The 57,671-nt window shown below is 43.8% G+C and carries 46 protein-coding genes and 2 pseudogenes (2 of these 48 cut by a window edge); 29 read left to right on the top strand and 19 right to left on the bottom strand.

Annotation, left to right across the window (positions count from 1 at the left end):
- Window positions 1–457 carry the 5' portion of a pyruvate dehydrogenase (acetyl-transferring) E1 component subunit alpha gene (gene pdhA, locus H6G17_RS12690; RefSeq protein WP_192157597.1) on the bottom strand. Its footprint begins 578 nt before the window's first position, so the window shows 457 of its 1,035 coding nt (coding positions 1–457); the start codon lies at window positions 455–457; the stop codon falls past the left edge of the window.
- 410 nt (window positions 458–867) lie between these two features.
- On the opposite strand from pdhA, the gene H6G17_RS34625 reads away from it, so the two are divergent.
- Together H6G17_RS34625 and H6G17_RS12680 are read left to right on the top strand one after the other, a co-directional pair.
- On the top strand, window positions 868–3,141 hold the full coding sequence (locus tag H6G17_RS34625; RefSeq protein ID WP_192157595.1) for an IMS domain-containing protein: 2,274 nt from the start codon (window positions 868–870) through the stop codon (window positions 3,139–3,141).
- Window positions 3,142–3,279: 138 nt separating this feature from the next.
- On the top strand, window positions 3,280–4,254 hold the full coding sequence (locus H6G17_RS12680; RefSeq protein WP_192157593.1) for an AEC family transporter: 975 nt from the start codon (window positions 3,280–3,282) through the stop codon (window positions 4,252–4,254).
- A gap of 279 nt (window positions 4,255–4,533) precedes the next feature.
- On the opposite strand, the gene H6G17_RS12675 is transcribed toward H6G17_RS12680, so the two are convergent.
- Window positions 4,534–4,722, bottom strand: a complete 189-nt coding sequence (locus tag H6G17_RS12675) for a hypothetical protein (RefSeq protein WP_206757157.1) — start codon at window positions 4,720–4,722, stop codon at window positions 4,534–4,536.
- 4 nt (window positions 4,723–4,726) lie between these two features.
- Between H6G17_RS12675 and H6G17_RS12670 the strand changes: the two genes are divergently transcribed.
- Complete coding sequence (locus tag H6G17_RS12670; protein WP_192157589.1) at window positions 4,727–5,962, top strand: DUF4912 domain-containing protein; 1,236 nt, start codon at window positions 4,727–4,729, stop codon at window positions 5,960–5,962.
- A gap of 194 nt (window positions 5,963–6,156) precedes the next feature.
- Here H6G17_RS12670 and H6G17_RS12665 read toward each other — a convergent pair whose 3' ends face one another.
- Together H6G17_RS12665 and H6G17_RS12660 are read right to left on the bottom strand one after the other, a co-directional pair.
- Window positions 6,157–6,504, bottom strand: coding sequence for a 4a-hydroxytetrahydrobiopterin dehydratase (locus H6G17_RS12665; RefSeq protein ID WP_192157587.1), 348 nt, complete (start codon window positions 6,502–6,504; stop codon window positions 6,157–6,159).
- 97 nt (window positions 6,505–6,601) lie between these two features.
- Complete coding sequence (locus H6G17_RS12660) at window positions 6,602–8,050, bottom strand: MFS transporter (RefSeq protein WP_192157585.1); 1,449 nt, start codon at window positions 8,048–8,050, stop codon at window positions 6,602–6,604.
- 68 nt (window positions 8,051–8,118) lie between these two features.
- Between H6G17_RS12660 and H6G17_RS12655 the strand changes: the two genes are divergently transcribed.
- Complete coding sequence (locus H6G17_RS12655) at window positions 8,119–8,643, top strand: phosphoribosyltransferase (RefSeq protein WP_192157583.1); 525 nt, start codon at window positions 8,119–8,121, stop codon at window positions 8,641–8,643.
- Window positions 8,644–8,663: 20 nt separating this feature from the next.
- Here H6G17_RS12655 and H6G17_RS12650 read toward each other — a convergent pair whose 3' ends face one another.
- Window positions 8,664–10,061, bottom strand: coding sequence for an MATE family efflux transporter (locus tag H6G17_RS12650; RefSeq protein WP_192157581.1), 1,398 nt, complete (start codon window positions 10,059–10,061; stop codon window positions 8,664–8,666).
- 73 nt (window positions 10,062–10,134) lie between these two features.
- Window positions 10,135–10,407: a hypothetical protein gene (locus H6G17_RS12645; protein ID WP_192157579.1), complete on the bottom strand. Its 273-nt coding sequence runs from the start codon at window positions 10,405–10,407 to the stop codon at window positions 10,135–10,137.
- 167 nt (window positions 10,408–10,574) lie between these two features.
- Between H6G17_RS12645 and H6G17_RS12640 the strand changes: the two genes are divergently transcribed.
- Complete coding sequence (locus H6G17_RS12640; protein ID WP_192157577.1) at window positions 10,575–11,450, top strand: helix-turn-helix domain-containing protein; 876 nt, start codon at window positions 10,575–10,577, stop codon at window positions 11,448–11,450.
- A gap of 89 nt (window positions 11,451–11,539) precedes the next feature.
- Here H6G17_RS12640 and H6G17_RS12635 read toward each other — a convergent pair whose 3' ends face one another.
- Complete coding sequence (locus H6G17_RS12635; protein WP_192157575.1) at window positions 11,540–12,628, bottom strand: AEC family transporter; 1,089 nt, start codon at window positions 12,626–12,628, stop codon at window positions 11,540–11,542.
- A gap of 159 nt (window positions 12,629–12,787) precedes the next feature.
- On the opposite strand from H6G17_RS12635, the gene H6G17_RS34620 reads away from it, so the two are divergent.
- From H6G17_RS34620 to H6G17_RS12615, 4 genes are all read left to right on the top strand, one after another.
- On the top strand, window positions 12,788–13,645 hold the full coding sequence (locus H6G17_RS34620; protein ID WP_192157573.1) for a D-alanyl-D-alanine carboxypeptidase family protein: 858 nt from the start codon (window positions 12,788–12,790) through the stop codon (window positions 13,643–13,645).
- A gap of 280 nt (window positions 13,646–13,925) precedes the next feature.
- On the top strand, window positions 13,926–14,285 hold the full coding sequence (locus H6G17_RS12625) for a hypothetical protein (RefSeq protein WP_192157572.1): 360 nt from the start codon (window positions 13,926–13,928) through the stop codon (window positions 14,283–14,285).
- Between the two features lie 262 nt (window positions 14,286–14,547).
- Window positions 14,548–14,775, top strand: coding sequence for a type II toxin-antitoxin system Phd/YefM family antitoxin (locus tag H6G17_RS12620; RefSeq protein WP_192157571.1), 228 nt, complete (start codon window positions 14,548–14,550; stop codon window positions 14,773–14,775).
- A 140-nt stretch (window positions 14,776–14,915) separates the two neighbouring features.
- Window positions 14,916–15,458 (top strand): Uma2 family endonuclease, encoded by a 543-nt coding sequence (locus H6G17_RS12615; RefSeq protein WP_192157570.1) that lies wholly within the window; start codon window positions 14,916–14,918, stop codon window positions 15,456–15,458.
- Window positions 15,459–15,490: 32 nt separating this feature from the next.
- Here the strand turns inward: H6G17_RS12615 and H6G17_RS12610 are convergent, their stop codons facing one another.
- The 5 genes from H6G17_RS12610 to H6G17_RS12590 form a co-directional block, all read right to left on the bottom strand.
- Window positions 15,491–16,333 carry a class I SAM-dependent methyltransferase gene (locus H6G17_RS12610; RefSeq protein ID WP_192157569.1) on the bottom strand — a complete coding sequence of 281 codons (843 nt, stop codon included), beginning with the start codon at window positions 16,331–16,333 and terminating at the stop codon, window positions 15,491–15,493.
- A 20-nt stretch (window positions 16,334–16,353) separates the two neighbouring features.
- A complete protein-coding gene (gene pbpC / locus H6G17_RS12605) occupies window positions 16,354–18,717 on the bottom strand; it encodes a penicillin-binding protein 1C (RefSeq protein WP_192157649.1) in 2,364 nt (787 codons plus the stop codon).
- A gap of 264 nt (window positions 18,718–18,981) precedes the next feature.
- Window positions 18,982–19,914 (bottom strand): ABC transporter permease subunit, encoded by a 933-nt coding sequence (locus H6G17_RS12600; protein WP_192157567.1) that lies wholly within the window; start codon window positions 19,912–19,914, stop codon window positions 18,982–18,984.
- A 193-nt stretch (window positions 19,915–20,107) separates the two neighbouring features.
- Window positions 20,108–21,229: a spermidine/putrescine ABC transporter substrate-binding protein gene (locus tag H6G17_RS12595; protein ID WP_192157565.1), complete on the bottom strand. Its 1,122-nt coding sequence runs from the start codon at window positions 21,227–21,229 to the stop codon at window positions 20,108–20,110.
- Window positions 21,226–22,371 carry an ABC transporter ATP-binding protein gene (locus H6G17_RS12590; RefSeq protein WP_192157563.1) on the bottom strand — a complete coding sequence of 382 codons (1,146 nt, stop codon included), beginning with the start codon at window positions 22,369–22,371 and terminating at the stop codon, window positions 21,226–21,228. The genes H6G17_RS12595 and H6G17_RS12590 overlap by 4 nt, the downstream gene beginning before the upstream one ends.
- Window positions 22,372–22,587: 216 nt before the next feature.
- On the opposite strand from H6G17_RS12590, the gene mrdA reads away from it, so the two are divergent.
- Both mrdA and H6G17_RS12580 read left to right on the top strand, forming a co-directional pair.
- Window positions 22,588–24,387 (top strand): penicillin-binding protein 2, encoded by a 1,800-nt coding sequence (gene mrdA, locus H6G17_RS12585; RefSeq protein WP_192157562.1) that lies wholly within the window; start codon window positions 22,588–22,590, stop codon window positions 24,385–24,387.
- A 483-nt stretch (window positions 24,388–24,870) separates the two neighbouring features.
- Window positions 24,871–25,323 carry a tetratricopeptide repeat protein gene (locus H6G17_RS12580; RefSeq protein ID WP_192157560.1) on the top strand — a complete coding sequence of 151 codons (453 nt, stop codon included), beginning with the start codon at window positions 24,871–24,873 and terminating at the stop codon, window positions 25,321–25,323.
- Window positions 25,324–25,371: 48 nt separating this feature from the next.
- Here H6G17_RS12580 and H6G17_RS12575 read toward each other — a convergent pair whose 3' ends face one another.
- The gene (locus H6G17_RS12575; protein WP_192157558.1) at window positions 25,372–26,196 is read right to left on the bottom strand and encodes a M90 family metallopeptidase; all 825 of its coding nucleotides are present in this window, start codon (window positions 26,194–26,196) and stop codon (window positions 25,372–25,374) included.
- Between the two features lie 247 nt (window positions 26,197–26,443).
- Here H6G17_RS12575 and H6G17_RS12570 point away from each other — a divergent pair, with 247 nt between their 5' ends.
- The 3 genes from H6G17_RS12570 to ilvA all read left to right on the top strand — a co-directional run bounded on the left by H6G17_RS12570 (window position 26,444) and on the right by ilvA (window position 32,930).
- Window positions 26,444–29,338 (top strand): hybrid sensor histidine kinase/response regulator, encoded by a 2,895-nt coding sequence (locus tag H6G17_RS12570; protein ID WP_192157556.1) that lies wholly within the window; start codon window positions 26,444–26,446, stop codon window positions 29,336–29,338.
- Window positions 29,335–31,176 carry a GGDEF domain-containing response regulator gene (locus tag H6G17_RS12565; RefSeq protein WP_192157554.1) on the top strand — a complete coding sequence of 614 codons (1,842 nt, stop codon included), beginning with the start codon at window positions 29,335–29,337 and terminating at the stop codon, window positions 31,174–31,176. The genes H6G17_RS12570 and H6G17_RS12565 overlap by 4 nt, the downstream gene beginning before the upstream one ends.
- 242 nt (window positions 31,177–31,418) lie before the next feature.
- Entirely contained in the window at window positions 31,419–32,930 is a 1,512-nt protein-coding gene (gene ilvA, locus H6G17_RS12560) for a threonine ammonia-lyase, biosynthetic (RefSeq protein ID WP_192157552.1), read from the top strand.
- A 16-nt stretch (window positions 32,931–32,946) separates the two neighbouring features.
- Here ilvA and H6G17_RS12555 read toward each other — a convergent pair whose 3' ends face one another.
- Window positions 32,947–38,688: an Ig-like domain-containing protein gene (locus tag H6G17_RS12555; RefSeq protein ID WP_347276426.1), complete on the bottom strand. Its 5,742-nt coding sequence runs from the start codon at window positions 38,686–38,688 to the stop codon at window positions 32,947–32,949.
- Between the two features lie 651 nt (window positions 38,689–39,339).
- On the opposite strand from H6G17_RS12555, the gene H6G17_RS12550 reads away from it, so the two are divergent.
- The 3 genes from H6G17_RS12550 (at window position 39,340) to H6G17_RS12540 (ending at window position 41,400) form a co-directional block, all read left to right on the top strand.
- Window positions 39,340–40,710 (top strand): hypothetical protein, encoded by a 1,371-nt coding sequence (locus H6G17_RS12550; protein ID WP_192157548.1) that lies wholly within the window; start codon window positions 39,340–39,342, stop codon window positions 40,708–40,710.
- A 214-nt stretch (window positions 40,711–40,924) separates the two neighbouring features.
- Window positions 40,925–41,134 (top strand): hypothetical protein, encoded by a 210-nt coding sequence (locus H6G17_RS12545; RefSeq protein WP_192157546.1) that lies wholly within the window; start codon window positions 40,925–40,927, stop codon window positions 41,132–41,134.
- Complete coding sequence (locus H6G17_RS12540; RefSeq protein ID WP_192157544.1) at window positions 41,134–41,400, top strand: type II toxin-antitoxin system YafQ family toxin; 267 nt, start codon at window positions 41,134–41,136, stop codon at window positions 41,398–41,400. The genes H6G17_RS12545 and H6G17_RS12540 overlap by 1 nt, the downstream gene beginning before the upstream one ends.
- Before the next feature lie 171 nt (window positions 41,401–41,571).
- Here H6G17_RS12540 and H6G17_RS12535 read toward each other — a convergent pair whose 3' ends face one another.
- Window positions 41,572–41,886, bottom strand: coding sequence for a helix-turn-helix transcriptional regulator (locus H6G17_RS12535; RefSeq protein ID WP_192157542.1), 315 nt, complete (start codon window positions 41,884–41,886; stop codon window positions 41,572–41,574).
- 4 nt (window positions 41,887–41,890) lie between these two features.
- Window positions 41,891–42,232, bottom strand: coding sequence for a type II toxin-antitoxin system RelE/ParE family toxin (locus H6G17_RS12530; protein ID WP_192157540.1), 342 nt, complete (start codon window positions 42,230–42,232; stop codon window positions 41,891–41,893).
- Between the two features lie 65 nt (window positions 42,233–42,297).
- Here H6G17_RS12530 and H6G17_RS12525 point away from each other — a divergent pair, with 65 nt between their 5' ends.
- The 7 genes and pseudogenes from H6G17_RS12525 to H6G17_RS12495 all read left to right on the top strand — a co-directional run bounded on the left by H6G17_RS12525 (window position 42,298) and on the right by H6G17_RS12495 (window position 49,628).
- Window positions 42,298–42,504, top strand: a complete 207-nt coding sequence (locus H6G17_RS12525; protein WP_192157538.1) for a hypothetical protein — start codon at window positions 42,298–42,300, stop codon at window positions 42,502–42,504.
- A gap of 115 nt (window positions 42,505–42,619) precedes the next feature.
- A pseudogene (locus tag H6G17_RS12520) lies at window positions 42,620–43,124 on the top strand (TetR/AcrR family transcriptional regulator); the annotation flags it as partial.
- Window positions 43,125–43,335: 211 nt separating this feature from the next.
- Window positions 43,336–43,594, top strand: a pseudogene (locus H6G17_RS12515) (BrnT family toxin).
- 713 nt (window positions 43,595–44,307) lie between these two features.
- Entirely contained in the window at window positions 44,308–47,007 is a 2,700-nt protein-coding gene (gene topA / locus H6G17_RS12510) for a type I DNA topoisomerase (protein ID WP_192157536.1), read from the top strand.
- Window positions 47,008–47,128: 121 nt separating this feature from the next.
- Window positions 47,129–49,141, top strand: coding sequence for an ATP-binding protein (locus tag H6G17_RS12505; protein WP_192157534.1), 2,013 nt, complete (start codon window positions 47,129–47,131; stop codon window positions 49,139–49,141).
- Window positions 49,107–49,352 (top strand): hypothetical protein, encoded by a 246-nt coding sequence (locus H6G17_RS12500; protein WP_192157532.1) that lies wholly within the window; start codon window positions 49,107–49,109, stop codon window positions 49,350–49,352. The genes H6G17_RS12505 and H6G17_RS12500 overlap by 35 nt, the downstream gene beginning before the upstream one ends.
- A 78-nt stretch (window positions 49,353–49,430) precedes the next feature.
- Window positions 49,431–49,628 (top strand): hypothetical protein, encoded by a 198-nt coding sequence (locus H6G17_RS12495; RefSeq protein ID WP_192157530.1) that lies wholly within the window; start codon window positions 49,431–49,433, stop codon window positions 49,626–49,628.
- Between the two features lie 187 nt (window positions 49,629–49,815).
- On the opposite strand, the gene H6G17_RS12490 is transcribed toward H6G17_RS12495, so the two are convergent.
- Window positions 49,816–50,352, bottom strand: coding sequence for a DoxX family protein (locus tag H6G17_RS12490; RefSeq protein WP_192157528.1), 537 nt, complete (start codon window positions 50,350–50,352; stop codon window positions 49,816–49,818).
- A gap of 214 nt (window positions 50,353–50,566) precedes the next feature.
- On the opposite strand from H6G17_RS12490, the gene H6G17_RS12485 reads away from it, so the two are divergent.
- From H6G17_RS12485 to H6G17_RS12470, 4 genes are all read left to right on the top strand, one after another.
- Complete coding sequence (locus H6G17_RS12485) at window positions 50,567–52,096, top strand: M48 family metalloprotease (RefSeq protein WP_192157526.1); 1,530 nt, start codon at window positions 50,567–50,569, stop codon at window positions 52,094–52,096.
- An 89-nt stretch (window positions 52,097–52,185) separates the two neighbouring features.
- Window positions 52,186–53,007, top strand: coding sequence for a COP23 domain-containing protein (locus tag H6G17_RS12480; RefSeq protein WP_192157524.1), 822 nt, complete (start codon window positions 52,186–52,188; stop codon window positions 53,005–53,007).
- Between the two features lie 96 nt (window positions 53,008–53,103).
- Complete coding sequence (locus tag H6G17_RS12475; RefSeq protein ID WP_192157522.1) at window positions 53,104–53,472, top strand: hypothetical protein; 369 nt, start codon at window positions 53,104–53,106, stop codon at window positions 53,470–53,472.
- Between the two features lie 111 nt (window positions 53,473–53,583).
- Window positions 53,584–54,357 carry a class I SAM-dependent methyltransferase gene (locus tag H6G17_RS12470; protein ID WP_199316681.1) on the top strand — a complete coding sequence of 258 codons (774 nt, stop codon included), beginning with the start codon at window positions 53,584–53,586 and terminating at the stop codon, window positions 54,355–54,357.
- Between the two features lie 96 nt (window positions 54,358–54,453).
- Here H6G17_RS12470 and H6G17_RS12465 read toward each other — a convergent pair whose 3' ends face one another.
- Window positions 54,454–54,876 (bottom strand): GNAT family N-acetyltransferase, encoded by a 423-nt coding sequence (locus H6G17_RS12465; protein ID WP_242038357.1) that lies wholly within the window; start codon window positions 54,874–54,876, stop codon window positions 54,454–54,456.
- Window positions 54,877–55,056: 180 nt separating this feature from the next.
- On the opposite strand from H6G17_RS12465, the gene H6G17_RS12460 reads away from it, so the two are divergent.
- A complete protein-coding gene (locus H6G17_RS12460; RefSeq protein ID WP_192157518.1) occupies window positions 55,057–55,935 on the top strand; it encodes a pentapeptide repeat-containing protein in 879 nt (292 codons plus the stop codon).
- Between the two features lie 120 nt (window positions 55,936–56,055).
- On the opposite strand, the gene H6G17_RS12455 is transcribed toward H6G17_RS12460, so the two are convergent.
- A protein-coding gene (locus H6G17_RS12455) for an amylo-alpha-1,6-glucosidase (RefSeq protein ID WP_199316680.1) crosses the window boundary here: on the bottom strand, window positions 56,056–57,671 show its 3' portion. 187 nt of this gene lie beyond the right edge of the window; the window shows 1,616 of its 1,803 coding nt (coding positions 188–1,803); its start codon lies beyond the right edge, outside the window — the gene reads right to left on this strand; it ends in the stop codon at window positions 56,056–56,058.

Genomic DNA, 57,671 nt, shown 5'->3' with positions numbered 1-57,671 from the left:
CTAGTGCTTCGCGACGATACTTAGACTGAAATGCTGCACCTGCGGCGACAGGGATGCCTTCAGCGACAAAAGCATAGCCGCCCAGCACGCGATGCTCGGCAGAAAACATATGCATCGAACCGCCACGCCCTTTACTACAGCCTGTAGCCTTACCAAATAGCTCTGCCAACACCTCTTTAGCGGGAACTCCCGCACTGAGAGCATGGACGTGATCGCGATAAGTGCTGCAAACGTAGTCTTCTCCCGGTCGCATTGCCCTGACTACGCCAGAAGAGACGGCTTCTTGACCGTTATATAGGTGAACGAAGCCAAACATCTTACCGCGATAATACATTTCGGCGCATTTATCTTCAAACATGCGCCCCAAAACCATATCCTCGTAAAGCTCCAACCCTTTTTCTCTAGTGATTTGGGCTGTAGCAGCGTGAAAAACAGGTAAAGTCCGCTCCTGAACCATTACTATGTAATACCTTTGCGATCGCTTAAATGAAATTATTTTTTAAGATAACCTGTTATCAGTTATCAGTTATCAGTTGTCAGTGAAGAAAGGGTGTGGGGTGTGGGGAAGTGGTAGTTGGTAGTTGGTAATTGGTAATTGGTTGTTTTCTCCCTCAGCCCCCTCATCTGGGCGACTCTCTCTTCTCCTCCCTACTCCTTACTCCCTGCTCCCTGCTCCCTCTATTAAGTAAAATTTCAGTTCGCAACGACTCAACGATCCATGCTTCAAGCTGGTAGATAAAATAACTTTGAGATTAAAATCCACAAGTTATCATATAGGCACGTTTTACTAAAATGGAAAAACGTTGCTGCTCGACATCTCGATATAAATAAACTACTAATTTTCTCACGGTGCAGGGGAGCTTAACTGTGCGCGTTCCATTAGATTACTATCGCATTTTGGGACTACCACCCAATTTTTTTCAGCCGATGAGTGCGGAACAGTTGCAACAAGCTTACCGCGATCGCACCGCGCAGCTGCCGCAACGCGAGTATTCGCTGACAGCGATCGACATTCGCAATCAACTCATCTCTCTTGCCTATCGAGTCCTGTCCGATCCCCAACAGCGACAGCGCTACGATGCTGAATATCGTGCCTCTGCCGATGAATTAGCAAATAGTGGGGTGATGAATGGTGCTGCGGATGGCGAACTTGATGAAGATGCGAACGCGCCATCTAAGCGTTTCGAGCGTAATTTTGAACTTGAACCTGAAACCGATCGCCTCAGTATTGAAATTGCTGACGAGCTGCTGATCGGAGCGCTGATAATTCTGCAAGATGCAGGAGAATGCGAACTAGTATTGAACTTAGGTCAGTCTTTCCTTAGCAATAGCGATCTTGAAGCAGATAGCGACGCTCAAAGCGATCGCCCTGATATTGTCCTAGCCGTGGCTCTTGCTTATCTACAACAAGGACGAGAACAATGGCAGAACGATCGGTATGAAAATGCAGCTGTTTCTCTCCAAGCAGGGTATAGCTTGTTAGAACGAGAAGGGCTATTTCCCAATACTGCGGCAGAAATTGCTGCCGACCTAGAGAAACTGCGCCCCTATCGCATTCTAGAATTAGTATCGCAACCCGAATCTCACATTGCTGAAAGGCAGCGAGGGTTACAACTGTTACAGGACATTTTGCGCGATCGCCATGGGATTGAAGGTACTGGCAATGATGGTTCGGGTCTGAGTATTGAGGATTTTCTCGGCTTTATTCAACAACTACGAGACTACCTCACAGCGGCAGAACAACAAAGTCTATTTGAAGCAGAAAGCCAGCGTCCTTCAGCAGTAGCAACGTATTTAGCTGTCTACGCCTCCATTGCCAGGGGGTTTGCGGCACGAATGCCCGCATTGATTCACCAAGCAAAAATCCTGCTGCTGCGGTTGGGAAAACGCCAAGATTTATATTTAGAACAAGCAATCTGCTCTCTGCTACTAGGTCAAACAGTAGAAGCAACTGAAGCCCTTCAACACAGTCAAGAAGAAGAACCTCTAGCCGTTATCCGCAAAAATTCTCAAGGTGCGCCCGATCTTCTGCCTGGTTTGTGTTTGTACAGCGAAACGTGGTTACAAACAGAAGTCTTTCCTCACTTTCGCGATTTGGCGACTCGAACGGCTTCGCTCAAAGACTATTTTGCCGATCCTGGCGTGCAGGAATACTTAGAAGCTTTACCAAGCCAGCCCGACTATGCGATCGCAGAATACCAGTTTGTCGCTCCAGCAGACCGCGCTACGGACGGAAACGAGCAGGTAGCAGCCAGAAACGGACAACGACAGGCGATCGCAGCTAGTGCCGCAACCAGCAGAGGAGCAGGGGAGCTAGGGGGCAGAGGAGATGAAAACTCCTCTCAAGGAACTGTGGCTGTGTTGTCCAATCCAGAGCCAGTGACGGCAAGCTCAAGTGCTACGAAGGCAACTTCTGGGGTGGAAAAAGCTGCACCACCTCGCCAGCGCCGCAATTCACAAAATCGTCCGCCACGGCGAGGGAGTCACGATCGTGGCAAGGATCGCCCCACTGGAGCGCTCGGCTTTGGGTCTCTCAAGCTCGGTCGTTTGGCAATACTGTTAGGTGGTGGAACTCTCGGTCTAGCTGTCTTGTGGTTTCTCACCAGTCAAATCTTCGCCTTATTCCACAGAACCGCAACTCCACCCATAGCCCAACAGCCACCTGTCGTCTCAGAACGACTAGTCGTAGAGTTGAACCAACCGCCTGTAGCAATTCCTCGACCGCAGCCAAAGCCAGCAGTACCCAAACCAGCGAATCTGAATCGGGATACGGCTGCTCCAGTCGTTCAAGCTTGGCTAGCGGCAAAAGCGGCGGCTTTTGGCTCGGAACACACAACAGATAAATTAAAGCAAATTTTGGTCGAACCAGCTTTATCTCAGTGGCAAAAGCGCGTTCAAGACGATATGCTCAATCGCCGCGTCCGGCGCTACAAGCACAGCCTTCAGGTCAATGGCGTGAAAAATGATCCAAAAAACAGCGCTCGCGCCCAGGTAGAAGCGACAGTTGTAGAAGTAGCCCAAGTTTACGAAAGAAACCGCCTGAATCGAGCTGCTTCTTATAATGAAAAGCTGCGCGTGCAGTACAACTTAGTGCGCCAAAATGGTAATTGGCGAATTCAGACTATGAAGGTGCTGAAATAGCAGTTTTAGCGATTAGCAATTGGCAATTAGCGATTAGGATTGTAACTTGTGGGGTTAGGGTTTAGCTTCACTTCTCTATTTACACTCGCATGTCGCTCAAATAGCTAACGGCTAACAGCTAATAGCTAATAGCTCAATATGACAGAAACTTTATTTCATGCTTACCTGCCCCTGATTGCGTGGACTGGTTTGGGGCTAATAATGCTTCGCCTAGTACCGGAGACTTTACCCCATTGGTTGGGTCGCGGTCTCTACTGGGTGGGAATTCCTTTGGAAATCCTGGCTTTGGCGCGTCAAACCAATTTTTCAGAGCCAGCGGGATTGGCTCCAGGGATTACTTTAGCAGCGATTGGCAGTGGGGTGGCGATCGCTTATTTGTGCTTAGTTGGCTTACAGCAGTTTGCCGCGCGATCGATAAATGCCAACATCTCAGGCTTTTTATCTCAGCCGTGGGACAAGCCATCTTACCAAGGCAGCTTTATTCTAGCTGCGGCGCTAGGAAATACGGGTTTTGTCGGATTGAGCATCGTCCCTACCTTTATCGATCCAGAGTACTTGAGCTGGATTGTGTTTTTCAGCATCACCCATAACATAGTTGGTGCTTACGGGTTCGGGGTACTGATTGCTAGTTATTTCGGTCGTTCCGAACAATCCCATCACTGGTGGATTCATCTGAGAGATGTTTTAACCGTACCGATTCTTTGGGTTTTTGCGATTGGTTATTTCACTCAAGATGTGGCGCTTCCACGTATCGTTGAGTCAGGCTTGCAGGGATCGATTGATGTTGTTATCGCCTGCGCTTTTCTATTAATTGGGATGCGCTTGTCTCAACTACCAGGATGGAAAAGCTTTCAACAAGGGATAATTCCAGCTGTATTGCGGGTCATCGTTATCCCTGGATTGGTGGGTGTAGCAACTACTTTTGTCTTGGGGTTATCGGGCGATCGCCGTTTGGCAATGGTGTTGATGTCTGGCGTTCCAACTGCTTTTGCCGGACTGATTTTTGCTGAAGAGTACGAACTCGACCGGACGACGATCGCCAGCAGTATTATTCTTTCTACTATTCTCTATCTTCTCGTCCTGCCTTTGTGGTTGTACGTGTTTGGGAATTAGGGACTCGATTGCGTACATGACGTTTGTAGGGGCGCAAATAAACTTTAGGGGCGCACGGCTGTGCGCCCCTACTCATAAAAATCTTTATGGCTGTCTGCCCAATTACGTGAAGGCGATCGCCACGTAATGTCATGAAAATTTAACATAGCTGAAGGGCTGCGCGATTGTCTTCGACGTTATGTCATGAATTTATGACATAACGATCCCCAAAAAACCGATACCTGCGTGGGATCGATTGAAATCGGTCTTTTAACAACGATCTTGCTAAGAGTTTTTTTGCTACAAATAGTAAACAAAGCGATCCCCGCGATCCCAAAAAAATACTGTCTGCCGCAAGGCAAAGATGGCGATCGGGGAAAAGGGAGAAGGGAGCTTCTCTTGCACTAATTCCGAATTCCAAATTCTGAATTCTTGCCTCGTTCCTGCTCCAAAAGCAAACGATGCACCGTTCAACAAATCGGAGGTCAAATTTATGGCGAAAGAACGCCCACCTCTAGACGACATGACACTGCGGCAGTTGCGTCGAGTTGCTAGCGAATATAGCATCTCCCGCTACAGTCGAATGCGTAAGTCGCAACTATTGGCAGCAATACAACAAGCCGAGCGTACTAAACTCTCTAGCACTCAACCGCGTAATCTGGAGGCACAAGAAACAGTGGAAGCAGCTAAATTTGAACTGGGACAAGAAGACCGGACTGGTGGTTCCTTAGCTGACGTGGATGAGGGTTTGGCGGATTTACCTGAAGGCTACGGCGAAAGCCGAATTGTGCTGATGCCTCGCGATCCGCAATGGTCGTATACATACTGGGATATTCCCAACGACCACAAAGAAGAACTGCGTCGCCAAGGCGGACAACAGTTGGCGTTGCGCCTCTACGACGTGACAAATATTAACATCGAATTTCAAAGCCCCCACAGCATTCAAGAATACCCTTGCGACGAACTAGCGCGGGAATGGTATTTACCGATCCCAGTGAGCGATCGCGATTACGTGGTAGATATTGGTTATCGCTGCGTTGATGGTCGTTTTCTAGTTCTAGCTCGTTCTGCTACCGTCCACGTTCCCCCCGTCTATCCTAGCGATTGGATTGAAGACCACTTCGTTACCGTCAGCATAGAAGAAGATCTGCGCGGTAAAACTGTATTTGAACTAGTTCCCCCTGCTAAGCGCATGGCAATGACAGCCAACGGTGCAACCGCTAGCAATCCAATTTATGACGAAATTTTCGGCATGGCTCAAGGTGCAGAAGCGCAGCGAGTTGCGGGTTCTCTGTTCGGTTCGATGCAGCAGGTTCCAGAACAAGCAATCAGTTCTTACGTCTTCCCCTCTGGCGTGGGAATGTGGGCAGTACCTACCGTATCTGGTTTAACCATGTCTGGCGTAGGTATGTCCGGCGTAGGCTTCTCCGCTTCTGCCGTTCCCATGCGTCCGCGTCAGTTTTGGTTAGTTGCCGATGCTGAGTTAATTGTCTACGGGGCAACCGAACCAGATGCAACAGTAACTATCGGTGGTCGTCCGATTAAACTCAATCCAGATGGGACATTTCGCTTCCAGATGTCATTCCAAGATGGGTTAATCGACTACCCAATTATGGCTGTGGCTGCTGATGGCGAACAAACTCGTTCGATTCATATGAAGTTCAACCGCGAAACACCTTCGCGCAATACCAATACTAAGGAAGAAGCCGTTCTCGAATGGTTGCCTTAGTTTAGATCCCCCCAACCCCCCTTAAAAAGGGGGGCATACAGATCCGCAAAAAACCCCGATCGCGATCGGGGTTTTTGTATGTCAAAATCATGCGTGAATGTAGAGGTGGGTTCACCAAACATCTCTACTTGTCCATTACAATCTCAATAAACCCGCCCTCTTATATGCGCGATCGCAATTAAATTTTATCGGTATCAGGTAAATTGAGCCGCAATCTCGTCGGTCTTAGCTGCCATAATAAAGTCGTTTTTGTGCAACCCACAAATAGCATGAGTCCACCAACTGACTTTAACTTTACCCCACTCAGTTAATAATGCGGGGTGATGTCCTTCCGCCTCAGCGATTTCGCCCACGCGATTTGTAAATTTCAAAGCGGTTTGAAAATCAGGAAATTTGTAAGTACGGGTTAAATGTGGTATTCCTTCTACTTCCACAATCTGCCAATCGGGAATTTGCGGTTTGAGTTGTGCCTCTTCCTCTGGCGTGACTCGCGGTGCATCCTTTCTGCAAGCAGTACATTTTTGTTGTGTGAGAGTTTCCATAGCACTATCTACGTTGGTATCTCTAGTTTAATTTTATCGAGTGGGAGTAGATATATAGACTGAAACCCATTACCAATTACCCATTACCTGTTACCAATTACCCATTAGCCTGCTTCCGCTCTTTCAATTTCAACAAAATCTCAGCATGAATCTCGCGGGTGATGGGATAGAAATATGCTAAAACTAAACCACCAATCAGAAAAATTACAGGTAAAACGCTAGCTGCAAGGCGAATGGCAAATAATGCTGATTCTGGTTGTGTTGGTAGTTCTTGTCCCGCCGCAGCTTCTCTAAAACCAGATGCTTGCAAGGCATTTCCAACTAAAAATAAACCGAAAGCTAAACCGAATTTTTGCAACAACACCATAAAACCATAAAAAATTCCTTCGCGGCGCTGTCCGGTATTGAGTTCGTCTAATTCAATTACATCCGGCATCATCGACCAGGGAATTAGATAAGCTGTAGATACTCCCATGCCTGTTATGACTGCTAAAGCAAACATTAAACCTAATTGACCAGGTTGTAAGAAATATAGTCCGATCGCAGCTAAAATCCATAAAATTATTCCCATAAAATATACGGCTTTTTTACCAATTTTTTTACTTAGATGGCTCCACACTATTAACATGAAAATGGCAGTTCCTTGTACGGCAATGAGAACTGTAGGAACTTGCGCTTCTCTTAGTTGCAAGCAGTTGACAACAAAGTAGGGAATAATGCTGGCTGTAACTTGTACTGCTAGCCAAGAAAAAAGGTAAATTCCAATAACGAATAAAAAAGGTTTGTTGGTAAAAACAATTTTGAATTGTTCTCTAATTGGTAAAGCTGGAGGTTCTTCAACAGCCGTGCGTTTAGCTTCAAATACCAAAATGCGATCGCGCGTGCCGTAAACGCACCAGTAAAGTGATAAAGTTGCAACTACCGCGCAAATAGCTGCTAAAATGAAGAATTGTTGCTGGCGATCGCTAATTGTCGAAAAGACAATTTGTGCCAAAATTAGCGAGAAAATACTACCACCAATCGAAAAAATAAAGCGAAAACTATTCAGACTTGTCCGCTCGTCGTAATCTTGAGTTAGTTCTGGAGTCATTGCCGTATAAGGCAAATTGACCACAGTATAAAAAACTTGAGACACTACCCCAATGAAGACGTAATACCAAAACAAGCTCCACATTTGGCTGGTAGGCTCGGTACTAAAGCGCGGTACAATCCACTGTAAAAAGAAGAAAATCCCAAAGGGAATGGCTCCATAAAATAACCAAGGTAAACGCCGACCCCAACGGCGAGATTTAGTTTTATCGGTCAGCACTCCTACAATTGGGTCATTAACTGCATCCCAGATTTTGCCAATCAGCAAAATGCTGCCAGCTAACCCGGCGGGAATGCCAGCCACATTTGTAAAAAAAACCAGTAGAAAAAATCCGCCAATCCCAGCAGCAATTGCTGGTCCCAGATCCCCTGCACCATAGGCAAGTTTGGTTTTTAAGTCTAACTTGTCACTTAAAGACGCTGCTTCAGAATCACCATTAGGGGAGGAATTATGCATAAACAAGATGGTAAAAGTTTAGAATAAATGACTCTGCCATCTAGTATTAGCGCTAAATTGTACCCCTTATGTCAGATCTTTATGTTTCTTGGTCGGACTACCACCGCACGATTGAGAAGTTGGCAGTCCAAGTTTATCAGTCGCAGTGGCAATTCAATCAAATTGTCTGTCTCGCGCGGGGAGGCTTGCGGGTAGGCGACATTCTTTCCCGCATTTACGAACAACCGCTAGCAATTTTAGCAACTTCATCTTATGTGGGTGCAGGTAAGCAAGAAAGAGGAAGTCTGGTTGTCTCTCGTTACTTAACCATGACAACAGATAACTTAGGTTCTCGCATCCTCTTGGTTGACGATTTGGTTGATTCTGGTGTGACCTTACAACAGACTATCCCCTGGTTGCAAGAGCAATTTAGCACGGAAGTTGAAGAAATTCGCACTGCTGTTTTGTGGTACAAGGGTTGTTCTGCGTTCGTCCCAGATTATTATGTCGATTATTTACCCGATAGTCCCTGGATTCACCAACCGTTTGAGCCTTATGAAAAGATGAATATTGCGGAACTGGCTGCATTGCATCAAGAGGCGGGAGTCGGGTAGGGGTGGATATTGTCCACGAGTTAAGAATTTGGGGGACAGGAACACAGAGAATATTGTAATTGCTTGCGAGAAGATAATTTGCGAAACCGCCAGATAAATGCAATAGATGCGATCGCTAGTCCAATTGACTGTCCAATCCACAACCCTACACCACCCAAACCAAATTGGAATCCTAGCAAATAACCACTGGTCAAACCAGCTCCCCAATAAGCTAAAAAGCCTAGTAACATTGGAACGCGAGTATCTTGCAGTCCTTGCAGTGCGCCATTGGCAGTTCTTTGCACTCCATCGACAATTTCTCCTAAAGCTGCGACAAACAACATAGGTGCAGCAATTGATAAAACGTTTGCATTTGCTGGGTCGCGAAGATCGATAAATAATCCTACTATCTGTTGGGGAAAGATTAACACCGCGATCGCCATAAGTGTCATTGAGCTAGCACCTAAAACCATACTGACGTATCCGGCTCGTTTAGCTGCTTTTAAGTTTTGCTGTCCAAGCCATTGACCGACTCGTACTGTTGTCGCGTATGACATTCCCAAGGGAACCATGTAAAAAATAACCGTAGTTTGTAAAACGATTTGGTGTGCTGCCAAAATCTCAGTTCCTAAAGTTCCCATGAGGAACGTGACGATATTAAACAAACCGTATTCTATAGCTGTTGCTATCCCAATCGGCGCGCCCAGCCAGAGCAATTCCCAAATAATGCGCGGTCTAAGATGTAATGCCTGAAAAATACCGTAATTTCTAAGTTGCTTGTGCCAGAGTATGTAAACGACTAAAGACAAAAATCTCCCCCAAAAACTGAGGGCGCTAGTTAATGCCAAACCCACCAGTCCCAGGCGCGGAAAACCAAACATACCCAGACCGAAAATATAATTTCCTGCGATATCAAACAGCGTCCATGCGATCGCAATAACCATGACCGGACGTGCCTGAGATACGCCAGCTACGACACTTCTGAGTACGGTAAACCCTAAAGCTGGAAATATTCCCCAAAGTGCTACATCTAAATATTCATTGGCTAAAGCAGCAGTTCTAGAAGTTTGTCCGAGCTGAAGCATCAGTGCGTCCAAATGTGCGACAATCGGCATCAGAGCAATTGCCAGAACCACCGATATCCATAACCCCTGGCGCGTTATCTGCGTGACTCGCGATTTATCTCCTGCGCCATGAGCTGCTGCTACAAGCGGGCTAACTCCTACCACTATACTAGTTGCGGTATTTAACAACGTCATAAACGTGATGGAAGCTAATCCGCCTGCTGCGAGAGTTTCTTGTCCTAACCTACCCATGACTACCGTATCGGCAAAACCCGTGACAGATTGGGCAAGTTGGGCGCTGACTAAAGGAATAGCAAGTTTGAGAAACTCCTTAATTTCAGTCTGAATGTTGAAGCGAAGGGTATGAGAAGACATGACAAAATATCTAGGACTGTATAGTAGGGAGCAGGGAGCAGACGAAAAAGTTGTAGAATCAAAGGCTGTCAAATTAATTTTGAGTAGGATCGGGCATAAAAAGAATTGAGCCAATCGTGAATATAATGCTGGCTGAAAAATGCAAAACAGCAGACAAAGTAACCCCTTTAGAAATTTCTAATATGGCATCAAATACAAACATTAACGAGCCAATTAGAAATAACCAACTAGCAACAGAGCCGCGATCGCGCTGGTTGAGAATATTGGCGATCGCAATACTTTTGATCGACTTTACTAAATCGATTGCTTGGCAATTATCTCTGTTTGCATACTTTTTTAGTAGCATCTCAATCTCCTATCATTTAAATAAAATTCGGGTAGTTAATTTTGGCGTTACAGTATGTAAATTTACCGTTACAATTACAGAATAAGGAAACTCAAAGCTTCGATCTATTTGAATCTTGCGCGACTATCAAAATCTTGCGGTCAGTTTTGTAGAAGGCTAAAGCACAGATGGCGAAAGCATTACACACTCCAACACGCGATCCCAAATTACCGATCGCATCGAGTCAAAATTTAGGTTGGGAATCAATTATTGTTGAAGAATTTCAGCAACCCCCTGGAGGAATAGAGCATTTCGCCTTGCCAGAACACGCGATCGCCGTATGTCTGGCGACGAAACCCAATCGCCTGCATCAAATTATGGGCGATCGCCGTTATGTAGGACTCTATACTAAAGGCGATATTTCCATCACCCCCGCTCATCTCCCTTCTTCATATCGCTCGGAAGGCGAGGATTGCTACTTACACATCCAAATCCCGCCCCAGTTCTTACAACAGGTAGCAAAAGAAGCGATCGATATCGATCCAGATCGCCTTGAGATCGTACCAGAATTTCGGGTGCGCAATCCCCAAATCGAGCAGATAGCGATGATGTTGCGATCGGCATTGCATCAAAACGATGCTTGGGTGAATCGCCTCTATATCGAATCTCTAGCAAACCTGCTAACAGTGCATTTACTTCGCGACTATGCCACAACTCAACCACGTGTAGCACTTTATGAGGGAGGATTAGGCGATCGCAGGCTATTACAAGTTTCAGAATATATCAACGCTCATCTAGATCGAGAGATTAAACTGGCAGATCTCGCTCAACTTCTAGGAATGAGTCAGTTTCACTTTAGCCGCCTGTTCAAGCAATCCCTTGGCGTTTCGCCGCACCAGTACTTACTCCAGCAAAGAGTAGAACGAGCAAAACAGTTATTAAAACAAACAAACCTATCGGTAGTCGAAATCGCTCTACAATCCGGCTTTAACAGCCACAGCCATCTGAGCCAACAATTTCGTCAACTCACAGGCATGACACCCAAAGCCTACCGAGCCGGATGAGCAAAGTCAAAAGAGTCAAATAGCGCCTTTCTTTGCGCCTTTGCGTCTTTGCGCGACATACAAAATAAAACTTTTGCAATAGCCCTGTTCTAACGAACACCAAACAACCACAACCACAGCGGCAAAGTCAACAACAGACTTGCAGAACCGAGTGCTAAAGCCGTCACAGCCAAATCGCGATCGAGATCGTAAGCTTCCGCAATTACCAGAGTAGCAAAAGCGGGAGGCATAGCCATTTGTAAAACGATCGCCAGTTGAGGCGCGCCTGTAAAACCACATAGAGTCAAGACGCTACCTACAACTAACGGAACGATCAACATTTTAATTGTTAAACTAACTGCGGCTTTAGGTAAATTGCGCCAAGACTTGAGATGTTGCAAGCGCATCCCGATAAGAACTAACGATAGAGCAACCACACTCCAACCCAAACTGGATAAAATTGATTCTGCTACAGCAGGTAAAGGGACTTGACGAAATAACAAGCCAAACCCCATACTCCACAAAGCAGGATTGATTAATATTGCTTGAATGAGCGAAGTGCGATCGCTTTTTCCCTTACCAAATCGCGCCGCCAGCAATACTCCTAAACCATAAGATCCCAAAGTCGATCCCAACAGATCGTAAAACAACGTCCAGCCAAAATACTGCGTTCCCACCACCGCCAAAGCCACGGGAAACCCGATATAACCCGTGTTGCCTACCATGGCTGCTAAGAGGAAGCTACCTTGGGTGGGTGATGGGTAGTTGGTAATGGGTAATTGGTAATGGGTAATTGGTAGTTGTTGGTTGTTAGTTGAATGCTTCTCCCTTGTCCCCCTTGTCCCCCTTGTCCCCCTTGTCCCCCTTGTCCCCCTTGTCTCCCTTGTCTCCCTTGTCTCCCTTGTCTCCAAGTCGTCCCTCCGACTCCCGACTCCCGACTCCCGACTCCCGCATAACCGAATCCACCCCCAAGCTAAACCTGCTCCGAGTAAAATAGCGATCCAAGCGCATATAGGCGCGATCCAAATGGCTCCTGACAAGTCGGCTTGGCGCAAGAAGGCAATAATACTAATCGGGACTCCAATCCAAAACAGAAATTGTCCTAGAGTATGGGGAGAGAGTTGAGGTATTTTGCTGCTAGCAAAAAATCCTAACAAAACCAAGCCGATCAGTTGAGCGTATAGTATCAAAAGCTGCATTACGAAAAGAAAATTATTCTTCTGAAAGAATTAGTGGGGAATAGGGAATAATGGACTAGTGCAGTTTACAAGATCGATACTTAGCCGTTAATCGGTCTTAAGTTTACAATTGCCAGTTGTAAATTTAAAGCTGGCGGGGCGAACAGTAAGGAGTGAGTTGTGGATAACGCTGACTTATCGAGACGACAAAAACATTCAAATTCTGCAAATCGTCGATCGCCCGATGATATTCCAGAGGCTTTGCGGGATGCAACCCCTCCTAATTCTGTCACTTCATCAAATCGTGCTTCCAGTGGGAAGCCAATTTATTTAATTGGTGGTTTGCTAGCTGTAGGTGCGATCGCGGTGGGCGTTAGTTTATGGTACTTTAATCCTCCGTCACCAAATACAGTTACTCAACCTACACCTACTATTTCTCCTAGCCCAACTGTTTCTACTAGCCCTGCAACACCACAATCACCAGTAGCTGTCAATCCTTCTCCTGCTCGCTCGGACAACCTTTTAGGACATTTACCTTATCAAGAAGCCCCCGAAACAGAACTTGTGCCAATTCTACCAGGAAGTGCCATGAGGTTGCGTCAAGCTGCTGCCCAAGAGTTTCAGGCGATGGTACGAGCGGCTAGAGCTTCGGGAGTAAATTTAGTCCCGATTTCCGGTTTTCGTTCGGTGCAGGATCAGCAGCCTATTTATTTTGATATTCAAGCAGAACGGAGACAATCTGTAACCAAACGTGCCAAAGTCAGCGCCCCTCCAGGCTACAGCGAGCATCATACAGGTTACGCCGTAGATATTGGCGATGGCAATACACCAGCAACGAATTTAAATACCAATTTTGAGAAGACGAAAGCCTTTAAATGGTTAGAGGCAAATGCAGCGCGATTTCATTTTGAAATGTCTTTTCCTAAGAATAACTTGCAAGGGGTAAATTACGAACCTTGGCACTGGAGATTTGTGGGCGATCGCGATAGTTTAGAAACATTTTATAAAGCCAAAAATCTCAGTCGCAATACGCCCTAATTGTTTTTGCAATACTCTAACTCTCGTGCTTTTTAGAATGAATAGAGAAGGCGATCGGAATAGTTTAAATAGAATCTTATGACATATTATACGAAGAAGTTATTATTTAATAATCTCATACAAGCCAGTTGTATATAGTACTTTCAGTGCAATCAATAGTTATACAACTTAACCTGAGTGGGGCGTAACCGAAAAACTATCTTATTAGACTCAAAATCGAGGTAATTTTGAGCTGCCTGCTAAGGCATTTATTTGAATTAATTGATGGGATAACTAAGCAATGTTTGCAAAAGAAGTTTTCCTAGATAACGGTGGAGCTGACGTAATTGTTTCAGATGGTAAAAATGAATGTTGTACCTTCTTTTATCCATGCCAAATTCAGAAAGGTGAAGAAATTATCTCCCCCCTTGTGATTTTTGAAACAGGTACTATTGTTAAGTCAACTGCTTCGGAGGTTAGCATTCGACATCAAAACTTTTTGTCAAAATATAATTATTGGATAATTGCTAGAGTTGTAGATGTAGACAATGGTGAAATAAGTGTAGGTAATCTGCGTATGATACTGAACGCTGATATGTTGCCAGGTGATATTAGAACAGACGATATTATAGAATTTGCGGCGGAGCGTATCGATTTGTAATAGTTGTTGCATAACAATTGCGTGCAGTAGATTGCAGATTTACCACAATCAGCAAAATTCAATGGGCAGAAGGATGGCTGGACTATTTTTTAGTACCGAAAACGAAACTCAAAAGATTATTGTTGAAGTTAAAAATTTTGTAGCATAGTAACTATGCTACTTTAAGATGCAAGAGTAGCTATTAAGCAGATAGGCTGCGATCGCTTTTAAGTGCTTGCATCAGAAGCTATATTCAAAGTATCGAGTTTTGCCAAAAAACATCATGCACCAGATTAACTTAAAAAAAGCTGAGACTCGACTAGCAGAGCTAATTGAAGAAGTAGCAGGCGGGGAAGAAGTTGTAATTACCCGTAGTGATGGAAGCCCTTTCAAAATTGTGCCACTTAATACAGTAGAAGCAATCCCTAAATTTGGTAGTGCAAAGGGGATGGTAAAAATGTCAGATGATTTTGACGCGCCATTGGAGGATTTTGAGGCATATGCTCCATGAGGCTATTGCTCGACACCTATTCGTTTTTGTAGTGACGCAACAAGCTAGTAGGGCGTTAGTGAGGAGTATTGGGGGCGCTACTCAACCCAGAAACTATAAAATTGAACTAAATCGATCGCAAAATTTCCAGAAGTTCTGCTATGAAAACGCTAGCTAAATGGTCTGTAGAAGACTATCATCGCATGATTGAAGCAGGCATTCTGCGCGATCGCCATGTGGAATTGCTAGCAGGTGATATTGTTGAGATGAGTCCAGAAACACCAATCCATTACTCTACAGCAAAACGAGGCGCGAAGTACTTGGAAGAATTGCTGTTAGGTAAGGCTGATGTACGCTTCAATGGACCTATTACTCTAGCCGATTCCGAACCCGAGCCAGATATCGCGATTGTGAGATTGCCTGAATCATCTTACAACGATCGCCATCCTGCCCCTGAGGATATCTTTTGGATTATAGAAGTTGCCAAGACAAGCTTAAAAAAAGATTTGGATATTAAGGCTGCAATTTATGCAACGGCTGAAATTCAAGAATATTGGGTTTTAAGCTTAGCTACTCGACAAATAATTGTATTTAGAAATCCTCAAAATGGCAAGTATCTGGAAGCAAACACAATTGACAAAGGAATAATTACACCATTAGCATTTTCAGATGTTTCAGTGTCTGTTGACAGGCTTTTGTCATGATGCAATCGCCCCTTTTTATCGATTGGCGATCGCTAAACTGCTCTCCTAGCTGTCACCCCAATAGTTGAATAATAAATTGCCCATGACTGCGGATCTTCGGCAATTTGACAATACCGCTCGATGTCTTGTTGCGTTGCTTTACCGGTAGCAATATATTTATCTGCTAATCGCTCAGCAGACATTTTCATAACTGTAGCAATTCCCGAAGCACCAGGGGCTAAAGGAGTATCATTTTCAACAGATAATTCTTGCAAATTCAACTGTTGAAATATGGTAGGCAATTTAACACCAAAAGCATAATTCATCCCCCTACTAGCAAACATTTGGGCGATCGCTTCATTCACCCGATTCATCGACTGACAAGCTGCTTCATTTCCCGCGATCGCTCTAGCAGCAGAAAAATCTGGTTCTTCAATCACAATCCACCCCCCAGGTTTGAGTAAATCTAACATTTTTGCGAGAGCAACTTGAAATTCTGGAACATGAATCAGCACGTAGCGAGTATGAATGAGATCGAAAGATTGACTCTTTAGCGCTAGATGACGAATATCGGATTCTATAACTTCTAAATTCGCTCGTTCGAGCTTGGCAACAAAACGAGTATTTAAATCGACAGCAACAACCTTACCATCGTCTCCAACAATTTCTGCCATCCATCGGGCGATCGATCCTGCTCCTGCGCCAACTTCCAGACAGCGCCAATTTGCAGCAATACCTGTTACTTGAATTCGCCTGCGACTGGCTGGATCGAAGACTCGTTCGATTGCTTGGAGTCTTGCCAATTCTTTCAGCTCAGTTTCTGTCAGTTTAAATTCTTGGGGTTCAACTTTCTTCAAAGGCTGAGAATTAGCAAAGATGTATGTAGAATCTGACATTTTCACCCCTGTAACTCTGACTAATTTTTGCTTACATGACCGATAGAAAAACCTCGGCGAGTAGGTTTATTTTGTGCTAACTGTACTTGAAAACTGACGCGATCGCTCGTCTCATCACTTTTGGCTTCCACAGTCCAGTTCCCAGGACGCAGCTCCCAAAAGAAAGCATCAGATGTCTGCGTTGCTAGTTTCTCACCGTTAAGCCACCATTCTACAGGTTTATCTGACTTTGCAGCGAGTTTAAATTCAAGCCGTTGCTGAGTGTCACTCGCACCATTACTAGGGTAGAGGAGAAACAAAGCGCCGTTGGTAGGAGACACGATTTTTAGTCCGCTCGTAACCCCAGGCGATCGCCCTTGGGTTGCCAACCATTTATCATACTCTCTAGGTAAGTTAAGCCGATATTGCGGCTCTTTTGCTGTATGAGCAGTTACCAGTTGATAAAAAGTATCGGGATGGCGATCGTATTCGTCCAAATCTTCTGGATAAAAATATTCCTGTACCACCGTCGGACAAGCAGGTGTAGGTTTCAATCCCGACAAAGCACAGACGGGACGTAAAACCAAACCAGATGGAGCAGAAAAAGCCGCAGGTTCTCGATCTTCGTGCAAGTGCAACATAATCCGATTCCATAAAGGAGCCGCACCCATCACCCCAGATACCTGACGCATCGGTTCGCCGTTAAAATTGCCCACCCAAGTGGCAACTGTATAATCAGTCGTAAATCCTACCGTCCAGGTATCGCGAAAATTAGAAGAAGTTCCCGTTTTCACCGCAGCAGGAAAAGGCAAATTTAACACCGAGTCCACACCAAAAGACTTAGCACGGGCATGGCGATCGCTTAATATGTCAGTTATCAGTGACCAGTGACCAGTGACCAGAGGTAGTTGGTAATTGGTAATTGGTAATTGGTAATTGATGGTTGCTCCCTTGTTCCGTTGTCCCCCTTGTCCCCCTTGTCCCCCTTGTCCCCCTCTCCCTTGTCCCCGACTCCCGCTTAATTCCATAGAATTTCTTGCCATAGTTACATAAGCACGGGCTAATTCCCACAGACTGACTTCGCCGCTACCGAGGGTTAAGCCGAGTCCGTAATATTCTGGGGACTGGTTTAAATGCTCGAAACCAAGTTGATGCAGGCGTTGTAAGAAATTTTCTACACCAACTCGCTCCAAAACTCGCACGGCGGGAACGTTAAGAGAATTCGCTAAGGCAACGCGGACGCGCACGGGTCCTTGAAAGGATTCGCTATAATCTGTAGGGCTGTAAAGCCGCGCCCCAGGAATAGCATAGTGGGTAGGTACGTCTGCTAATACGGTATTTGGACGAATTAACCGCTGTTCCAAGGCTAGTTGGTACAAAAAGGGTTTTAGAGTCGATCCAGGCTGTCGAAGCGCTTGCACGCCGTCGTTACGCCCCAATTCGGCATCGGCAAAGTAATCGGGGGAACCGACATAAGCTAAAACTGCACCAGAATGATTGTCGATAACTAAAGCAGCAGCGTGGTGAACGTTCTGTGGTGCAAGGTGGCGCACGATCTGCTGGACTTGGGCTTCTACAAATTGCTGTAAGGGACGATCTATAGTCGTCCGAAATTGGGATGGGTGTTGGTTGGGAAGTTGACTGGCTGCCCAAAACAGAAAATGCGGTGCAGCGATAATTCCCTGTCGTCGCGACTGGAGCGTAATTGCTTCTGTATTGGCTTTTTCTGCCTCAGCACGGGTAATATGTTTATCTTGAACCATGCGATCGAGGACATATTTCTGTCGCCGTTTCAACCTTTCCCAACTATCGTAAGGATTCAGATATACCGGATTGTTGGGTATGGCTGCTAGCAGACTAGCTTGTGCTAAATTTAGTTCGGATGCAGGCATTCCCAGATATATACGGGCAGCAGCTTCTATACCGTAAATATTGCCACCCATCGGCAGACGGTTGACGTAAGCTTGCAGGATCTCGTCTTTGCTCATGCCTGCGGCTAGCCGCCAAGATAACCAAATTTCCCGAACTTTCCCCCAGAAGTTGCGCGGTAAGGGTTCTAGCATCCGTGCTAGTTGCATTGTAATTGTCGATGCGCCGCTGACAATTCTTCTAGCTTGAATAGAAGTGACGATCGCCCGTCCGACTGCCTTTAAATCCAACGCTCCATGATGATAGAATTGCCCGTCTTCTGCTGCTAAAATTGCTTGGATAAACTGGGGCGAAACTGCATTCAACGGTACGGCTACAGTGTGGTTGCGATCGCGAGTTAGTAAAGTTCCCAAAGGCAACCCGTGGCGATCGCTAAACTCAATTGCCTGTTGTTCCTGGACGATATCTTTGGCATGAATAGGAGCGAGATACGGTAAGCCACGGACAATTAGACACAGTAGTATTAAAACAAAAATTCCCTTTCTCCAGAGGAGCCGGGAGTCGGGAGTCGGGAGTGGGGAGTCGGGAGACAAGGAGGACAAGGGGGACAAGGGGGACAAGGGGGCGAAGAGAGAGTCGCCCAGCTGTAGGGCATAGACGCGAAGCGGCTTCTCGTAGGGCGAAGCCCTTCTCGTAGAGTAGAATAGCCCTTCTCGGAGAATGGGAGCTGAGGGAGAGAGGGCAATGACCAACTACCAACCACCAACTACCAACCACCAACTACCACTGCTAACTAGTCACTAGTCACTAGTCACTGAATTATTCCCGCCGTATTTAATTAATAACGCGATCGCAATACTAACAGCTAGTACCAACACCATACTTAACGCCGAACCAAATCCCCAGTTCTGGGTTGCGCCTAAAAACTGGTTGTAAATTAACCTGGCGATCGTCATACTGGATGCACCACCTAGTAACTCTGGAGCAATGAAATCGCCAATTGCTGTAATGAAAACTAACAGCGAACCTGCGGCAATTCCTGGTAAAGTTTGGGGGACAGTTACCTTCCAAAAGGTTTCAGCGGGATTTGCTCCTAAATCTGCGGCTGCTTCTAGCAACCTCCGGTCTAATCTTTCTAGGGAAGCGTAGAGAATCAATACCATGTAGGGTAGTAAATTGTAACTCAAGCCAATCAAAACTGCCGTACTGCTATTGTGAATTTGGAGGCTGGGTAAACCAACACTGTTGAGCAAAGAGTTCAGCACGCCTGTAGGACGCAAAATCGTAATCCAGGCATAAGAACGCAGTAAAGAGGATGTCCACAGAGGTAAGACAAAACCCAATAAAAGTAGAGTCCGCCAGCGTTGAGGAGTCAACAAAGCAATCCAGTAGGCGACGGGAAATCCTAATAATAAGCAAATAATAGTACTAGAGCTAGCTAAAAATAGCGATCGCCCCATCACTCCCATATATAGGGGTTGAAATACCTGAATATAATTATCTACACCGCTAGGATTAACAATATTTCCCGGGCGAAACCCTGGCACTAAACTCAACTCAAAGATAATCAGTGTTGGTAGTACCAACAACAATATCAACCAAATTCCAGCCGGAGTTAGAAAAATCGTCGGTTCTAGCCAATTCCACCAACGAGGATGTTGCGGTGGTAGCGGTGGTTCGGCATCCTGACTTGGGGATACATCGAATTGAAGCGGTGACTTTTTTGCAGACACAGTTTGTAGAAGGGAGTAGGAGGCAAAATTCAAAATTCAAAATTGGGACAAGGGAGACAAGGGAGACAAGGGGGACAAGGGAGACAAGGAGGACAAGGGAGCAACTACCAACTACCAATTACCAACAAATCATTCATACTTCATCTTTCTTCCTTCTTCCTTTTTCCTTCATACTTTCCTAACTTCCGATCCCCTAGCTGCTAGTTAGTTGTGTCCAGTAGCGATCGTAAACTGCATCAAAATCTCCTAAAGGGGAAATGCGTTCGCATTTATTTAAGATCGATTCTGGAGGAAACAAATTGGTATCTTGACGCAGCTGAGTTGGTAATTGTTCTAATGCAACTTGATTGGGAATGGCAACGGTTTGTCGCTGGCAAATTTCTGCTGCTACCGTAGGTTCCAAGTTGTAATTGAGCCAAGCATAGGCAGCATCGAGATTGGGTGCGGTTTTGGGAATGGCGATCGTATCCGTCCACAAAGACGTGCCACTGGCGGGAATGATATATCTGAGATTGGGGTTTTCTTGGGAGATCTTAATTCCATCAGTGGAATATGCCATCGCTAACACTAAATCCCCGGCGAGGATTTGACTGCGCCAAGCATCGGTATCAAATGCAGCAATACTGGGTTTGAGTTCTCGTAACTTCTCGTAAGCCTGTTTAATTTGCGACTCATCTTTAGAGTTGTAGGAATAACCCAACATTCGTAGAGTTGCGCCCATGACTTCCCGCACGTCATCAATTAAAGTCATGCGTCCTGACAATTGCCGACTATTTTTCCACAAATATTCCCAATCTGTAGGTGGTTCTTTTAACTGCTGGGTATTGTAAACAAATCCAGTTGTCCCCCAACTCATGGGAATACTGTGACGATTTTGCGGATCGTAAGTCGGATTTTGAAATTGGGGGGCAAGTCGGTCTAAACCTTGGAGGCGCGAACGGTCGAGTTCGTGGAGCATTCCCATTTCTATCATGCGCCTTACCATATAATCGCTAGGATAGATGACGCTGTAATTTCCTCCTCCTCCTGCTTGTAACTTTGCCAGCATTGCCTCGTTTGATTCGTATATGTCTGCAACGACTGGTATTTTGAACTGAGCAGTAAAGTTTTTAATTAGTTTGTCATCTGTATACTGCGACCAGGTATAGACAAATAGCTTGTCTGTTGGATTTGCTGGTGCTGCTGCCCGTTGGACTCCTCCCTGTCTCCAACCACACCGGGTGAGGGCAAGTCCCGAAAATGCGGCTACTGAGGTGCGAATAAATCTGCGTCTCGATCGCGAAAATCTTTGTACTGGCTGATGGTTTGTGTTCATTCGCTTCCACTGGCTTTTAAAGCTATACAGTCACGAGTCGCCCAACGAACGTAGATCGGTATATTAGTGTCTGATAAAGTGTTGCCTGTATTTGGTTGTAAGACTTTAATGCGATCGCCCGAGTCTAATTCTACTAAGTAGTGAACGTGAGTTCCCAGGTACATGACGTGTAGTAGTCTACCAGCAAAACAATTTGTGCGAATAGTAGGACGTTCCAAGCTCAACTCGATTTTTTCTGGACGCACGCTTACCATCACTGGAGCAGAAGTTGCAGTCGGTTCTGTATAGTCATGTCTTTGCACGACAATTTTTAATCCCTTCTGACTATCAACCTGGAGAGTCGAGCGATCGCTATGCGCGATTTTTCCGGCTAATAAGTTAGTATCGCCAATAAAATCAGCTACAAATGCCGTACTCGGATGCTCGTAAATTTCTTTAGGAGAACCAATTTGTTCGATCTTGCCACGATGCATTACAGCAATACGGTCTGATAAAGACAGGGCTTCTTTTTGGTCGTGAGTGACAAAGATAAAAGTCACGCCCAAATTTTGATGCAGATTGGATAATTCTACCTGCATTTCCTGACGTAGTTTCAAATCGAGTGCTGCTAAAGGCTCATCTAACAATACGACTGCTGGACGATTGACTAATGCTCTTGCCAAAGCAACTCGCTGCTGCTGTCCGCCTGAGAGTTGGGCGGGAAAGCGCGATCGCATCGTCTCCATCTTGACTAATTTGAGTGCGGCTTCCACGCGGCTATTCAGTTCCACCCGCGAGAGTTTTTGCAACCGCAACCCAAAAGCAATGTTATCCCACACATTTAAGTGGTTAAACAAAGCATAACTTTGAAATACAGTATTGACAGGGCGACGATAGGGCGGAACGCGATTCATCTGTTCACCCTGAATCAATATCTTTCCCGCGTCCGCGCGTTCAAATCCAGCAATTAAACGTAACGTTGTCGTTTTGCCACAACCAGAGGGACCGAGAATACTAAAAAATTCTCCTCGACGAATATTTACGTCGATCCCGTTTACGGCTAATTCTTGATGAAAAAACTTATAGACGTTTTGCAGCTCAACGTCAAGCAGCGATGCACCGACTTTTCCCCCTGTATACCGTGTTGCAGTTCGAGCCGTCATCCGTATTGTCCCAGGTAATATATTTTATCTTCCAGTCTGCACGGTATTTTGTCGAACTGCCAATAAATTTACTTGTCACCGCTATTAGCTGAGCGAACGCTCATTCCAATTGATTAAAATTGATGGGTAAACGCTGCTTTGCCTGAGCGCGATCGCCTCAGTTGTGGGTAACTTAGATCTTAAATGCTACCGTGCCAATATCGTAAATCCCACCCCATGAAAATCATTTATCCCGCCTATGGCAGCAAGACGAAAACGACCCGCACTGTCGGGCGTAGTTTCCAAGCCTTAGTGTTAATGCTAGGGATTACTGTTGCCATGTTTGGTGGGATTGGCAGTCGGCTGGCATATTTACAGCTTGTTGAAGGGACTCGCAATCGTCAATTGGCGGACAATAACCGAATTCGGTTGATTCCCAAACAGCCAGAACGGGGCAGTATCTTCGATCGCAAAGGCAGAATTTTAGCAACTAGTCGTCTGTCTCATTCCGTTTACATTTGGCCTATGGCTCCCAAAAAACCGGAATGGGACAGTACTAAACAACGGCTTGCCCAAATTTTACAAATGCCAGCCGCCGAAATTCAACAACGCATGGATAAAGCCGGGGTAAATTCTCCTAGCTTAATTCGCATGGCACGAGATATCAACCCGGCTCAAATTACGGCTTTGGCAGAATATAAAAATCAATTAAAAGATGTAGAAGTTTACATCGAACCGATTCGCAGTTATCCCAACGGTCAAATCGCCGCCCACATTCTCGGTTATACAGGCGAGATGAATGACAATACATTAGCTGAGAAACGTCAAGAAGGCTATCGCCTCGGAGATGTCATCGGACAAATGGGGGTAGAAGCAGCCTTTGAAAAGCAACTGCGGGGTGAATGGGGCGGGCAACAGGTAGAAGTTGATGGTAGAGGCACGGTTTTACGATATTTAGGCGAGAAAAAGGCAAGGTCGGGTCAGAACATTCATTTAACGATCGATCTAGAGTTACAAAAAGCCGCCGAAAAAACTTTGGGCGATCGCCAAGGGGCAATTGTCGCCCTCGACCCCCGTACTGGCGGAGTATTAGCAATGGTGAGTCGTCCTACCTTCGACCCCAACGTATTTTCTAAACGCATCACCCCCGCCGTGTGGCGCAGCTTGCAAAAGAAAGATCACCCCTTTGTCAACCGCGCCCTCAGAGGTTTCCCCCCTGCCAGTACGTTTAAAATCATTACCGCTACGGCTGGCTTGGAATCAGGGAAGTTTTCGCCTAAAACGCGATTGCAAACCTATGGTTGCATGAACATCGGTGGTACGAGGTTCTGCGATTGGAATCTTGCCGGATTTGGCGTACTCGATTTTCCTGGGGCGTTGGCTTGGAGTAGCGATACATTTTTCTATCAAATCGGTCGGGGAATTGGCGGACCAACTCTGATTGAATGGACGCGAAAATTCGGGTTTGGGCGCAAAACGGGCATTGAACTCGCACCAGAAGAAGCAAAAGGCTTAGTTGCAGACGATAAATGGAAACGAGCCAACTATGACTTACCTTGGAAGGTAGGGGACACGGTAAATATGTCCATTGGTCAAGGGTTTTTGCAAGTTTCTCCCTTGCAAGTCGCCGTGATGTTTGCCGTTCCCGCTAGTGGTGGCTACCGGATCAAACCGCACTTACTGCGAGATAACGAGGAAGCGAAAAAGTGGCGCGAGTCTTTAAATATCAAACCCAGTACCGTGCAAACCGTCCGTCAAGGACTGCGACAAGTCGTAGCTAGCGGAACGGGTAGGGCGTTGAGTTCTCCTACCATTCCCCCTGCTGCTGGTAAAAGCGGTACGGCGGAGACTTATAAGCAGAAATCTCACACTTGGTTTGGCGGTTATGCCCCGTATAATAAGCCAGAAATTGTGGTCGTAGCGTTTGCCGAACATTCCGGTGGTGGCGGTGGCAAGATTTGCGCCCCAATGGTGTTAAAGGTGATGGAAGCTTATTTTAACGGGCAGAAGGCGAAGGGAGAAGTTGTAAGTCGGTAGAGGCGGGTTTGGAAACTCACCCGTACGGGAGTCGGCGGTCGAAATTAACTACTCAGCTTTTGTACGTTTGCGGACAGACAGTTTTTGCTGTTTGGTCGGTTACTTTGAATATTTCAGTCGTGAGAGATTCGAGAGTTAGTTTATAGACATTTAGATAAAGCTTTTTTAAGTATCGAAACGATTTGTGCTAAAAATCTCAATACACAAGTTAAAATTCTTTTTGGCATGAACGCGGTGTTACTGTAAATGTTGAGTATATGAGTTCCACTCGGGCATTGGATAAGTCATAGTTGCGATCGCTCTTTAACAAAAGTTCATAGTGGTTTCAGTATTTTCTCTAAACTTGACAGAGAGAAAATGAAATATGTTGATTTTATGTAGCGAAAATCACTTTTTTGATGTTTGAACCGAACCTTGAGACGCAAATATAAGTACTCACTGTTTTGTTAAAAACTCCAAACCCGCATTTAATAAACAACTTTTGTGACCGCAACGACTAATAACAAATTGACCTCGATTGATGAATTTCCATCTGCTGTTGAAGTTGCTAAGGTTTGGCAGCAAAAGGGGACTCAGTTAGCCAATTTAGGTAAATACACGGCAGCATTGAATTACCTAAATCGAGCCATAACAATTTATGAGGACAATCCTACTGCTTTAGTGATGCGAGCAGTTGTATTGATTCATTTAGGACAAAATGAAGCAGCGCTAACAGATTGCGATCGCGCTTTGGCAATTAACCCTAAAGACAAACAGGCTTGGTTATTTAAAGGCGTAGCTTTAAATTATTTAGGGCGTTACGAGCAGTGTTATGCTAGCTACGATCGCGCCTTGGGAATCGAACGGCGATCGTTTGTTTACAGATTAGTACAAGTGTGGAAGGGCATTTTTGGTGTTGGTCGTTCTGACAGCGCAGCTATGACTTCTTCTACGTGAAAGCTAGTAGGGTGCGTTGTTTAACGCATCCTAAAAATTGTCATAACCTTAAACCCACTGCACGGGATCGAGTTGATAATAACTTTGCAATAATTTGTAAAGTGCTAAATGCTGTTTCTGTAATTGGTGCGGTTTTTCAAAAAAAGTTTCTGTAGCGACGGCAAAAAACTCAGCTGGATTTGTCGTTCCATAGCTATCCATAACAGTTTTTCTACCTCGTTGTACGTCATGACAAAGTTGCTGATACGCTGCTGTCATCACCTGCATCCAAATCGGATAATCTAATTTTCGTGACAAAATGGGTACGCCTTCAGCTTCACCATCTTCCTGGTCTAACTGATGGGCAAACTCATGCAGTACGATATTGCGACCGTCTTGCCAGTTACGAGTATCGTATTGTACCTGTTCCCAAGATAAGACTAATTGGTCATTCGTCCAAGACTCTCCCAATCTTGCCACGCGCTTTTCTTCTACAATATAACTTCCAACTTTTGCGATTTCATTGACAAAATACGTCCTGGGATAGATGAAAATAGAGCGCAACTTTGAAAAGTATTCGCCTCTTTCATTGAGTAAAAGTAAACAAGCAACAGCAGCGATCGTTATTTTCATTTCTTCTGTCACTAGCAAACCATTACAACCAATAAATTGTTTTTCTGCTAAGAATACTTGAATGTGTCCTTGCAAGCGCTGGCGATCGCCCTTGGAAAGACAATAATAAATTGGTAAATTATTTTTAATTACTGCATTCCACAGTATAGGAAAAGAAAGCTGCTTATAGTAATGGCGACGTTTTTTTATTAGAATAGGATGAATGAAAATTCCAGCAATAATGAAGGCGATCGCGATTATAATAGTTAGTGTTTCTATCATAAAGTTACAATAGCAGCCTCAATACTTAGAGGTTTCAATGCTTTCAAATAGTCCGAACAAAAATTAATTTTTTTTCAAAAGAAGAAAAGTATTTAACTACACAGGTAAAAGAAAAGTATTTAAGTATACAGACAGATATGTGTCGTATCTTACTCCGACTAATGTTATTTTAAGAAATTTTTTGATTAATTTAAAGCTAGAAAGCCAATTTTTGTGCTTTTCACGCTCGTACTCTTAGTAGATAACTATGAAATTGTTTAGCCCAATCGCATCACCACAAGCGCAAGATATTTCAAGAGCTAAAAGCTTTAGAGGACTACCCCTACGATTAGTCTTAGTATTACCTTTTGTGCTGCAAACTATCGGTGCAGTGGGGTTAGTGGGCTATCTTTCATTTAAAAACGGTCAGCAAGCGGTGAACGATCTTGTCGATCGCTTGATGGATAAAAGTAGCAATCTCGTATCCGAACGTCTCGATAGTTATTTAGACACCCCTCAAAAACTGAATCAGATTAATCATGATGCGGTCGCACTAGGAGTGGTGAATGTAGAAGACTTTAAAACAACAGGACGTTATTTTTGGAAACAGCTACAAACTTATCCTGAAATAGCTTATGCTACCTATGTATTGACTACGGGAGAATATGTTGGCGCGGGAAGATTTTTAGCAGGACAGGGAGTTACTATTGATGAACTCTCTGCCGCTACTAATTGGAAAACTCATACATACGCTACAGACAATCAAGGTAATCGCACTCAATTAAGAGTAGTTTATGATGACTACAATCCTCAAACAGAAGCTTGGTATAAGGATGCAATTGAGGCAAAAAAACCAACCTGGAGCGCTGTATCTAACTGGGATGGAGAAAGTTTAGCAGGATTTATATCTATTACTGCAACTAGTCCTATTTACAACAATCAAAAACAACTTGTCGGTGTAATTGGTGTCGATCTACTTTTAGGTAGTATTAATGATTTCTTAAACCAACTAAACATTACTCCATTCTCCAAAACTTTTATTATCGAGCGCAATGGCTTACTCATTGCTTCCTCTAGTACGGAAAAACCTTTTACCTTAGTTAATGGCATAGCTAAAAGAATCAGCGCTCTCGATAGTACTGACAGTCAAATTCAAGGAACTGCTAAACATTTACAACAAAAGTTTGGTAATTTCCAAAAAATAAAAGACGAACAACAACTAGCTTTTCAATTACAAGGTGAACGTCAGCTCGTTCGAGTTACTTCGTGGAAAGATGATTTTGGGCTGGATTGGTTAGTTGTAACTACCATTCCTGAATCAGATTTTATGACACAAATTCATACTAACAACCAGATAACATTTTTTCTTTGTTTTTTAGCACTCTTAATAGCAATTTTGTTGGGGTTAATAACTTCTCGGTGGATTTCTCAACCAATTTTACGTATGAGCAAAGCCTCAAAAGCGATCGCCAAAGGAGATTTGAACCAACGAGTAGAAGTTAAAAACATCGTTGAACTAGGAATATTATCGCGATCTTTCAATGAGATGGGGCAACAATTACAAGCATCCTTTGCTAATTTAGCCCAAACAAATCAAGAACTCGATCGCAAAAACAAAGAATTTGTCCGAGTCAACGAGCAATTAGATAGGGCAAATCAAGAATTAGAAACAGCTAATGACGAACTCGAACTACGAGTTGAGAAAAGAACTATCGAACTACAACACGCTAAAACTGCGGCAGAATTAGCCAATCGCGCTAAAAGTGAATTTTTAGCAAATATGAGTCACGAACTACGGACTCCTCTCAACGCCATTCTGGGTTTTTCCCAACTGATGAATCGAGAATCTTCTTTAACAGATCGGCAACAGGAAAGTTTGGGAATTATCAATCGTAGTGGCGAACATTTGCTTTCGCTAATCAATGACGTATTAGATTTAGCCAAAATCGAGTCAGGAAAAATGACTCTTTATCTCACCGACTTCGATCTATACGTCTTGTTGGACTCAATTAAAGAGATGTTGGTACTACGAGCAGAAACTAAAGGTTTACAGTTGGCGATCGAACGTAGTGACGATCTACCTCAATATATCAAAACTGATGACAAAAAATTGAGACAAGTGTTAATTAATCTATTGGGAAATGCAATTAAATTTACTTCGGTTGGTAGCGTTACTTTACGAGCAAGATTAGCGAGCGATCTACAACCACTAACTAATAATCAACGACCGATAACTCTTCATTTTGAAGTTGCTGATACTGGTGTAGGTATTGCACCTACAGAAATTAATAGTGTATTTGAAGCTTTTATGCAAACGGAGACGGGTAAACAATCTCAACAAGGAACTGGTTTAGGCTTGCCTATTGCTAAAAGTTTTATCGAATTGATGGGAGGCAAGATTACTGTTAGTTCCGAATTAGGAAAAGGTACGGTTTTTCAATTTGATATTCAAGCCTTAGCCAGCGAAGCTAGCAATATTAGAGAACAAAAAAGAACTCATATAGTTGTTGGACTACAACCAAATCAACAGAAATATCGAATTTTAGTCGTAGACGATCGCTGGGAGAATCGCCAGCTTTTATTCAGATTATTACAACCGATTGGATTTCAAGTCAAAGAAGCAGTTAACGGACAAGAAGCAATAGAAATGTGGCAAAAATGGCAACCGCATTTAATTTGGATGGATATGCGAATGCCTGTGATGAATGGTTATGATGCAACTCAACAGATTAAATCTCATCTTCAAGGACAAGCTACTGCAATTATTGCCCTGACAGCCAGCACACTTGAAGAAGAGAAAGCAATTATTCTTTCGGCTGGTTGCGATGATTTTGTTCGTAAACCGTTTCATGAAGAAGTCATTTTTGACAAAATGGCTCAATTTTTAGGTGTGCGATATATCTATAGAAGGATTGAATTTAAAAAGACTTCTGTAGATTCAGATGTTGAAAAATTAACACCTGAAGCTTTAGTAGTTATGTCAAATGAATGGCTGATGAACCTCTCGGAAGCAGCAGCTTTGCTTGACGAAGAACAAATCGCTCAATTAGTGTCCCAAATACCAGAACAATATCAAGCATTAGCTCAATCTCTTCAACAAGAAGTTAAAGAATTTAATTTTGATCGGATTATGAATTTTGCTCAAGCCGCAGCTAATTTATGAATAACGCTCAGTTAAATTTTGATTATGCCAATATTTTAGTTGTTGACGATACTCCAGATAATTTGAGAGTTTTGTCTACAGCTTTAATCGAACGAGGTTATAAAGTGCGCTGCGCTAAAAATGGTGCTATGGCATTAATTACAGCTAGAAAAGAGCCGCCTCATTTGATCTTGTTAGATATTAAAATGCCAGAAATGGATGGATATGAAGTCTGTGAAAAGCTAAAGTTGGACTTTTCAACAAGTCATATTCCCGTAATTTTTTTGAGTGCGCTAGATGATGTTTTTGATAAAGTCAAAGGTTTTGCAGTTGGTGGGGTAGACTATATTACAAAGCCATTTCATATTGAAGAAGTTGTAGTTCGCATCCGACATCAATTAGCATTGCAAGCAGCAAAGGCAGAAATCTATCAATTAAATCTTGAATTAGAACAAAAAGTTAGACAAAGAACCATACAACTAGAAGAAGTTATTCAGCAAAGAGATCGAGAAATTGCTCAGCATAAAAAAACCCAAGCAAAGCTATTTTATCAAGCTTTACATGATGCTCTGACAGGTTTACCCAATCGAACTTTATTTATGGAGCATTTACAAAAAGCTCTACATCGTATTACTAGAAATAAAGATTATTTGTGTGCCGTTTTATTTGTCGATCTCGATCGCTTCAAAATTATTAATGATAGTTGGGGACATGCTGTCGGCGATCGCCTATTAATTGCTATCTCTCATATCCTAAAAGAATGCTCGCGTGAGGTTGATACTGTGGCGCGTTTGAGTGGAGATGAGTTTACTATTTTATTAGAAGATCTACAAGATATTCAAGACGCGATCGCAATTGCCGAACGATTGTTAGAGAAACTAACTACTCCAATTCATTTAGGTGAATGTAAAGTCTATATTGGGGCTAGTATTGGTATTGTTTTTGGTTCGACAACTTATCAAACTGTCAATGAGTTGCTGCGGGATGCCGATATTGCGATGTATCGCGCTAAAGCTTTAGGAAAAGGACGTTATGCAATCTTCGATCGCGAAATGTACGACCGAACGTTGCATCTTTCACAACTAGAAATAGATTTGCGTTATGCCTTGGAACGTCAAGAGTTTCTATTACATTATCAACCAATTATCTCTGTTGCAACTGGAAGATTGACGGGTTTTGAAGCCTTATTACGCTGGCAACATCCAAAAAGGGGATTGATCGATCCAGGAGATTTCATTGAGATCGCCGAAGAAACTGGCTTAATTGTACCGATTGGTGAATGGATTTTACAGGAAGCTTGCCAACAGTTATATATTTGGCAGCAAAAATTTGCTACTACATCTTTATATATTAGTGTCAATCTTTCCAGCAAGCAAATTCAGCAATTCGATCTGGTAGATAAGTTAGCTAAAATTCTGGATCGTACTGGATTAAATGGAAAAAATCTCAAGTTAGAACTGACTGAAACTATGCTGATGGATCGAGGAGAAAAGACGATCGAACTTCTCTTCCAAATTAAAGAGCAAAACATTCAACTCAGTATTGATGATTTTGGCACGGGATATTCCTCTTTAAGTTATTTACACCGTTTTCCAATAGACGCACTGAAAATCGATCGCTCTTTTGTCAGTCCGATTGACGCGGAAGGAAAGAATTGTGAAATAGTGAGGACAATTATTACTCTAGCTCACACTTTAGGAATTAAAGCGATCGCCGAAGGAGTAGAAACATCTCATCAACTAACTCTATTAAAAAAGTTGGGGTGTGACGAAGCGCAGGGGTATTTCTTTGGTACACCCGTCAACTTTCAGCTAGCAGAAGTGCTCTTAACTAAAAATTCTCATGTTAATTCTTTGTGACTACTTCGTGTGAAGATCCCCCCAACCCACGGACACTTGCGTGTGCGCTCCTTCCCGACTTGATTTGCTTCTGCGTTGCGGAGGTGGCGCGATCGCGAACTTCGTCGCCCCCCGTTGTAGCACGTCGCGTCAAAGTGTCCTCCCCTTATTAAGGGGGGCTAGGGGGGATCGAAGTCTGTGCAAAAACGGGAACGCAATGTAGCGTAAAATTATCCTTCATAGGTATTTGCTCGCCTCCCCCCATGTATTGCGATTATCTCGTCCAAATTCTGACTGCCCGCGTTTACGATGTTGCCCAGGAATCTCCACTAGAATACGCTGCAAATCTCTCAACTCGAATCAACAACAAACTCCTGCTGAAGCGAGAGGATATGCAGTCAGTCTTTTCCTTCAAATTGCGGGGGGCTTATAACAAGATGGTACAACTGGCACCGGAGTTGTTGGCACAGGGTGTCATTGCTGCATCTGCCGGAAACCACGCTCAAGGAGTTGCGCTTGCAGCCCGCCAGTTGGGAACTCGCGCTATTATCGTCATGCCCGTGACGACTCCCCAAGTCAAGATAAATGCAGTCAGATCTTATGGAGGAGAGGTGGTATTGCATGGGAATACATACGATGATGCCTATACTCATGCCCGTCAATTAGAAGCCGAAAAAGGCATGACGTTCATTCATCCCTTTGACGATCCGTATGTGATTGCCGGACAGGGTACGATTGGGATGGAAATTTTACGACAGTGCCAACAACCAATTCACGCGATTTTTGTGGCAATTGGAGGTGGTGGTTTAATTTCGGGAATTGCGGCGTATGTGAAAAGATTGCGCCCTGAAATTAAAATTATCGGCGTAGAACCCGTAGATGCTGATGCGATGTATCAGTCTCTTAAAGCTGGAAAAAGGGTAAGATTGCCGCAAGTTGGCTTATTTGCCGATGGGGTAGCGGTGCGGGAAGTGGGGGAAGAAACCTTTCGCTTGTGCCAGCAGTATGTCGATGACATCATTCTGGTGGATACAGATGATACCTGCGCCGCAATCAAAGACGTATTTGAAGATACGCGATCGATTTTAGAACCAGCGGGGGCATTAGCGATCGCGGCTGCTAAAACTTATGCAGAACGCGAACAAATTCAGGGACAAACGTTAGTCGCTGTCGCCTGCGGTGCTAATATGAATTTCGATCGCCTGCGATTTGTAGCCGAACGTGCAGAGTTGGGCGAACGTCGCGAAGCTATCTTTGCCGTGACAATTCCCGAACAAAGGGGCAGTCTGCGGCAGTTTTGCGAATGTATTGGCAAGCGCAATTTAACTGAGTTTAACTATCGGATTGCCGACGAAAAAGAAGCGCATATTTTTGTCGGCGTACAAATTGAAAATCGCGCCGATGCAGCCAAGATGGTAGCTAACTTTGAAGCAGTAGGATTAAAAACCATCGACTTAACCGATGACGAACTGACAAAATTACACTTGCGGCACATGGTAGGGGGAAAATCTTCTCTCGCTAGCAACGAATTACTCTATCGATTTGAGTTTCCCGAACGTCCTGGGGCATTGATGCAGTTTGTTGCTTCTATGAGTCCCAATTGGAATATTAGCTTGTTTCACTACCGCAACAACGGGGCAGACTACGGACGCGCCGTAGTGGGAATGCAAGTTCCGCCCCAGGAAATGGAACAGTGGCAGGCGTTTCTCGATACGCTGGGATTGAATTATTGGGATGAAAGTCAAAATCCGGCGTATAAGTTGTTTTTGGGGTAGATGGAGAGTAAAAATCTCACTGCGAATCTTGAATTATTAACCGCGACGAACTACAACGTCCAAATTCTTCTGGGGCATATTGTAAATGTACCTCTGCACCAGACCAAAGAAACGTGCCTGGAGTGACCGATCGCACGAGATAATGGAGTTGATAGACTCCTGATTCTAGCCTGTCGCTATAGGCTACCACGCGATCGCGGTATATTGTTTGATAGCCAATTTCCCAGCTATCTTGTTGCGGTTGGAAGTAAGGCGTAGCGGTTTGAAAACTCGTATCGACAGCCTCAAATCCGGCAGGGAGAGGATCTGTGATTACCACTCGATCCACGGGGCGATCGCTAATTATTTCTAAGCCTATATCAAACACTTGTCCGACTGGCACTGTCAAGGGTTCGGCAGGGGCATATAAGCCAATTCGCCGCAATGCCTTTGTTTCGTTAGCCGGACGAATTTCTCGCGTCACCCTGAGTCCGTTTAAGCGTCCTGGTTGTTCTCCCTGGAGGCGATAGCGGTAGGCAAGTAGGTAGTGTAACATCCCGCGACCGGATTTTTTCAAAGTTAGATTTAAATTTTTTTGCCCACGGGGTAGCTGAGTCATGGGTACGGAGAGATCTACACTAGGCTTGCGGTAGCCTTCAAATTGAGTTGTACTTAAGTTTTTACCTCCTAGTTGCACGTTGGCAGTAAAGTTAGGCGGTGTAGGTTGTAGAGACGTTATATGTAACGTCTCTACCCGCATATATTGCACCAAAGCAGCCAGTGCTTCAGCATTATCATAGGTTGTCTGCCAAGTTCCTTCTCGGCGCAACGCCAGGAGTCCTTGTAACAATCGGTTTAAAACTTTTGGCTTTGCCTTAGTATCGATAAACAACCTTAAGGCTTGGGCTTGACTTGTAGTCTGAGAATTCAACCACTGCCAACCAGAAGGCAAGTTTACCACGGCACTACGTCCGGTTTCATAGACAATTTCTTGCAATTGATTCGTCAGAATTTTCGCCTCTTGCTGCCACTCTGGAAATAGATGCAGATATCGTGCTAATTTAATTTTGGTCACGAGATCGAAGCGATCGCGTCCGTTATAAATATCGGCAAGAAAATCATTCTGTTTGTTGCCTAATTCTGATAATGCGATCGCTGCTTCTAAGCGTACTCGTTCTTTACAGGGCGACTCTTTACAAAAATCGTATTGACTGGGATTTGCTAGGAGTTTTTGCAGGTAAGTTTTGAGACGATTTACCATTTTAGCATCAATATCGAATCCTGCGGTTTGAGCTGTAGCAATTGCTGATGCTGCATAAGGAGAAACAAAAGGATCGGATGTCTTCTCTCCTGGTAAGCTAGCAAAGCCGCCGTCTAGTGACTGAAGTTTTTGCAAGCGTTCTAATGCTTGGGTTGCTTGTTTAATGGGATTGAAATCAGTTACAATTTGCCCGTATTGTTGAGAAAGAATTTGTAAATTTGCCGCGATCGCTAATTGACTGGCGGCTGGTTCTAAAAAGGGCAGTAGTTCCTCATCTAGAACTTGTCGAACTGGCGCGGTAATATTCGCAATTGGCGTACTCGCTAAGGAAATTTCTAATCCGCCGACATCGGGAACGACATTGTTATCGATATTTAAAGGAATGGAAGTGCGATCGCTTGTTACTCCTGACTCTACCACTTGTTCTGTCACTTCTAGCGGTTTGACTTCCAACGGTACGGCAAAAGCATCGGTTGTACTATCTAATTGCGTGGTAAATTTGACTGTAGACTTGCCTGCACGAGTAGCAACAAAGGGGAAACGATAAGCACTCGTACCAGATTTTGTCGGGATTGATAAATCACCAGAGTTATTGTCGGCAAATTGTACGGAACCATCTACAGTACCTTGAATTGCTAGCGTCCCCGATTGCCCTGTAGTATTGGTGACAGACAAACCTGCATCAAAGCGATCGCCTATCCGAGCAAATTGCGGCAGAATTGGATTAGATAATAACGGTTTAGTCGCAATAAACGTTTCTTCCCCATTTCCAAAACGCAAATCGCCATCGGTAGCAACCGCCATGACTCGCCAAGTTGTTAAGTCATCGGGTAAGGTAAACGTAACTCTCGCCTTTCCACTTGCATCTGTCTGCACCGCGCCGTTGTAGTAAGCTAGAGGTTGAAAGTTTGTCCGCACGCGGGTACTTGCCAATCCCGCCGAATTTCCGCCACCGTAACCCCAACCTTTATCGAGGGGAGATGATAGGGGTGATAAAATTACATTGGGACGATTATCGGCAAAACGGGTAGAAATCGGTTGTTCGGCGTATACTGTTTGTACCAGATCTGGTGGTCGATAGCCGCTAAGTTGCAACACGGCTTCATTCACCACCATGACAGCAAACTGTCCTTGCAGGGGATTTCCTACTCCATCTTGTAATTGTAATTCAACAGTTTGTGCTTCACCAGGAGCAAGCGATCGCTTTTCAGGTTTCACTTGCACTTTTAAATACTTATCCTCTAAATTAATCTTGAACGGTACAAACCCAATTCGTACCAAATTTGCTAAACTTCCTGGTTCGATTTGAGATATGGGAGTCCCTTGACGCACGAGTACCGCTTCGACTGCGGCGTTTGGTAACATATCTGCGGTGACTTGAAATTGAATTTGCGGCGCACCACCTTTGACAGGAACAATTGTACGATATAGAGTATTGTGGCGTACCACTGCCAAATACAACTCAGCTTCGGGATATGGTGATTGAATTAAGACTGTGGCTGTTTCTCCAGGTTGATAGCTATCTTTATCCAGCTTGAGTTCTAAGCGATTGTTCTTGTAGCGATCGCCCCAGTTTACCCCATTATCGCCTGTCACCCAAATTTGCGTATCAGTAGCAGTGCTTTCATCTTTAGCATTGGTAAAATTAGCGCGGATGCGGTAAGAACCGGATGCTGGCGGAGTCAGATAAACAGTTTGAGGAGTATCGCTAGATGATGTTTGCGTTTGTACTACCGTTTTGTATTCCACTTGATTGTGAGGGGTTTGGCTACCTTCAACCACTTGGGTAACACTGCTGTATTTCATTTCTTGTAACTCGACGCGGACTTGTTGCCCTGTCACAGCTTTGCCTGTAGGATCGGTGACGATAACTTGAATTGGAAAAGATCTACCAGCATCGGCGACAAAATCGCTTTGCAAACCAATGAGGCGATCGCTCGGTAGTGCCGTAAACGTGCGAGAATCAGCTACAGATAGATTGGAAACATCTGATATCTGCACGTCTACGCGATATGTCATCGGATAAGGTAAATCCTTAGCTACAGGGACAACTTGACTGCTTTTCCCTGCTGCATCTAATATTTGACGCGATCGCAATACATCACTAGTAATATTAGGGCTTTCTTCGGGCCAAAACCACTGTCGTCCAAATGAAAATTGTTCCCAGCCTTGAGGATTAAAATTAGTTTGGCTGCGAGTGACGTAATATTGTGCTTGTCCTCCTTCTACAGGCGCACCAAATAAATAATTACTTTGGGCTGTAGCTGCAATTTTATCGTCAGATAGTACGAATTCTTTATCTAAATTCAGTTCTACTTTAAAATTAGGTGGTTTAAATTCAGCTACGCGAAATTCACCTGAAATTTCTGCTCCACTTTCACCTTTAGCACGAATTGAATAGTATCCTAAAGGTTGATTGGAACTTAAAGGCAATTCTAGAGAAAACGTCCCGAATTCATTTGTGGTTTGAGTGCCTAAATCTGTCTTTTCACCGCTTGGATTTTCTAGCGTGACTTGATAAGATACATTTTTATCTTGTTTTATAACGCCATTTTGTAAGTAATAAGCTGCACCAGTCAACTCAGCCTTTTCCCCTGGCTGGTATAATTGACGATCTGAGAAAATCGTACCCCGCGATTCAATTTCGTTGCTGTTCCATCCCGCATCAATCCCGTAGCCATAGGAACCGCTATACTCTTCACTCCGCGCAAAAGCCCAGTCTTCACCTTCACGGGCAATTACGAGTAATTTAGGTGGTGTATTAAACTCCTTACCCCTCATGCAAGACTGCAAATCTTGACGATTTAGTAGTAAAGTTCCAGTTAAATCGGTTTTCCCAACCGCACAAGCTACGGGTACAATTCTAGATTTTGCCTCTAATTTAGATTCGTAAATTTCTATATTTGCATTTGCTACAGATGCACCGTCTGAAAGATGATGAACTCGAATCAAACCTGAATCGGGAAACCACTGACTAAATACACCCAAATTAGTTAACTGTACTAATCCGTAAAATGTTGGTTCGCGCCATTGTTGCTTACCATTTTCCGTGTAACTATTAGTCCGTGCTTGCACGCCATAAGCTAGCATTCCTGTAGAGTTACCCAGTTTTTCTCGTAGAGGAACAGTCGTATCAACCGATTGATTCTTGCGTCCTTTAACAGGGAATTTTTGCCAAGAACTCGGAGAAGGAAGTAAATCGTTACCATCACCTCTAGGATAAGCGGAATCAATGTAAACTAAATCTTCTGGTTGTACGACTTTATAAGCTGCTTTATACCTCGACTCAGGTAAATTAACCGTGCTAATATTCAGTTGTAAATCTTTGCCATCAGGAAAGATATTCAAATCTGCGGGAACCCAAATATCAGGGGAAACATCCCCAGTAGTAAATTTTTGAGTAATTGGTTTACCGAGAGTTTGCCCAAACTTATCTTTAATATTAGCTCTCAAAGTCACAGTATAAGTCGTTGCTGGTTCTAAAGCATAGGGATTGAGATTGACTATATTATTACCTTCGTAAGCCTGTACCAAACGAGGCGATTGTTTAGGTGCTGGCTGAATCGTAATATTGGCGATCGCTGATTCTGCTACCAACCCATTATTAAATATTAGTTGAGGACTACCTTGAACAAATCTACCGTAAGCTCCACCAGCATCCGCCTGTCCGATATACTGAATTTTATCAAATGCTAAAGGCGCGTAAGTTTTTACCTGGGTTGCAAAAGTAGAGGTACTCGGTAAATTACCCTGTAAAGGTAGCAAACCACGGGCAAACTCTAAACGATAACGAGTTGCTTCGTCTAGATTTTGTTGCGGTATTATGGTATAATTCCAATCGCGATTAGCAGGAGCGAATTTTTCTGGAGATGAGTTATCTTCCTCAGTCGCTTCCTGTTTCTCCAACTGAATTTTTAGCGATACGCTTTGTTTTTTCTCCTCTGCTACAAGTTGGGCATGTTTTGCTAAAGAATCTAAATTCAGTTCGACATTAGAAGTAAATTTTAGCGTTGGTTGCAAACCTAAAGGTTCAGATGAAGATTCTGAATTAGGCTCAATTCCTGGTAAGTTGAATAACTTAATTGCTTCAGTGCTGAAAGTCCAAGCAAGATCTTTATCTAAACGATGATTTTTTAAGTCTGATAATCCAGCTTTCAGGGTAATTCTAACTCGCGTAGCTTTCGGTAAAGCGCGATCGCCTTGCCATCCTACCATGCGCGGCGTGAGAAAGCGAAATTGCCCTGGCAAGGGTGGATAAAGCTCAAATTTCTTTAAAATATCTTGGCTGCTATCAATACTTTCAACTGGAATCAGCGCCTCTTTAAACCGAATCCGAATTTGGGCTTTTGTTTCAGCTTCTCCAATCGGACTAATTTGTTCAATCCAATTTGGTAATGGTGGCGGTGGAATCGCTGCAACTATTGGTAGTGGTTCGTTTTCCGATAACCGCGCTGTACCGCATCCTGCTATACCTAGTATAAGTGTTAGCACCAACAGGAAATGCCACCAAATTCTCACGCCCCTAACCACGGTTCGCCTCGCTTTACTCGCACAGTATTCCTGTGATAGCTCATGCGGCTACTTGGTTCCGAAATCCCTACAATTCTTTACTAGTTTTGTTTTCTGGTATTACACGTTTGTAAAATAGATGGATGAGAAAGTGCGATCGCGAGTCAATATTAATGTCTCAGGTAATCCTCAAACAAATACTCCACTAACTTCAATCTCTCGAATTATCTGAATTCCATCAAGCATTAGTTGCCTCTGGTTTAGTACGTTAGATTAAGCGCCCCACTTATGAACAATGTTTAAGCCAACTACTAATTCAAATTCAAGACGAAATTACTTCTCCGATAATTATTGAGCAACGTTACTAGATAGTAGTTTACTTTCTTGATAGTAGTGCCTTGGTTAGGAGATATGTTAGTAAAGCTAATTCAACATGGATTTTATAGTGATTCAATCTCAGGTTAATTTGTGAATATACAGAGAAAGTCCATATATCTTACCAAATAGGGTATATATTTAAGAAATTATAGTCAGATTTGGAGTGCTATATGGACAAGCTCCATCTCATTAATCTATACAAGGTAGTTAGATAAAAAGTTGCAGCAGAATAAGTAGTTACACTGTACCATATTAGGTATACACTAAACTCAAAACTTAATTATGAAGGATAAAATACTTACCAATAAAGAAAATTCTCGCCTTAACCTGTATGGTGGTTGTTTTGATCTTGTCAATGGAACATTCTTGTCAAATAAAATAAGCAGTTATCTCAAGTTTGCTGCTCTATTTTATGACAAAATTATTGTTCCAGACGGTTTTTTTCATTGCTATGGATCTTTGTCATGTTATTTTACAGAATATATCAAAGATCCAAATAATACAAGGAACTTAGACATAGTTAATCTATTAGAGGCAGGCATAATTGTTCCTGCTTTAAGACAAGGAGAGTCTCTCTATGACAATTGGATAAACGGAGAAGATATTGGGATTATTCCAGGAGAGCATCTAATCTTAAATAAAGATGATGGAGCGGATGTACTCGGTTATATTGATGAAAAGACAAGCTGCTATATGCACTGGCCTAATGATATGGCTAAAGCAAACAGAATAGAATTCTCTACATTACTCTATGATTTTCTAGTAAATGAAGAAAGTAGTTATTCACTTCTAAATCAACGAACTCTACCAGATTCATCGCCTGAATGTCATGTAGAGTGGATGCAATGTGAGTATATGTTAGATGAACTATGTAGCTCAATATCTGATAATAGATACAACCCTAAATTTAGACGTGGTAATATTGAAGATATTATTAGAAGACATCTTGAAATTGAAATGAAATCTTATGATGAGATTAAATCTAGAGTTTCAGAAACTAGAGTCGATAGAAACTTAAAATTTGCAATTGGATATTATTTCTTAAATTTAACCACAACAATTTACGAGGCTTACCATGCCAACCAGTTTCATACCGTAGGTGGACTTTTTCCTCAGCATGAAGATATGTTGATAGATCGAGGACTCTACGATAATTTGGTAGAATTAACTCAAATTAATACTGAATATCAAGAAAAGCGTGTTTTGTTTGGTTCTCTAGATGTTTCTCGTCTTACAATGAAGCAAATTATAGCTTTTCGTAGTGAAAAGGAAGAGTTATTTCAAGAATATTGTAAGCAGGTAAGAAAAATAGAATTTTTGGGAGTAGATAAATTTCAAGAAACAAATTCAGAATTTATTGAGTTTTTAATAAATCAATACGTTCCCGAAATTATCAAGAAATATCCAAATTGCGGCTACATTGAAAATACCTTAGCATCTGCTGAGGCTATTGTTAAGCTTACCTCCGACAACCATCTGGTTAATTTAGAGATTGCAGGATTATCGCTAGCAACCTATATTGGAGCCATCAATCTCGCAGTAAAATTTATTCCACCGATTAAGCTAACGGTAGCAAAGCTAGATAGCTATATCCAAAGTCAATTGCTAATGCATGGTTTCAAAAAAAATAACTACCAAAGGTGGAATAGCTAAAATAATGAAGGCACGCTATTCTCAGCTAAATTACTCATATAAAAACACCTATATTTAGGTTAATTTTGTGTTAATTGTACTTGAAAACTAACGCGATCGCACCCCAGTTAAATTGCGATCGCAAACTAACAATTTCCTTACAGCCAACGCGCGATCGCCCATAACAAGCGATATGTTAAAGTAATTGAGTAAGCATGAAAAGGATTTGTACACTATGACCTTCAGCGATGTGGTCGAGGCAATCAAAAGTCTATCCACTGACGAAAAACAAGAAATCCAACTGCTACTGAAACAGTATATCCGTGAAGAACGCCGACAACAGATATATAAAAACTTTCAATTGGCGCAGGTTGAACAGCAAAAAGGCGAACTAAAATTTTCCGCCAACATTAATGAACTGAAGCAACTGATAGAGGAACAATAGTGGAAGTCAGTTTCAGTTCCTCATTCAAACGTGCTTTTAAAAAACGTATTAAGAGCGATGTAGATTTAGAGGCGAGATTTTGGCAGAAATTAGAGCAGTTTATTATAGATCCATTTGCTCCCAGCTTAAAAACTCACAAATTATCAGGCAACCTCAAAGAATTTTGGAGTTTTAGCATAGATTATGACCAGAGAGTATTGTTCTACTTTACAGAAGATGGAAAAGCTGTGTTTGTAGATATTGGTAGCCATAACGAAGTGTATTAAGCAGCAGTGGCAACATAGCTCATTTATTACTAAATCTCTACTAGAACAAACTCAGTAGCTGGGTTTATTTTGTGTTAATTGCACTTAAAAACTCACGCGATCGCACCTTAGTAATTAAATTGCGATCGCCACTTCTCTAGCATACGATTGTTTCAATTAGAGTGTTTAAATTTAGCCCACTTGTGCAATAACTTCTCCAATTTCTTGAGGAGTTGCGCCTGTTGCTAGCATTGCCCGAATGAGTAATTCAATAGAAACTGAAGCATCACCATTTTCAGCCTTGGCGATTCGAGGTTGGCTAGAGTGTAATTTCTCTGCGAGTACAGTTTGGGTCATTGATTTTTGTCGCCGTTCTTTGAGGTGACGGCTGAGAGCAAGCTTAATCTCAATAAGTGTAGTTTCTTCTGGGGTAAGATCTAAAAATTCTGCAACAGTTCCGACTTTCCAACCTTTTTCTTCCAGCTTTTTTCTTTTGGCTTCTTTCATACAATTAATCCTGTATATCTTTGTCGTATTTGCTGAGTCGTTTTTGACAGATATCGATAACACTGGTAGGTGTTGTTCTGGTTGTCTTATTGAACACTTCAAGAATTAGAATTGCGTCGTCATCAATTCGGTAGATGATTCTCCAATTCTTATCTGCATCTCGAATCCGTAGTTCGTGGCAGCGTGTCCCAATACTTGGCATTGGTCTTGAATGGGGCAGTCCTAAGTTGTCACCTTGCTGTAACCGTCGCAGCAAAACTCCTGCTTCTATGCGTGCTGCTTGGCTAAAAGGAGGTGTTTTGATCTCGCCATGCAACCAAACCAAAGGTTTATCCGTTTCATTCATGTGTTATTTATATCATATCTGATATATTCATATAGTTGCCACAATCCAACAATTCAGGTGAAGCCATGCAAGCCAATCTTCAAGAGCAACTCTCTCCTGCTGATGCCGAAGTCATTTTAGGACGCTTGCCCGAACGAATTCGCACCGCCTTAATTGCTCGTGCTGCTGAAATCGAATACCCAATTGAAGCAGTAGTTGAGATGGCGATCGCTAGTTTTTTGGATACAGAAGCGTTAGGTTTTGCAGATTGCAAACCAGGACGCGGACAATAAAAAACCTTGGTAATTGGCTGTGTTTTGCGCTAATTGTGATTAGAAACTCACGCGATCGCACCCCAGTTAAATTGCGATTGCAAACTAACAATTTCCTTACAGCCAACGCGCGATCGCCAAAACAGGTGTCGCAAAGTCGATGATTTACTACTACTTCAACGATAAGGAAGGCTTGTATCGAGCCGTTTTGCAGCGATCTCACGCCGATCTTACTCCAAACGCTCCAGAAATTAGAGTTAGAGCATTTGTCCCCCGATACTGCGTTGGAAAAATTTTTGAGGGCATTACTCGACTGTGTATCGCGTAACCCGAAGCTTCCAACTATCATGTTTCACGAAGCTGTGCAAAATCAGGGCAAATACTACAAAGACAGTGATTCGGTAAGCATTGATGCTACATTGGTCGCGATTCTCGAAAAAGGTGTAACTGCAGGGGTGTTTCGTCAACTCGATCCCTTTCAGTCTGCCATCAATATCATGGGAACTTGCCTGTTCTATTTCATTGGTGCAGGCAACATTCAACAGTTTCCACAAGGTAAGAGACTTTTGAGCAAAGCAATGCTAGAACAACACACCCAGGAAGCGATCGCGCTAATCTTAGCAGGCGTACGACAAGACTGACAGCGGCAGAACAACTCCATTGCAGCAGACGTACAGGATCTTCGCGTTTCGTTTTGGTCTTATCTGTCGCCGCTGAATCGGAACGTTAGCCTGCTCAATCCGTGTCGAGGATGTAGGCACAAGATTGTGATTAGCGTTCAGTGCTTAGTAGCTTTGGGGTTGTTTGTGGGGCAACAAAAAACTCTCAAATTAGCGGTGATAGAATGTTGTCATGCAGTTTGAGTGGGATGACAATAAAGCGGCAAGCAATCTATTAAAGCATGAAGCTTCTATTTGAGGAAGCGAAAAGTGTTTTTGACGATCCTCTTTATGTTGACTTCTACGATCCCGATCGTTCTGAGGATGAGGAGCGATATCTTATCGTTGGGGAGTCGAACCGAGGACGATTGTTGATTGTGTCGTATACCGAGAGAAAAAATTCGATTCGGCTCATCAGTGCAAGAGAAGTGACACGAAAGCTGGTGAGTTAATTTTGTACCAATTGTACTTGAAAACAAATGCGATCGCACCTTAGTTAAATTGCGATCGAATACAAATTTATATTACCTAAAATTCCAAATTCAAATTCTAAATTTGTACTCTATCAGAAATGATACGGAGGTAGATAGTGCTACCTTGTGCCTATAATGCCCCTTATCCTTCAAGATTGAATGTCTGCAATCCTATGAACTCATCCTCTCTCAAATGACTCTACGAGTCGTCGAACAATACCTTGGGTAACATCGCGCGATCGCCGCATCGTTTCGTTTATACTACAAAAAACTACAAAAACTCTCTACCCTCGATTATGCTGTATAACTTCAGTACATCTGCATCTTTTCAGTTGCCAACCTTGTAAAGTAAAGCTATTTCCGAGAAAATCGCCCCTGCGACTACCAAGAGCGATCGGTATGAATTATAAAATTTTTATGTGAATTTTGGCACTACCTGCCTGGACTTCCAGCTATTGTCTAGAACTATAACTTGCATTCAATGGTAGCCACTAATGCTAGATATAAGTTAAAGATGGAAATAGTTTGGTAGGAAAAGCTAGAGCTATGCCCACCGCAGCGATCGCTTTCTGCAATAGGCACTTGATGCTGACCCCATCCAATCGTACTAGGAGTGAACTATTGACATCCGACCGATAAATCCTTAAATTCTGATTTTTCAGCCGCAGCCGCTATTTTTCCTTTAGGTTCTCATGTCAACTCTCGTTATCGTCGAATCCCCCACCAAAGCACGCACCATCCGTAACTACCTACCAAGGGACTTTCGGGTAGAAGCGTCTATGGGTCACGTACGCGACCTACCCCAATCAGCCACCGATATTCCCGCCAACGTTAAAGGGGAAAAATGGGCGCAGTTGGGCGTGAATGTGGAAAGTGACTTTGAACCGCTGTACGTGATTCCCAAGGATAAAAAGAAAATTGTCACACAGCTCAAGGAAGCACTGAAATCTGCTGACGAACTCGTACTGGCGACAGACGAAGACCGAGAGGGCGAAAGCATTAGCTGGCACTTGTTGCAGCTACTTCAGCCAAAAGTTCCGGTCAAGCGGATGGTATTCCACGAAATTACCCAAGACGCAATCCGCAAAGCGCTGAAAAATTGCCGCACCGTTGACGAACAGCTCGTTCGCGCCCAAGAAACGCGCCGCATTCTCGATCGCCTGGTAGGATACACTCTATCTCCCCTACTGTGGAAAAAAATAGCCAAAGGGCTATCCGCCGGACGAGTCCAGTCAGTTGCAGTCAGACTTTTAGTGAACCGCGAACGACAACGCCGCGCTTTCCGCCAAGGGAGTTACTGGGATCTCAAAGCTACCTTGGAGGCGAAAGGCAAAGAGGCGAAAGGTGAATTTGAAGCCAAACTCACCACCCTAGCTGGTACAAAAGTCGCCAATGGCAGCGATTTTGACCCAGATACAGGGCAGATCGTTGCCGGACGCAATGTTGTTTTATTGAATGAAACCCAAGCCAGGGAACTACTAGAGCGTTTAACGGGCAAACCTTGGACGGTGACGGATTTAGAAGAACGTCCTACGACGCGCAAACCCGCACCACCCTTTACCACCTCTACCCTGCAACAGGAATCTAACCGCAAACTGCGCTTGTCGGCGCGGGACACGATGCGGGTCGCCCAAAACCTCTACGAACAGGGATATATTACCTACATGCGTACTGACTCGGTGCATTTATCCGAGCAGGCGATCGCAGCTGCCCGTAGTTGCGTCGAGCAGATGTATGGTAAAAATTATCTCAGTCCCCAACCGCGCCAGTACTCCACCAAAAGTAAAGGCGCACAGGAAGCACACGAAGCCATCCGCCCGGCTGGGAGCAGCTTCCGCACGCCCAAAGAAACAGGTTTGAGCGGCAGAGAATTCGACCTCTACGATTTGATCTGGAAGCGCACCGTAGCAACCCAAATGGCAGACTCGCGCCAAACTCAAGTTATCGTGCAATTGCAGGTGGAAGACGCAGGGTTTAGGTCTAGTGGTAAGCGAATTGACTTTCCTGGCTTCTTACGCGCTTATGTGGAGGGTTACGACGACCCAGAAGCAGCATTAGAAGATCGGGAGGTCATCTTACCACCGCTGAAAAAAGGCGATCGCCCCGACTGCAAAAACCTAGAGGCGATCGGACACGAAACCCAACCCCCTGCGAGATATACGGAAGCTTCCCTCGTTAAAACCCTAGAAAGCGAGGGTATCGGTCGCCCCAGTACCTACGCCAGCATCATCGGCACGATTGTAGACCGAGGCTATGCCCAAATCGTCAGCAACGCCCTCGTTCCTACTTTCACCGCCTTTGCTGTCACTGCCTTGTTAGAACAGCATTTTCCTGACTTGGTAGACCCTAGCTTTACCTCCAAAATGGAGCAAACCTTGGATGATATTGCCACGGGTGAAGCAGCTTGGTTGCCATATCTCCGCAAGTTTTATTCAGGCGATGCGGGATTGGAAACTCTAGTTAAGGCACGGGAAAGTCAAATTGAAGCCAACGTAGCGAGAACAGTCGCTTTTGATGACTTAGAAGCAAAAGTCCGCATCGGTAGTTACGGTCCCTATATCGAAGCCCAGAACGGTAGCGATACTGTGACTGCTTCCATTCCTAAAGACTGGACTCCGGCAGATTTAGATGCCGAATTAGTGGAAAAGTTGCTCAAACAGAAAACCGAAGGACCCGACAAGGTAGGAATTCACCCCGAAACTGGGGAGCCGATCTATGTCAAGATTGGTCCTCACGGTCCTTACGTGCAACTAGGGGAAAAAACAGAGGATAAGCCAAAACCCAAGCAAGCCTCATTACCTAAAGGTGTCACCCCCGAAAATGTCACCCTAGAGACAGCTGTTGGTTTGCTATCTCTACCTCGGCTACTCGGTACTCACCCAGCAACAGGAGGCAAGATTCAAGCTAGCATTGGACCCTTTGGACCCTATGTCGTCCACGACCAAGGTAAGGAGGGCAAAGACTATCGCTCGCTCAAAGTCAGTGACAACGTATTGACAGTGACTCTAGAACGGGCGCTAGAAATTCTTGCCGAACCCAAAAAAGGAAGGCGTACCAGCAGCAAATCCAAATCAGCATTACGCGAGTTGGGCGCTCATCCGGGAGACGGAGAACCAGTCAACATCTTCGAGGGTCCCTACGGGCTTTACGTCAAGCACGGTAAGACTAATGTGGGATTACCAGAGGGGCAAAAAGTGGAAGATATGACTTTAGATAAGGCGTTAGAACTATTAGCCTCAAAGGAATCGAGTGCTAAAAAATCGACGACGCGCAAATCTACTAAGGCAAGTGCTAACGGGAATGGGACTGCAACTACAGCTAAGAAAAAAACCGCTAGCCGTAGCACTCGCAAGACCACGACTGCTTCTAAGTCAAAAACTAAGTCTTCATAGATTCTTAACTAGTTATAAGTTTGGTTGTAGAGACGTAAGAACTTGCGCCTCTATTTTTTTTGAGAGATATGGGATACACCCGTATTTTTACGGTCGTCGATCGCAATTCATAGAAGTTGAAATGAAAATGCATAGCTATCAGTGCGATCGCGACTCCCATAAATTGGTTTCTGACATGAAGATTCGTCAAAAGTTAACCATAGGTTTTGTCGGGACTTCTTTATTAGTAGGCTCGATCGGTTGTCTGGCATTGGTTGTCGCTCAAAATACTCACGCTCATATAGATCGAATTAACAAAAAATATATTTATGAATTCGAGTTTTCCGGTCAGGCGATCGCTGACATCCAAGCGGTGAATGTAGCAACGCATAAACTTTCAATTGGAGAAATACATATATATAGTAGAGGGGAAGTCATTGCACTAATTGAATCTAAATTAAACAAGATAGAAAATAATATAGATGATAGAATTCAGAAAACCGATCCGGCATTAATATCAAGTTTTGAAACCGACCTTACGAGGGAAGAGTCTGAAAAAAGTTATCAAAATCTTAAAGTATTAAAAGCGAATTTTTTCAGATATAAAACTTTCGTTACACAATACTTACAACTTCTATCAACTAATGAGTGGGATGCAAAACAGCTTTTAGCCGATAAATTAGAATGGTATGTAGAAAAAAGCTTATTGCCCGCGATCGAGGAATACAAGCAGCGTGCCGAAAATAGCTTATCAACTGAAGTAAGAGAAACCGAAAAAATGTTTCTCATGGGTGAGCGTGCGATCGTCTCCTCAACTTTAGCCGCTGTCATAACTGCCATTGTTGTAGGCTATTTCATTTCTCGTTCTATTCTCAAACCAATCGACAAGCTAAAAGCAGCAGCTATTCAGGTTGGAGAAGGTCATTTAGAAACTAGGGTTGCGATCGCTTCTCACGATGAACTTGGAGTTTTAGCTGATGCTTTTAATCAAATGATATTAGGTTTATCTAGAACAACAGTATCTCAAGTCTATTTAAATAAAATTCTCAGTTCAATGTCAGATTTACTAATTGTAACTAATCCAGAGCAAATTGTTACTAAGGTAAATCAAGCAACACTCGATTTACTTGGGTTTTCCGAAAGCGAATTACTTGGTAAGTCGATCGATATTTTTCTAAGCCAAAACACAAACTTGAGTGTTTATACATTAGCCGAGCGCGGGTTAAATCTCAATCTTGAAACAAACCTATTAACATCTGAAGGTAGAGCAATTCCTGTATCTTTTAGTTCTTCTGCTATTGTTGACGAACAGGGTAACAAGCAGGGGTTCGTTTGTGTAGCGCGAGATATAACTGAAAAGAAAAGAATAGAAGCGGCGATGTTACAGGTAAGAGTAGCTGAAGCTGCCAAAGCAGAAACCGATAGAGCTTTACAACAAGAAAAGCATTTGAACGAGATGAAAAGCAAATTTATCTCTATAGCTTCCCATGAATTTCGTACGCCGTTAACCACAATTTTATCTTCGACAGAGTTAGTACGGGATTACGGCTATAAATGGACAGAGGAGCGCAAAAATAAGCATTTTCAGCGAATCGCTCATTCTGTAAAACACATGACCGGACTTTTAAATGATGTACTTTTGATTGGTAAAGCAGAAGCTGGAAAAATTGAATTTAATCCCCACTCGATTGATATAGTCAGTTTTTGCCAGGAACTAATAGAAGAAATAGAAATAACTGCCAAAAATCATAAAGTTCTATTTCATTGCAAGCGCCAGTATCTCCATGCTTGTATGGATGAAAAGCTCCTGCGACACATTTTTAGTAATTTACTCTCAAATGCAATTAAATATTCCCCTAAAGGTGGTACTATCAATTTCGAGCTAATCTTTCAATTAGAACATTTAGTTTTCCAAGTTCAAGACCAAGGGATCGGTATTCCGCAAACAGAACTATCCCAATTATTTGAGACGTTTCATCGGGCTAGTAATGTCGGTACAATTCCAGGCACGGGATTAGGACTTGCCATTGTCAAAAAGTCTGTAGAAGCCCATCAGGGAACAATTACAGTAGAAAGTGAAATTGGCGTAGGTACGACATTTCAAGTTACCCTACCACTGTATGAGGTTTGCCCAACTAAGGACAGTTATCAGTGAAGAGAGGGAGCAGGGAGCAGGGAGTAGGGAGCAGGGAGGACAAGGGGAGGACACTTGCGTGCGGGGGTGTCCCCCGTTGAGGAGCGACTGCGGTGCGGGGGTTCCCCCCGTTAAAGCACGTCGCGTCAAAGTGTCCGTGGACAAGGGAGCAGGGGGACAGAGAAGAATTCGCCAATTACCCATTACCACTATAAAGAATTGTGTTTATTAAAGACTGTGAACTCCGTAGCTTCATATACTGAACTTAAATTCCTACCTTTTGCATCTCGAACGAGGAGGTTCTCAAACGATGCACACTTATGAAGTATTGGTAGATATCAAAGAATGCTTAGAAATAACAAGTGCTAGTTGCAGAAGCGAAACAGCACGCTACGAAATCGATGCAGAATCAAAAGATAAAGTCGATCGCCTCGCTAGAGCGCAGGCTAGAAGCGACCATCCACAAGGTATTGAATACGATATTAGGGTAACGAGACTATTGAGATAGAGCGCCCTCAAATGTTGTCATTGGTCATTGGTCATTGGTCAATAACTAATGATAACTGTAGTACAAGCTCTTCATAAACGATTGAGGGTTGCTGTAAAAATACAAAAACTAGGGAAAGAAGCAATCGCTTCTTTCCCTAAATCGTAGAGTGAATGGCGATCGCAATTTGTCAAACTGCGATTGCGACTTACGACTTACTTACCATCTCTGCTACACTCTGAGCCTGATAAGCTTTTTCTAACCGCATAATCCGCTTCGCTTGCGTAGAGAAAGCACTAGCATCAAGCCAGTTAGCAATCAACGCATCCGTGGAGAATAGTCCACCACCATTGACGGTGAAGAAAAGAAAACAAACTGCATAAACAGCAGAAAGTTCTAGATAAGACAGATTTAAACCAGCAACCAAGATGTGATGGTACATCGCTACACACATGGTTCCGAACAAACCAAAAGCAGCTGGACGGGTCAAAAAGCCAATTGCTACCAGTGGCGCACCGATTGTTTCGGTTAATGCAGCTAAGTAGCTGAAAAAGATCGGGAAGGGTAAACCAATGTACTCGACGTAAGCTTGGGAAAAGCTTTCGATATTACCCAGTTTGTCTAAGCCATTATGAATCATAACAATCCCTACGACAGCACGCAGGACAGCCCAAGCAGTCTGCGACCAGAAGTTAGGGCTAGTGTTGGGTTTGAGTATGGTAGCTAAAAAGGTGGTTGTAGACATGATGCAGATATTGCGCTGAGTTTGCCAAAGATTTCAAAAAGTTAACAGTAGTATTAAGTAATGTAAATACTTACTTATTAATGTATCGCTTTTTTGTAGGCTCGGGAACCCCATTGATACCAATTTGAAAAAAGAATACAACACATAGCTCCTCGATCTGGCAACAACTATAGACTAAAAATTATCTACACTCCCACACTCGGACAAATATCCTATGAAACCCGCCTGGACTCGACTGGCGATCGCTTTAAACGCAGCTTTGCTTGTCTCTGGAACACCAGTTATGGCGATACCCCCTGCGCCAACAGAAAATACCCCCACGCAACAGCAACCAGGGGAACCACCCACATTTGAACTCGAAACCAGTGCCTCCCGCCTCGCCACAATTGTCGAGCAGAGAAAAAAACTAATTGAAGCGGATCGTTTGCATCAAGCCGGACAGCACGCAGAAGCAGAAAAACTCTATCGAGAAGTCAAAGAGCCTTTTACTACCCCTATAGAAGTTAAACAGCGTCCAGAACCGATTGTTGAGGCAACTCAGCTATCACCAGCAGGTAAGGTTTATTGGCGGGAAGCAGAAGCAGGTATCGCTCAAAATCTCCAAACGAGAACTTTGGTTCCCTTACGATTATTAGTAGAACAGTATCCCCAATTTATCCCCGGACATCTGCAATTAGCAGCAGCACTCAACAAACAAGGTCATCCCAATGAAGCGATCGATGTTTTGGAACGAGCAACATCTCTTTATCCCGATCAACCGGAGTTAGTCAAAGCCAAAATCGCAGCCTTTGTTGCTGACAAAAAATGGATGGAAGCCTCGATCGCCGCGCGAAGATTTGCGATTCTCAATCCCAACCAACCCAGCACCGCAGAATTTACTCAACTAGCTGACCTGCATTTAGACAACTATACACGACATCTGCGTCGCAAGTTGCGAGGAAATGCGATCGCCAATGTGATTACTGGGATTGCAGGATATGCCCTTACAGGTAGTCTATTAGGTCCGCTGTCAGCTTTGCAAACAGGCTCAATGCTGTTGCGAGGCGAATCATCTATCGGTAAATCGATCGCCAAAGATGCGCGAGAACAATTACCAATGGTAGAAGACAAAATAGTCATTGATTACGTCAATGAAATTGGACAAAAACTAGCTAAAGTTACAGGTCGCGACGATTTTCAATATGAGTTTTACGTCGTTTTAGACGATAATTTAAATGCTTTTGCCTTGCCGGGTGGAAAGGTGTTTGTGAATGCAGGCGCAATCGCCAAAACTGAATCTGAAGCAGAGTTGGCTGGATTACTGGCACACGAATTATCTCATGCCGTCCTTTCCCACGGGTTTCAGTTGGCAGCTGAAGGCAATTTACTGGCGAATGTAACTCAATATATTCCCTATGGTGGAACTGTAACGAACATTTTTGCCATGAGATACAGTCGCGATATGGAACGCCAAGCAGATGCTTTAGGGACGAGACTCATTGCAGCTAGCGGCTATGCATCTGATGGTTTACGCGATCTGTTAGTGACGCTGAAAGAACAAGACAAAAGAGGAGAACCGCCAGCATGGTTATCTTCTCACCCCCCAACAGGCGATCGCATTCGCTATGTCGAAGAACTGATTCAACGCAATGGCTACAACCGTTATACCTATGAAGGAGTAGCGCGTCACGCCGAGATGAAAGCAAGAGTGGAAAAAATTTTAATTCAGAAGGAACTGATAACTCAGAAAAAACATCATCGATAAATGTAAACAATCTTTCCTGCACTAGATACATCACTGACTTGAGGTGGATAGCTTAGAGGCAGCAGGGTTAAGCTTGAGGATTATTTTTCATGTCTGCAAAAACTTTTAAATTGCAATTGTTAAGAGGTTTGAGTTTATCAATGGGGTTAGCCTTGCTATTAGTACATGAAACTGCAATGGCTTTTCCCCGTCAAGGAATGATAATTGCTCAAGAGAATTCTCGTTCTAGCGATCGCAATAGTCGCTCGACCAACCGCGATCGCGATGTTGTCGTAGATACAGAAGGCGATACTACACCTACTTCCCGCCGCAATCCTGGCAGTTCAGATCCCGTTACGAGAGCGACGCGATTTAGCTGTCAGACTGTAAATGGCGAGTACACTGTAGTTTACCAGCCAGAAAGCCAGCCAGGAGAGTTCTTTGAGTGGGCAAAACCATCAAATCTGGGTGGTGGTTGGAATTCTCAAAGACGTTGTAACGAAATTGCTCGTCGCTTGGAATCATACCGTCCCGATGGTTTGTTAGAAATGACCACAGGGGTAGAAAATAGCTACAACACTGTTTGCGTCACGACAGAAAGAGACTCGTCCTGTCGGATTGTTTTTACCGTACCACCAGGACAAGACCCCATATCAACCCGCGATCGCGTCTTTGAAAACCTCACCGTAGCTGATAGCGGACAGCAAACTGATGCAGTCAGTACCTACCAGGGAAGACAGAGCGAAATTAGCGATCTCATTAACATAGGTCGTGAAGCTTTGGGTGGAAAAAAACGTACTAATACCAAGAATATTAACCTCAAACCCTTCTTAGATGCAAAGGATGGTGGGACTGGAGCAGAACTTGACGATGCCGTACAAGTCAAGCAAAATAGCTCTCATTCGCGGTTAAATCCTGGGAAGTTTCGTTAGACTGTAATTAGCAATTGGTAATTGGTAATTGGTCATCGGTCATCAGTCAATAGACAAATGACTGATGACACTTTTTTTGCTCGATTTATATAAACCATGTTGAACAATAATCGGATTTTTAGACAAATATTATTACCGCTCTTAGTTGGTTTGATTAGTATATTTTTGGCGATTGGTTTTATACCTAGAATTGCATTATCTCAACAATCAGACTCACGCTTCAACTCTTTAGAATTCGATTTGAGAAATTTAGAAGCAAGGTTAGATCGCCTAGAAAGTCAAATAGATCGCACGTCTCGTCCCAATCTCCCCAGAACGCCAAGTACAGATAATCGCAGACGCGATCGCCATAACCTAAGTCAGTTACAATCTTTTGATAACCTAGCAACATTAGCGATCGAAACAAAACAGCAAGTCAATCAATTGGAGGCAAGAGTCAAAAGATTAGAGGCACGGAAACAGTGAACAGTTATTAGGGAGCAGGGAGTAGGGAGTAGGGAGCAGAGGGGCTTCAGGAGAAGAGGGGCTTCAGGAGAATAATGACCAATAACGAATGACCAATTACCACTCATAACAATGTACTTGAAAACACGTATTTCATTATTGCTACGCATCACCTACGGACTGTGCTTAATTGTCTTTTGCCTAGGATTTAATGTTAGTAGCGCCGCCGCAGATGTAGCAACACAATCTAATCCAATAAATCCAAAAGTTTATGAATATCGTTCTCCGAGTGCGGATGGTATAGGTAAATTTTACTTGGGTAGGGAAATTGCTAAAGTGATGGGACATACAGGAAGTCTATGGCTAGAACGTCCAAGTCGAGAACGGGAAGAACAACCAACAAAAGCGATCGCCGCTCTCGATTTAAAACCTACTGATGTGGTAGCAGATATTGGTGCTGGTACGGGATATTTTAGTTTTCGGCTAGCAAAAGTCGTACCTCAAGGTAAAGTATTTGCTGTTGACGTTCAACCAGAAATGTTAGACATAGTTGAGTTTCTCAAACAAGAAAATAAAATCACAAATGTAGAACCTGTTTTAGGTGCGATCGCCAATCCTAACTTACCTACAAATAGTATCGATCTAGCTTTGATGGTAGATGCCTATCATGAATTTTCTCATCCTAACGAAATGATGAAAGAATTAGTAAAAGCGCTCAAGCCAGCCGGAAGAGTGGTACTAGTTGAATATCGCCGAGAAAATCCGTTTATTCCGATCAAAACCTTACACAAAATGACCCAAAAACAAGCCCGCAAAGAGATGCAAGCGATCGGTTTGCAATGGCAGACAACAAAAGATGTTCTACCATCACAACATATTATGATATTTACAAAAGGTAATGGGTAATTGGTAATTGGTAGTTGGTAATGGGTAATGGGTAATCGGTAGTCGCTCCCTCAGCTCCGCGACTCTCTCTTCTTCCCTGCTCCCTGCTCCCTTTCTTCACTGTAAACTTCTCTTAAAACGAAAAGAACTAATTGTCAGCCCTTTTCTAAAGTAAAATCTGTGGGCAGCAGCACGTTGTATGCCACTGTCGAGTTGGAGCGAAACGCATCCTTGCGACTTAGCATAGTCTATTAACCAATCAATTAACGCGCTGCCATAACCTTGAGAACGCTCGGATGTATCGGTGATGAGATCGTCAATATAAAGTAGCTGCCCATCAATTAATGTTTCCATCAATCTACACCCAGCCACGGCTTTAATTGAATCGTTTTTCTCAACGTAGACAAGGAAGTAACCAGAATGCTGTTGGCGTTGCACCCGGTTAACAAACTCTAATTCCGTCAAATGCGATCGCAACTGCACCATCACCGGAAAGCATCGTGATATATCGAGATTTGAGGTAGCAAACTTAATCTGCATCAATATTCTTTTGACTTCTAACTTGTGTACGGACGGGTTTAATCGCAGAATTTTTTGTTTTGCTGTAAGTCATGTCAAAAAAACTGCCCCTCAAACTTTTGTCTTCTTGACTGACTCTGCTACAGATGGTGAGAAATTTGGGAAAGATAAATGAGAAGCAATTCCTATGTAAACAATAGTATGACTGAAAAGCAGCCTAGTTCCGTACAGCCCTCTGCTGTAACGCTGCAATCCATTGCCCAAGATATCTTAACTTTATTAGATCGTAAAGCACTACTGGAGCTACGGGCAAAGATTGACAGTTTATTGGGGCTGTCAGTTGAACTATCCACGATCGAGCCAACGCTGCACCCCTCAGAAGGTGCGATCGCAGAGTCTTCACCAGAGCATTTAGCATGGCTGCAAAAAGGAGTTGTAACCTGGAACGATTGGCGCGAACAAAATCGAGAACTCGTTCCAGATTTACAAGGCGCAAATTTAAGTGGATTCAATCTCGCTTTTGTCAACTTTGCTGGCGTAAACTTGGAATATGCCAACCTTAGTGGCGCTGATATGAGAGGAGCATTTCTTAAAGAAGCAAACATGAAGGGGGCTAATCTCTACATGGCAGACCTCATAGGGGTAAACTGTCAGCAAGCCTGTTTAGAAGCAGCTAACCTCCAGGGAGCCGACATTTACAAAGCTAATTTTAGTCATGCAAACCTACAAGAGGCAAACTTGATTCAAGCTAGCATTCGACGCGCTACATTAGTTGGGGCAAACTTGCATAGAGCCAAACTCAAACAGGCAGACTTATTGCAAGCAAACTTAGTTCAAACTAACTTGAGTCAAGCTGACTTACAAAAGGCAAACATGGAAGGGACAAACCTAATTGAAGCCAACTTAGAAGAAGCAAATTTGTTAGGTGCTAACCTCAACCGTGCCAATCTCTGTCGAGCGAGGCTATACAAAGCAAACATACTTCACGCCAAAATCAATGGTGTCACCCTCAAGGGTGCAGTGATGCCAGATGGTACAGTTCATGGTGGCGGTAGCGAGATAGGGAGCAGTGACCAGTGACCAGTGACCAGCGATCAGCGATCGGGGAGCAGAGGGGCAGGGGGAAAGGTGCGCAGGTAGGCAGGTGGGCTTCAGGTGCAACAACCACCCATTACCCATTACCAACTACCAACTACTATCTCATAACAGTCTAATCAGTTCGGCAACAGCGCCAGCTTTGGCGATCGCCCCTCGGGGAGTGTGTGGTAGATCGCCGTCGAAAAGTTCGGAAATAGAGCCGAGGCAAGCTTGGTGTTGTAAGTGAACTAGCATTGGTTGCCAGTCAATCGGTAGCGGTTGCGTGGGATAAAAACGCTGCCAAGCACGCACGTAAGCACCAATTAACCAGCTCCAAATTGTGCCTTGATGAGCCGCGCGATCGCGTTGATGCGGCGATCCGACATAGCTACCAATGTATTCAGGATCGTTAGGAGCAAGACTACGCAAGCCATAGGGAGTTAGTAGGCTGCGGGTTGCTAGTTGCAGTATTCTCTGTCCTTGAGTTTCGCTAAAAGCACAGTGGCGTAAAGATAGAGCTAAAACGGCATTAGGACGGATTTGATTATTGAGGCGATCGTCTAGAGCGATCGCATCGTACAAATAACCAAGGGTAGGATTCCAAAACTTTTGTAGCGAGGTTTTGACCTTGTGTGCTTGCTGAGTATATCGTCGTGCCTGGTTGCTCAAACGCTCCACATTCTCCCCAGGAGTAAGACTGAGCCGTTCTGCCCAAAGACTTGCCCAACACAAAGCAGAGTACCACAGGGCATTGACTTCTATCGGCTTACCCTGACGCGGCGTGACCGGCTGACCGTCAATTTTTACATCCATCCAAGTCAGCGCTGCATCAGCCGCAGCCCAAATTACCAACTCGTCAGCCGCATCAACTTGAATGTTGTATTTCGTGCCAGTTGTAAACGCTTTATAGATTTGCTGCACGATCGGATATTGAGTGGCTAAAAAATCCCAGTCCTGACTAGCCTCCAAATAAAGACCCAAAGTTTCAATCCACCACAGCGAAACATCAACATTCTGATAAAAAGGTTTGCGATCGCCATCTGGCAAACAATTTGGCATTAAACCACAACAGCAATATTTCCCAAACGTCTCCAACAACTCTTTTGCTAAGTCATACCGTCCCGTTGAGAGTGTCAGTCCTGGCAAAGCAATTAATACATCTCTACTAAAGTCCTCCAGCCAAGGATAACCAGCAATTATCGTTGCTCCGGCTACTGACTGACGATAGACAATAAATTGTTCTCCGGCTTTGAGGAGTAATTGCGAGAGTCGGGAGTCGCTGAAGAGAGCTGGGGGAGCTGGGGAAGAAAAATTACTTCTGGCTCCTGACTCCTGACTCCTGACTCCTGTTTTTTGACTTTTGAATTTTGAATTTTGAAATTCTATCGCTTTTGCAAAATCATCATCAGTTAAAGGAAATTCTGGCAGTCCGACTTTTGCTTCTAGGGTGACGGTTGTACCTGGTTTGAGGTTAACTGTCAAATAGCCAGGACTGTACAGATCTTCGCGATCGCTCAGTCCCCGTTTTGTCTCTTCTGGTAGTAAATAATTCCAGTACCATACGCCATTTGGTTGATACTCCCCCTGCGTCCAGTGTAAATGCCATAACGTGCCTACACGTCCCGATCTTACGGCTTGCAGGCAAACAGAACTCTCGGCAACTAATTGAGAAAATTGTAGATCTTCATCCTCCCGTTGTGAGTCGTGAAACTTGCGATTGGCAATTACCGGACGCAATC

It is taken from the genome of Chroococcidiopsis sp. [FACHB-1243] (assembly GCF_014696895.1).
Lineage (GTDB): Bacteria > Cyanobacteriota > Cyanobacteriia > Cyanobacteriales > Chroococcidiopsidaceae > Chroococcidiopsis.
Note: the sequence above shows the minus strand (reverse complement) of the source record. Positions and strands in the feature narration are given on the sequence as shown.

Coding starts and splice junctions, on each gene's coding strand:
- H6G17_RS12680 (WP_192157593.1), top strand. CDS start 3,280: ATGACAGAAACTTTATTTCATGCTTACCTGCCCCTGATTGCGTGGACT.
- H6G17_RS12670 (WP_192157589.1), top strand. CDS start 4,727: ATGGCGAAAGAACGCCCACCTCTAGACGACATGACACTGCGGCAGTTG.
- H6G17_RS12665 (WP_192157587.1), bottom strand. CDS start 6,504: ATGGAAACTCTCACACAACAAAAATGTACTGCTTGCAGAAAGGATGCA.
- H6G17_RS12660 (WP_192157585.1), bottom strand. CDS start 8,050: ATGCATAATTCCTCCCCTAATGGTGATTCTGAAGCAGCGTCTTTAAGT.
- H6G17_RS12655 (WP_192157583.1), top strand. CDS start 8,119: ATGTCAGATCTTTATGTTTCTTGGTCGGACTACCACCGCACGATTGAG.
- H6G17_RS12650 (WP_192157581.1), bottom strand. CDS start 10,061: ATGTCTTCTCATACCCTTCGCTTCAACATTCAGACTGAAATTAAGGAG.
- H6G17_RS12645 (WP_192157579.1), bottom strand. CDS start 10,407: ATGCTACTAAAAAAGTATGCAAACAGAGATAATTGCCAAGCAATCGAT.
- H6G17_RS12640 (WP_192157577.1), top strand. CDS start 10,575: ATGGCGAAAGCATTACACACTCCAACACGCGATCCCAAATTACCGATC.
- H6G17_RS12635 (WP_192157575.1), bottom strand. CDS start 12,628: ATGCAGCTTTTGATACTATACGCTCAACTGATCGGCTTGGTTTTGTTA.
- H6G17_RS12625 (WP_192157572.1), top strand. CDS start 13,926: ATGTTTGCAAAAGAAGTTTTCCTAGATAACGGTGGAGCTGACGTAATT.
- H6G17_RS12620 (WP_192157571.1), top strand. CDS start 14,548: ATGCACCAGATTAACTTAAAAAAAGCTGAGACTCGACTAGCAGAGCTA.
- H6G17_RS12615 (WP_192157570.1), top strand. CDS start 14,916: ATGAAAACGCTAGCTAAATGGTCTGTAGAAGACTATCATCGCATGATT.
- H6G17_RS12610 (WP_192157569.1), bottom strand. CDS start 16,333: ATGTCAGATTCTACATACATCTTTGCTAATTCTCAGCCTTTGAAGAAA.
- H6G17_RS12595 (WP_192157565.1), bottom strand. CDS start 21,229: ATGAACACAAACCATCAGCCAGTACAAAGATTTTCGCGATCGAGACGC.
- H6G17_RS12590 (WP_192157563.1), bottom strand. CDS start 22,371: ATGACGGCTCGAACTGCAACACGGTATACAGGGGGAAAAGTCGGTGCA.
- mrdA (WP_192157562.1), top strand. CDS start 22,588: ATGAAAATCATTTATCCCGCCTATGGCAGCAAGACGAAAACGACCCGC.
- H6G17_RS12575 (WP_192157558.1), bottom strand. CDS start 26,196: ATGATAGAAACACTAACTATTATAATCGCGATCGCCTTCATTATTGCT.
- H6G17_RS12570 (WP_192157556.1), top strand. CDS start 26,444: ATGAAATTGTTTAGCCCAATCGCATCACCACAAGCGCAAGATATTTCA.
- H6G17_RS12565 (WP_192157554.1), top strand. CDS start 29,335: ATGAATAACGCTCAGTTAAATTTTGATTATGCCAATATTTTAGTTGTT.
- ilvA (WP_192157552.1), top strand. CDS start 31,419: ATGTATTGCGATTATCTCGTCCAAATTCTGACTGCCCGCGTTTACGAT.
- H6G17_RS12550 (WP_192157548.1), top strand. CDS start 39,340: ATGAAGGATAAAATACTTACCAATAAAGAAAATTCTCGCCTTAACCTG.
- H6G17_RS12545 (WP_192157546.1), top strand. CDS start 40,925: ATGACCTTCAGCGATGTGGTCGAGGCAATCAAAAGTCTATCCACTGAC.
- H6G17_RS12535 (WP_192157542.1), bottom strand. CDS start 41,886: ATGAAAGAAGCCAAAAGAAAAAAGCTGGAAGAAAAAGGTTGGAAAGTC.
- H6G17_RS12530 (WP_192157540.1), bottom strand. CDS start 42,232: ATGAATGAAACGGATAAACCTTTGGTTTGGTTGCATGGCGAGATCAAA.
- H6G17_RS12525 (WP_192157538.1), top strand. CDS start 42,298: ATGCAAGCCAATCTTCAAGAGCAACTCTCTCCTGCTGATGCCGAAGTC.
- topA (WP_192157536.1), top strand. CDS start 44,308: ATGTCAACTCTCGTTATCGTCGAATCCCCCACCAAAGCACGCACCATC.
- H6G17_RS12505 (WP_192157534.1), top strand. CDS start 47,129: ATGAAAATGCATAGCTATCAGTGCGATCGCGACTCCCATAAATTGGTT.
- H6G17_RS12500 (WP_192157532.1), top strand. CDS start 49,107: ATGAGGTTTGCCCAACTAAGGACAGTTATCAGTGAAGAGAGGGAGCAG.
- H6G17_RS12495 (WP_192157530.1), top strand. CDS start 49,431: ATGCACACTTATGAAGTATTGGTAGATATCAAAGAATGCTTAGAAATA.
- H6G17_RS12490 (WP_192157528.1), bottom strand. CDS start 50,352: ATGTCTACAACCACCTTTTTAGCTACCATACTCAAACCCAACACTAGC.
- H6G17_RS12485 (WP_192157526.1), top strand. CDS start 50,567: ATGAAACCCGCCTGGACTCGACTGGCGATCGCTTTAAACGCAGCTTTG.
- H6G17_RS12480 (WP_192157524.1), top strand. CDS start 52,186: ATGTCTGCAAAAACTTTTAAATTGCAATTGTTAAGAGGTTTGAGTTTA.
- H6G17_RS12475 (WP_192157522.1), top strand. CDS start 53,104: ATGTTGAACAATAATCGGATTTTTAGACAAATATTATTACCGCTCTTA.
- H6G17_RS12470 (WP_199316681.1), top strand. CDS start 53,584: ATGTACTTGAAAACACGTATTTCATTATTGCTACGCATCACCTACGGA.
- H6G17_RS12465 (WP_242038357.1), bottom strand. CDS start 54,876: ATGCAGATTAAGTTTGCTACCTCAAATCTCGATATATCACGATGCTTT.
- H6G17_RS12460 (WP_192157518.1), top strand. CDS start 55,057: ATGACTGAAAAGCAGCCTAGTTCCGTACAGCCCTCTGCTGTAACGCTG.